This window comes from Janthinobacterium sp. OK676, from assembly GCF_900103595.1.
GTDB lineage: Bacteria > Pseudomonadota > Gammaproteobacteria > Burkholderiales > Burkholderiaceae_D > Janthinobacterium.
On record NZ_FNHA01000004.1, the window covers coordinates 362,822 to 419,710 of the forward strand.

49 protein-coding genes and 2 tRNA genes (2 of these 51 only partly in view) are annotated in these 56,889 nt (G+C 63.4%); 28 read left to right on the forward strand and 23 right to left on the reverse strand.

From position 1 onward, the window contains the following. Positions 1–1,167, reverse strand: the 5' portion of a protein-coding gene (locus BLU39_RS11045; RefSeq protein ID WP_092712863.1) for an FdhF/YdeP family oxidoreductase. Its footprint begins 1,143 nt before the window's first position; the window shows 1,167 of its 2,310 coding nt (coding positions 1–1,167); the start codon lies at positions 1,165–1,167; its stop codon lies off the left edge, out of view. Positions 1,168–1,311: 144 nt separating this feature from the next. Between BLU39_RS11045 and BLU39_RS11050 the strand changes: the two genes are divergently transcribed. Continuing rightward, positions 1,312–2,073 carry a GNAT family N-acetyltransferase gene (locus BLU39_RS11050; protein WP_046683713.1) on the forward strand — a complete coding sequence of 254 codons (762 nt, stop codon included), beginning with the start codon at positions 1,312–1,314 and terminating at the stop codon, positions 2,071–2,073. Here the strand turns inward: BLU39_RS11050 and BLU39_RS11055 are convergent. The 3 genes from BLU39_RS11055 to BLU39_RS11065 all read right to left on the reverse strand — a co-directional run bounded on the left by BLU39_RS11055 (position 2,006) and on the right by BLU39_RS11065 (position 8,907). Next, positions 2,006–7,474, reverse strand: a complete 5,469-nt coding sequence (locus BLU39_RS11055; protein ID WP_092712865.1) for a CHAT domain-containing protein — start codon at positions 7,472–7,474, stop codon at positions 2,006–2,008. The genes BLU39_RS11050 and BLU39_RS11055 overlap by 68 nt on opposite strands. 272 nt (positions 7,475–7,746) lie before the next feature. Next, complete coding sequence (locus BLU39_RS11060; protein WP_034757399.1) at positions 7,747–8,034, reverse strand: hypothetical protein; 288 nt, start codon at positions 8,032–8,034, stop codon at positions 7,747–7,749. Between the two features lie 180 nt (positions 8,035–8,214). After that, positions 8,215–8,907: an ABC transporter ATP-binding protein gene (locus tag BLU39_RS11065; RefSeq protein WP_092712867.1), complete on the reverse strand. Its 693-nt coding sequence runs from the start codon at positions 8,905–8,907 to the stop codon at positions 8,215–8,217. Positions 8,908–9,217: 310 nt separating this feature from the next. Between BLU39_RS11065 and egtD the strand changes: the two genes are divergently transcribed. Together egtD and egtB are read left to right on the forward strand one after the other, a co-directional pair. Beyond that, positions 9,218–10,210: an L-histidine N(alpha)-methyltransferase gene (gene egtD, locus BLU39_RS11070; RefSeq protein WP_092712868.1), complete on the forward strand. Its 993-nt coding sequence runs from the start codon at positions 9,218–9,220 to the stop codon at positions 10,208–10,210. Between the two features lie 8 nt (positions 10,211–10,218). Then, positions 10,219–11,451, forward strand: a complete 1,233-nt coding sequence (gene egtB, locus BLU39_RS11075; protein ID WP_092712870.1) for an ergothioneine biosynthesis protein EgtB — start codon at positions 10,219–10,221, stop codon at positions 11,449–11,451. A 5-nt stretch (positions 11,452–11,456) separates the two neighbouring features. On the opposite strand, the gene BLU39_RS11080 is transcribed toward egtB, so the two are convergent. The 3 genes from BLU39_RS11080 to BLU39_RS11090 form a co-directional block, all read right to left on the reverse strand. Then, positions 11,457–13,058 carry a methyl-accepting chemotaxis protein gene (locus tag BLU39_RS11080; RefSeq protein WP_254788949.1) on the reverse strand — a complete coding sequence of 534 codons (1,602 nt, stop codon included), beginning with the start codon at positions 13,056–13,058 and terminating at the stop codon, positions 11,457–11,459. A 169-nt stretch (positions 13,059–13,227) separates the two neighbouring features. Then, on the reverse strand, positions 13,228–14,934 hold the full coding sequence (gene leuA / locus BLU39_RS11085; protein ID WP_092712872.1) for a 2-isopropylmalate synthase: 1,707 nt from the start codon (positions 14,932–14,934) through the stop codon (positions 13,228–13,230). Between the two features lie 352 nt (positions 14,935–15,286). Further along, on the reverse strand, positions 15,287–15,583 hold the full coding sequence (locus BLU39_RS11090) for a barstar family protein (protein WP_092712874.1): 297 nt from the start codon (positions 15,581–15,583) through the stop codon (positions 15,287–15,289). A 195-nt stretch (positions 15,584–15,778) separates the two neighbouring features. Here BLU39_RS11090 and BLU39_RS11095 point away from each other — a divergent pair, with 195 nt between their 5' ends. The 6 genes from BLU39_RS11095 to BLU39_RS11120 all read left to right on the forward strand — a co-directional run bounded on the left by BLU39_RS11095 (position 15,779) and on the right by BLU39_RS11120 (position 22,957). Then, positions 15,779–16,690, forward strand: coding sequence for a patatin-like phospholipase family protein (locus tag BLU39_RS11095; protein WP_092712876.1), 912 nt, complete (start codon positions 15,779–15,781; stop codon positions 16,688–16,690). 59 nt (positions 16,691–16,749) lie between these two features. Then, entirely contained in the window at positions 16,750–17,157 is a 408-nt protein-coding gene (locus BLU39_RS11100; RefSeq protein ID WP_092712878.1) for a GlcG/HbpS family heme-binding protein, read from the forward strand. 295 nt (positions 17,158–17,452) lie between these two features. Next, positions 17,453–18,631, forward strand: coding sequence for a glutamine-hydrolyzing carbamoyl-phosphate synthase small subunit (carA, locus tag BLU39_RS11105; protein ID WP_092712881.1), 1,179 nt, complete (start codon positions 17,453–17,455; stop codon positions 18,629–18,631). Beyond that, entirely contained in the window at positions 18,624–21,860 is a 3,237-nt protein-coding gene (gene carB, locus BLU39_RS11110; protein WP_092712883.1) for a carbamoyl-phosphate synthase large subunit, read from the forward strand. The genes carA and carB overlap by 8 nt, the downstream gene beginning before the upstream one ends. Positions 21,861–22,031: 171 nt before the next feature. Beyond that, positions 22,032–22,508, forward strand: a complete 477-nt coding sequence (gene greA, locus BLU39_RS11115) for a transcription elongation factor GreA (RefSeq protein WP_092712885.1) — start codon at positions 22,032–22,034, stop codon at positions 22,506–22,508. Next, positions 22,508–22,957 (forward strand): DUF4149 domain-containing protein, encoded by a 450-nt coding sequence (locus BLU39_RS11120; RefSeq protein ID WP_175539265.1) that lies wholly within the window; start codon positions 22,508–22,510, stop codon positions 22,955–22,957. Before greA ends, BLU39_RS11120 begins: the two co-directional genes overlap by 1 nt. 200 nt (positions 22,958–23,157) lie before the next feature. Here BLU39_RS11120 and BLU39_RS11125 read toward each other — a convergent pair whose 3' ends face one another. Next, a complete protein-coding gene (locus tag BLU39_RS11125) occupies positions 23,158–23,628 on the reverse strand; it encodes a YhbY family RNA-binding protein (protein WP_010397237.1) in 471 nt (156 codons plus the stop codon). Positions 23,629–23,670: 42 nt separating this feature from the next. Here BLU39_RS11125 and BLU39_RS11130 point away from each other — a divergent pair, with 42 nt between their 5' ends. The 6 genes from BLU39_RS11130 to BLU39_RS11155 all read left to right on the forward strand — a co-directional run bounded on the left by BLU39_RS11130 (position 23,671) and on the right by BLU39_RS11155 (position 29,100). After that, positions 23,671–24,354, forward strand: coding sequence for an RlmE family RNA methyltransferase (locus BLU39_RS11130; RefSeq protein ID WP_034757436.1), 684 nt, complete (start codon positions 23,671–23,673; stop codon positions 24,352–24,354). Positions 24,355–24,556: 202 nt separating this feature from the next. Beyond that, positions 24,557–26,437: an ATP-dependent zinc metalloprotease FtsH gene (gene ftsH, locus BLU39_RS11135; RefSeq protein WP_092712889.1), complete on the forward strand. Its 1,881-nt coding sequence runs from the start codon at positions 24,557–24,559 to the stop codon at positions 26,435–26,437. Between the two features lie 115 nt (positions 26,438–26,552). Continuing rightward, the gene (folP, locus tag BLU39_RS11140) at positions 26,553–27,386 is read left to right on the forward strand and encodes a dihydropteroate synthase (RefSeq protein WP_092712891.1); all 834 of its coding nucleotides are present in this window, start codon (positions 26,553–26,555) and stop codon (positions 27,384–27,386) included. A gap of 39 nt (positions 27,387–27,425) precedes the next feature. Beyond that, a complete protein-coding gene (gene glmM / locus BLU39_RS11145) occupies positions 27,426–28,763 on the forward strand; it encodes a phosphoglucosamine mutase (RefSeq protein WP_092712893.1) in 1,338 nt (445 codons plus the stop codon). Positions 28,764–28,854: 91 nt separating this feature from the next. After that, positions 28,855–28,931 (forward strand) — tRNA-Pro (locus tag BLU39_RS11150). A gap of 94 nt (positions 28,932–29,025) precedes the next feature. Then, positions 29,026–29,100, forward strand: a tRNA-Arg gene (locus BLU39_RS11155). Between the two features lie 70 nt (positions 29,101–29,170). Here BLU39_RS11155 and BLU39_RS11160 read toward each other — a convergent pair. From BLU39_RS11160 to BLU39_RS11170, 3 genes are all read right to left on the reverse strand, one after another. Further along, positions 29,171–29,350 carry a hypothetical protein gene (locus BLU39_RS11160; protein WP_092712895.1) on the reverse strand — a complete coding sequence of 60 codons (180 nt, stop codon included), beginning with the start codon at positions 29,348–29,350 and terminating at the stop codon, positions 29,171–29,173. Positions 29,351–29,510: 160 nt separating this feature from the next. Beyond that, positions 29,511–30,077: a PEP-CTERM sorting domain-containing protein gene (locus BLU39_RS28920; RefSeq protein ID WP_092712897.1), complete on the reverse strand. Its 567-nt coding sequence runs from the start codon at positions 30,075–30,077 to the stop codon at positions 29,511–29,513. Positions 30,078–30,374: 297 nt separating this feature from the next. After that, positions 30,375–30,926: a GbsR/MarR family transcriptional regulator gene (locus BLU39_RS11170; RefSeq protein WP_170909696.1), complete on the reverse strand. Its 552-nt coding sequence runs from the start codon at positions 30,924–30,926 to the stop codon at positions 30,375–30,377. A gap of 139 nt (positions 30,927–31,065) precedes the next feature. On the opposite strand from BLU39_RS11170, the gene cydD reads away from it, so the two are divergent. The 5 genes from cydD to cydX all read left to right on the forward strand — a co-directional run bounded on the left by cydD (position 31,066) and on the right by cydX (position 37,442). Beyond that, positions 31,066–32,754, forward strand: coding sequence for a thiol reductant ABC exporter subunit CydD (cydD, locus tag BLU39_RS11175; RefSeq protein ID WP_092712899.1), 1,689 nt, complete (start codon positions 31,066–31,068; stop codon positions 32,752–32,754). Continuing rightward, complete coding sequence (locus BLU39_RS11180; RefSeq protein WP_092712901.1) at positions 32,751–34,433, forward strand: amino acid ABC transporter ATP-binding/permease protein; 1,683 nt, start codon at positions 32,751–32,753, stop codon at positions 34,431–34,433. The genes cydD and BLU39_RS11180 overlap by 4 nt, the downstream gene beginning before the upstream one ends. 115 nt (positions 34,434–34,548) lie before the next feature. Further along, complete coding sequence (locus BLU39_RS11185; protein ID WP_092712903.1) at positions 34,549–36,126, forward strand: cytochrome ubiquinol oxidase subunit I; 1,578 nt, start codon at positions 34,549–34,551, stop codon at positions 36,124–36,126. Between the two features lie 13 nt (positions 36,127–36,139). Further along, positions 36,140–37,294, forward strand: coding sequence for a cytochrome d ubiquinol oxidase subunit II (gene cydB, locus BLU39_RS11190; protein ID WP_092712905.1), 1,155 nt, complete (start codon positions 36,140–36,142; stop codon positions 37,292–37,294). Positions 37,295–37,316: 22 nt separating this feature from the next. After that, on the forward strand, positions 37,317–37,442 hold the full coding sequence (gene cydX / locus BLU39_RS11195; protein ID WP_092712907.1) for a cytochrome bd-I oxidase subunit CydX: 126 nt from the start codon (positions 37,317–37,319) through the stop codon (positions 37,440–37,442). 57 nt (positions 37,443–37,499) lie between these two features. On the opposite strand, the gene BLU39_RS11200 is transcribed toward cydX, so the two are convergent. Beyond that, complete coding sequence (locus BLU39_RS11200) at positions 37,500–37,724, reverse strand: hypothetical protein (RefSeq protein ID WP_092712909.1); 225 nt, start codon at positions 37,722–37,724, stop codon at positions 37,500–37,502. Between the two features lie 266 nt (positions 37,725–37,990). After that, a complete protein-coding gene (locus BLU39_RS11205; RefSeq protein ID WP_070304418.1) occupies positions 37,991–38,179 on the reverse strand; it encodes a hypothetical protein in 189 nt (62 codons plus the stop codon). A gap of 164 nt (positions 38,180–38,343) precedes the next feature. Between BLU39_RS11205 and BLU39_RS11210 the strand changes: the two genes are divergently transcribed. Next, entirely contained in the window at positions 38,344–39,057 is a 714-nt protein-coding gene (locus tag BLU39_RS11210; RefSeq protein ID WP_092712911.1) for a hypothetical protein, read from the forward strand. 58 nt (positions 39,058–39,115) lie between these two features. On the opposite strand, the gene BLU39_RS28155 is transcribed toward BLU39_RS11210, so the two are convergent. The 3 genes from BLU39_RS28155 to BLU39_RS11220 form a co-directional block, all read right to left on the reverse strand. Beyond that, a complete protein-coding gene (locus BLU39_RS28155; protein ID WP_139178228.1) occupies positions 39,116–39,514 on the reverse strand; it encodes a hypothetical protein in 399 nt (132 codons plus the stop codon). A gap of 123 nt (positions 39,515–39,637) precedes the next feature. Beyond that, positions 39,638–40,012 carry a DUF1294 domain-containing protein gene (locus BLU39_RS11215; RefSeq protein ID WP_092712913.1) on the reverse strand — a complete coding sequence of 125 codons (375 nt, stop codon included), beginning with the start codon at positions 40,010–40,012 and terminating at the stop codon, positions 39,638–39,640. Positions 40,013–40,071: 59 nt separating this feature from the next. Next, entirely contained in the window at positions 40,072–40,638 is a 567-nt protein-coding gene (locus BLU39_RS11220) for a methylated-DNA--[protein]-cysteine S-methyltransferase (protein WP_092712915.1), read from the reverse strand. Between the two features lie 93 nt (positions 40,639–40,731). Between BLU39_RS11220 and BLU39_RS11225 the strand changes: the two genes are divergently transcribed. After that, positions 40,732–41,490 carry a nucleotidyltransferase domain-containing protein gene (locus tag BLU39_RS11225; RefSeq protein ID WP_092712917.1) on the forward strand — a complete coding sequence of 253 codons (759 nt, stop codon included), beginning with the start codon at positions 40,732–40,734 and terminating at the stop codon, positions 41,488–41,490. A 3-nt stretch (positions 41,491–41,493) separates the two neighbouring features. Here the strand turns inward: BLU39_RS11225 and BLU39_RS11230 are convergent, their stop codons facing one another. Both BLU39_RS11230 and BLU39_RS11235 read right to left on the reverse strand, forming a co-directional pair. Continuing rightward, positions 41,494–43,329, reverse strand: coding sequence for a DNA/RNA nuclease SfsA (locus BLU39_RS11230; RefSeq protein ID WP_139178232.1), 1,836 nt, complete (start codon positions 43,327–43,329; stop codon positions 41,494–41,496). A 162-nt stretch (positions 43,330–43,491) separates the two neighbouring features. Beyond that, positions 43,492–45,726 (reverse strand): TonB-dependent siderophore receptor, encoded by a 2,235-nt coding sequence (locus BLU39_RS11235; RefSeq protein WP_175539266.1) that lies wholly within the window; start codon positions 45,724–45,726, stop codon positions 43,492–43,494. Positions 45,727–46,051: 325 nt separating this feature from the next. On the opposite strand from BLU39_RS11235, the gene BLU39_RS11240 reads away from it, so the two are divergent. After that, positions 46,052–46,891, forward strand: a complete 840-nt coding sequence (locus tag BLU39_RS11240; RefSeq protein ID WP_139178234.1) for a hypothetical protein — start codon at positions 46,052–46,054, stop codon at positions 46,889–46,891. Between the two features lie 3 nt (positions 46,892–46,894). Here BLU39_RS11240 and BLU39_RS11245 read toward each other — a convergent pair whose 3' ends face one another. From BLU39_RS11245 to BLU39_RS11255, 4 genes are all read right to left on the reverse strand, one after another. Further along, the gene (locus tag BLU39_RS11245; RefSeq protein ID WP_157808705.1) at positions 46,895–47,293 is read right to left on the reverse strand and encodes a bacteriohemerythrin; all 399 of its coding nucleotides are present in this window, start codon (positions 47,291–47,293) and stop codon (positions 46,895–46,897) included. A gap of 222 nt (positions 47,294–47,515) precedes the next feature. After that, positions 47,516–47,671: a hypothetical protein gene (locus BLU39_RS28585; RefSeq protein ID WP_157808706.1), complete on the reverse strand. Its 156-nt coding sequence runs from the start codon at positions 47,669–47,671 to the stop codon at positions 47,516–47,518. Positions 47,672–47,811: 140 nt separating this feature from the next. Then, positions 47,812–47,997: a hypothetical protein gene (locus tag BLU39_RS28160; RefSeq protein WP_100427032.1), complete on the reverse strand. Its 186-nt coding sequence runs from the start codon at positions 47,995–47,997 to the stop codon at positions 47,812–47,814. A gap of 111 nt (positions 47,998–48,108) precedes the next feature. Next, positions 48,109–50,625: a PepSY domain-containing protein gene (locus BLU39_RS11255; protein WP_092713041.1), complete on the reverse strand. Its 2,517-nt coding sequence runs from the start codon at positions 50,623–50,625 to the stop codon at positions 48,109–48,111. Positions 50,626–50,820: 195 nt separating this feature from the next. Between BLU39_RS11255 and BLU39_RS11260 the strand changes: the two genes are divergently transcribed. The 3 genes from BLU39_RS11260 (at position 50,821) to BLU39_RS11270 (ending at position 54,201) form a co-directional block, all read left to right on the forward strand. Then, positions 50,821–51,921: a branched-chain amino acid aminotransferase gene (locus BLU39_RS11260; protein WP_058050799.1), complete on the forward strand. Its 1,101-nt coding sequence runs from the start codon at positions 50,821–50,823 to the stop codon at positions 51,919–51,921. Between the two features lie 67 nt (positions 51,922–51,988). Next, positions 51,989–52,705 (forward strand): ribonuclease T2 family protein, encoded by a 717-nt coding sequence (locus BLU39_RS11265; RefSeq protein ID WP_092712929.1) that lies wholly within the window; start codon positions 51,989–51,991, stop codon positions 52,703–52,705. Between the two features lie 80 nt (positions 52,706–52,785). Continuing rightward, positions 52,786–54,201, forward strand: coding sequence for an MFS transporter (locus tag BLU39_RS11270; RefSeq protein WP_092712931.1), 1,416 nt, complete (start codon positions 52,786–52,788; stop codon positions 54,199–54,201). Positions 54,202–54,205: 4 nt separating this feature from the next. Here the strand turns inward: BLU39_RS11270 and BLU39_RS11275 are convergent, their stop codons facing one another. Then, a complete protein-coding gene (locus BLU39_RS11275) occupies positions 54,206–55,840 on the reverse strand; it encodes an acyl-CoA synthetase (protein WP_092712933.1) in 1,635 nt (544 codons plus the stop codon). Positions 55,841–55,953: 113 nt separating this feature from the next. Here BLU39_RS11275 and BLU39_RS11280 point away from each other — a divergent pair, with 113 nt between their 5' ends. Continuing rightward, a complete protein-coding gene (locus BLU39_RS11280) occupies positions 55,954–56,655 on the forward strand; it encodes a Crp/Fnr family transcriptional regulator (protein ID WP_092712935.1) in 702 nt (233 codons plus the stop codon). A 62-nt stretch (positions 56,656–56,717) separates the two neighbouring features. Then, positions 56,718–56,889 carry the 5' portion of a helix-turn-helix transcriptional regulator gene (locus BLU39_RS28925; RefSeq protein ID WP_254788950.1) on the forward strand. 422 nt of this gene lie beyond the right edge of the window, so 172 of the gene's 594 nt are visible here — the first part of the coding sequence; it begins with the start codon at positions 56,718–56,720; its stop codon lies beyond the right edge, outside the window.

Consider the following 56,889-nt stretch of genomic DNA (forward strand, 5'->3'; position numbering starts at 1 on the left):
CAGATTCGACAGCATGCGGATGGCCGCCACGCTGTGCTTGTGCTGCGTCAGGCCCATGCCCCAGGTGGCGATGACGCGCTGGCCCTTGACGAAGATATCCGTCAACGCCTCGATCTGCGCGCGCGCCACGCCCGATTCCGCCACGAGCAGTTGCCAATTCTCTGCGCGCAGGTCGTCGCGGAAGGCGTCGAAGCCGCTGCAGTGTTCAACGATGAAAGCGTGGTCGATGACGGCGGGCCTGCCTGCCGCCTGCGCCGCATCGTCATGCTCGACGACCCTCTTGGCGACGGCCTTGATCAGGGCGAAGTCGCCGCCCAGGGTGGGCTGGACGAACAGGCCGGCCAGGCGCGTGCTGCCCAGGGTCGCCATTTCCAGCGCGCTTTGTGGGTCCATGAAGCGCTGCAAGCCCCGTTCGCGCAGGGGATTGATGGAGACGATGCTGCCGCCGCGGCGCGCGCAGTCGCGCAGTTCGCCCAGCATGCGCGGGTGGTTGGTGGCGGGATTCTGGCCGAAGATGAGGATGGTGTCGGCCAGTTCGAAGTCGGCCAGGGTCACCGTGCCCTTGCCGATGCCCACGGTGGCCGGCAAGCCGCGGCTGGTCGCCTCGTGGCACATGTTGGAGCAGTCGGGGAAGTTATTGGTGCCGTACAGGCGCGCCATCAGCTGGTACAAAAACGCGGCCTCGTTGCTGGCGCGCCCCGACGTGTAGAACGCGGCCTGGTTCGGATCGGGCAGGGCGCGCAGGTGGCGGCCCACGAGGGCATAGGCGTCGTCCCAGGAAATCGGCACGTAGCGGTCGCTGGCGGCGTCGTACACCATCGGTTCCGTCAAACGACCGTGCTGTTCGAGCGCGTAGTCTGATTGCTCCAGCAGCTGCGTGACGGTATGGCTGGCGAACAGCGGCGGTCCGGCGCGGCGGCTGGTCGCTTCGGCGGCGACGGCCTTGGCGCCGTTTTCGCAAAAGGCAAACGTGGAAGCGTGGTTGCGGTCGGGCCAGGCGCAGCCGGGGCAATCGAAGCCGTCCGGCTGGTTCTGCGCCAGCAGCGCCTTCAGATTCTCGGGCGCGACCCGCTCCTGGCGCAGGCTGATGGCCACGTGTTTCAAGGCATCCCAGCCGGCGGCCGGCTTGGTGTAGGGCGTGATGTGCGGTGCGTCCTGGTCTTTCATGGGCTCTTTCGGCTGGGCGAGTGTGGTAATTATGCACGATCCCCGAATGACATTGACTTGCGTCATGGAAATGACATTCGGCTGTCATTTTCCTGACATATTAGGCAAGTACGCTGGAGTCGTCTTGATCACAGGGATGAAACCATGCAAAACATAATCGCATCAAATGAAGCCAAGGCCCGGCCGGTCCAACTGGTGCTGAGCCAGGCCACGACAGCGGCGGAATTGCGCGAAGTGCAGCGTTTGCGCTACAAGGTGTTTATCGAGACCATGGGCCTGACGTCGCTGGCCAATGCCGATGGCCTCGACAGCGATGAATTCGACGCGCACTGCGATCACCTGATCGTGCGCGACGCCGATACCCTGAAAGTGGTGGGAACCTACCGCGTGCTGAGCGCGGCCAAGGCCGCCAAGATCGGCCGGCTGTACTCGGAAAACGAGTTCGACCTGAGCCGCCTGAAGAACCTGCGCGGACGCATGGTCGAAGCGGGCCGCGCCTGCATCCACCCGAAATACCGGGGCGGCAGCGTGATCATGCTGCTGTGGTCTGGCCTGGCCGAGTACATGCGCCGCGAGCGCTGCGACTACCTGGTCGGCTGCGCCAGCATCAGCCTGGCCGATGGCGGCCATAACGCCGTCGCCGTGTACCAGGCGCTGGCGGAAAAGCACATGGCTCCGAGCGAGTATCGCGTCACGCCGCACCTGCCTTTCCCCATCCACCAGGTGGAAGCGGCGCACAAGCCGCAAGTGCCGCCGCTGATCAAGGGCTATCTGCGTTCGGGCGCCTGGATTTGCGGCGAACCGGCCTGGGATCCTGATTTTGAAAGCGCCGACATGTTCATGATGATGCCGCTGGCGAATCTGGACGAACGCTATGCGCGCCATTATGGCGTGGTGCCTGGCTAAGCTTATTGCCGGGCAGTGAAGCCTGCAGCTGGCCGGCCAGCGCCTGCACGGCGCTGCGCAGGCCGGTGTCCGGGCTGCCCGGCGGCAGCAGTTCAAGCAGGAAGCGCAGCGGCGCCGTGATCGCTTCGGGTTCGCCGATGCTGCCGTGGCGCCGCACGGCGTCGTGGTACAGGGCCAGGAAGGCGGCGCGCGCGGGCGCGTCGAAGGGCTGGCCGTCCGGCACCTGCCACAGGGCCGCCAGCAGGGCGGCGCGCACGGGAGCGCCGGCGTCGATGGCGCGGTGTTCGTCCGCGTGGCGCTGGCGCGCATAGGCGATGGCGTCGTGCAGCAGGTCGCCCAGCTGCGGATCGAGGGCGCGCCACGCGCCGTTGTCGCCATGGGCTTTCAGCAGCAGGGCGCCCGCCAGCACCTGGAAAATCAGGTCGCAGTCGGCCGCGCCGCTGCGCCGCCGCGCTTCTTCCAGCGCGGCCAGGCAGGCGTCCGTCATGGCGCGCAGGGCCGGCGCGCCCGAGTTTCCTTCGCGGCAGGCCAGGCGCGCCTGCAAGGCCCAGTAGCGTCCCAGCAGGGCCAGGCGCTGGGCCGTGGGCGCCAGCGCCACCAGCAGGTCGACATGCTGTTTTCCATCCTGCAGCAGTTGCCGTCCCTGCGTCATATCGGGCACGGCCGGCACCTCGATGCCGGCGCCCGCATCGATGCCGCACAGGGCCGCGCCCTGGCTGATTTCCAGTTCCGCCCAGTGCGCGAGCGCGCGCAAGCCCACCTTGCCGTCGGCCGCGCTGTGTGCAGCCCGGTAGTGTTCGATGGCGCGCAGGGTGTTCTCCAGTCCCCCCAGGCCGGCGCGCGTGGCGGCCATGTTTTCGCGGATGTCGGCGCAGCCGAAGAAGCGCGCGCGCACGGCTTCCTCGATGCCGCCCAGTTTTTCCTCGATGGCCGCGCGGCGCGCAGGATCGGCGCCGGCCAGGCGCGCGTGCAGGGTTTCCAGGTCGGCCAGCAAATGGCCGTGGTAGTGGTAGTCGGGCGCTTGCCAGGGTCGGCTCTGGGTGTTCGGAAAGCGGTAGCGGTCGTCGCCATACGCCTGGTAGGCGCCCCAGGTATTCGAGGCCGGGAACCGCAGGTACGCGGCCTCGCGCGCCAAGCGCACGGCGTCGCCGAAATATTCGCCGCTCAGCATGGCGTGATAGAAGCTGTGCGCGAAGATGCTGGCCGCCTGGTCGTCGATGCGCCAGCCGGCCGCGATCACCGCCTGCGAACCCATTTCTATGAAGGCCGTGGCCAGGCTGGCGGCCAGTTTCGACCACGGCGCGATGGCGTCCGGGCGCATGTCGCCCAGGTGGCAGCAATTGATGAAGACGAACTGCGGCACGCGCTTCAATTTACCCACCTGCGCGGCCGTCAGCCGTGTCTTCGGTCCCAGCACCAGGCCCGTATGGGCGATGCCGGGACCGGCCACTTCGCCGTGGCCGGCCAGGTGGATGGCGAAATAGCGCTCGTCGAACAGGTGCACGAGCACGCGCTGGGCCTGCGGGCGCAGCAGCTCGCGCACCTGGTAGCCGTACGCGCCGAACATGCGCGCCACGTCCTGCGCCTCGGCCTGTGCGGCGGGCAGCTCGGGCAGGCCGGAATCGGTGTCGCCGATCACCAGCACGCTGTTGCTGGGCGGACTGACGGCGGACGGCTGCTCGCGCAGGCTGGCCAGCTGGCGCACCATGCCGATGCGCGTCGACAGCGGGCTTTCTTCGCTGCCCGCCTCGTCGCGCATCAGCTCCCACGGATAGATGGCGGCGCTCTGGTCGACGGCCAGGATCAGGCCGCGCATCTCGGGAATGGCCGCCTTGAGTCCATTGGGCAGCATCAGTTCGTACAGGGCGCGCGACAGGCCCGGCTGGTCGGTGGTGTTGTCGGTGGCGTCCATGATCAGGCCATCGACGGCTTGCCGCTGGTTCGGCTCCTCGTCGACGCTGTTGTGGGCGCGGTCCGTCAGCACGGTGAAGCGCAGGGCGCCGGAGAGGTCGGCGGCGACGATCTGCACGCGGCGCCAGCCATTGTCGCCGCTCAGGCTGGGCAGGATGCGCCGGTAGCCGCCGGGACTGTGGCGGATGCGCCGCTCGAACGTGAAGCTGCCCTGGTAGCGCGCTTCGGCCATGATCTGTTCGATGGCCACGGCGGCCGCGATGGCGCGCGCCTCGGCCTGTTCGTAGATGGCGATGTGGCCGATGCGGCACGCCATGCCCGCGTCTTCCAGGCGCCGGTTGGCGCTGCGCGCGCCGTCGATCAGGGCCCGCGCGCACAGGGCGATGCTCAAGCCGCCATAGCCGGAACCGGACAGCAGGCTGGCCACGCGCAAGCCGTGTTCGCCCATCGGCGGCGCGGCCACGTGGCCGGCGGCGCGCACCTGCAGGCAGACGCACGCGTATTCGAGCAGGCCGCCGGCAAAGGCGCGCGCCAGTTCGCCCGGCGTCAGCTCGCCCAGCGCACCCAGGCCGATGACGATGGCGCCGCCGGGCCGGCGCGCCGCATCGGGCTGCAGCACCACGAGGGCGGAGTCGGGGCGCTGCGGAAAGCGCCCGAGCGCGTGGATTTCCTGCAGCTTGCCCGCCAGCAGGCGGTCGAGAAAACTCATGCTGCCGCGCAGCGATTCGGACGCGTAGCAGCCGCTCATGACGGGCGCGTCGGCCGAAGCCATGCTGCCGTGGATGACGGATAGGCTCAGCTGCGCCGCGCTGCTCTCCGGCGCGCTGGCGGGACCGGCGGCGCCGAGGGCCGCGTCGAGGAGTTCCTGCGGCTGCGGGTATAGCGGCGTCGCCTCGGGCGCGTACGGATGGAAGCGGGGCGGGGCGCCGCCGGGCGCATGCGGCGGGTGCCGGGGCAGGGCGGCGTCCTGGCCGTTGTCGAGCAGCTGCGCGATGGCCGGGAAGTAGTCCTTTTGCAGCAGCAGGTCGCCATGCGCCACCGGCAGGTAGCAGGCGACCACGCCGTCCGGCACCGCGCCTTGCCAGGCCGTGCGGCCATCGCCATCGGGCGACCAGGCCGTCTCGATGCCGTCATCGCGCAGGCGCAGCGCCACGGGCGTGTCGGCGCAGCCGGCCAGGTAGCTGCAAAGGCGGGGATCGAGCGGGGCGGCATCGAGCAGGGCGACGGTGGCGCGCGACGCGGCCAGCGCCTGGGCCTCGGGCGCCTGCCAGCCGCCGGGCAGGCCCGCTTGCGCGTCGCCGGCGGCCAGCTGTGCCCACGTGGCGGCGTCAAAATAATCGACGCCGCCCGGTTGCGGCCACGGCAGCATGTCCAGCACGCCGGGAAAGGCGCGCACGAAGCCGAGAAACTGGCGCCGCGTGTGCTTCCAGCTGATCCAGCAGGCCAGCATCTGCACCAGCCGGTCGCGTCCCAGCAGTACCTGCACCATCGCCTGCGTGCCGCGGTTGGCCGTGCCCACCTGCAGCAAGCGGCTGCCGGGCAGGGCGCCGAAGCGCTGCCAGCGGTCTTTCAGGGCCAGGCGCGCCACCAGCCCGCCCATGCCGTGGGCCACGATGCGCAGCGGCTGGCCGCGCTGTTCCGCGTCGCGCATGGCGTCGTCGAGCACGGGCAGGAAGGCGCGGCACGAGTCCTGCAGCGACAAACGCCAGTCATAGGTAAAGGGCCGCACTTCCTGGCTTTGCGCGAGAAAGCGGGCAAACGGCTCGTAGCACGATTCGATCCAGCCGGCGCTGACGATGTGCGACTGGCCCACGGCCAGGCGTTCGATGCGCCCTTCGACGAGGTTGACGGGGTCGAACCAGATGCGGTTGCTGCCCACTTGCAGGTGGCTGCCCATGATGTCGGGCAGCAGCAGCACGATGGGCGCGTGCGCGCGCCGTTTCGGCACTTCGCCGCCGCGCGCCAGGGGGCCGTGTTCGATGCCGGGCAGGGGCTGGTAGGCCGTCTCGTCGCCCGTGAGCGCCTGCATGGCGGCCTGACTCGATGGCGCGCGCTCGAAGTAATTGAGGTGGTGCGAGTGCGGCCCGCGCAGCAGCAGTTGCCGCACCGGCGTGCTGCGCGTGGCGCCGCCGGCCATCGAGGCGCAATTGACCACGAGGTCGTTCTGTCCGCCGTACAGCTGGCCGTCCAGGCAGTCGCCCAGCCAGCCCAGCAGGCCATCGCCGCTGCAGGCGCCGGCCAGCACGTGCAGCGGGCTGGCCACGCGCACATCGGGCGCATTGAGCAGGGCCACCAGCGGCGAGTCGGGCATCATCGCTTCCAGTCCGGGCAGGATGCGCGCGTCGCAGCGCTGCCGCACCAAGGCCAGCAGGAAGGCCATGGCGCCGTCGGGAATGCCGCCGTGCAGCAGCAGGTTGAACATCACGCTGGCCCAGCGGTCGAGCCGGCCCGACATCAGGGTGGTGCCGCGCGCCGGGCAGGCCACGCGCACGAAGCGGGCGATGCGGATGGCGCGCGTCTTCAGTTCCACGCTCAATTCGCGCAGGCGCGCCGCATCTTCGTCGTAGCCGCCGCGTCCGCCCAGCCGCCCCTGCGCCGTGAAGTGTTCGATATCGTGGCTGTTGAACGCTTCGCCGCCCACCGTGTTTTCGCTCAGCCGTTCCAGGTTGTCGCCAGCCAGGTCGACGGCGCCGCGGCTGTCGATGCGCTGCGCGCGCGCCAGCAGTTCGCCCACCAGGCCGCCGCGCGAATGGCTCAGGAGGTGCAGCACGGCGCCGTGCGGCAGCTGGCGCACGAGGGCCAGCGCATTTTCGATGGGGCTGTCGCTGAGGCTGCGGTGCTCGTAGCCGTAGATGCGGTTGCCGTACTGCGCCGCCAGCGGCGGCGCCAGGCCGTTGCGCCACAGGCCGCCAAAGCTGCGCCGGGTCGACGAGGCCGTGCCGTGCAACAGCAGCAGCACGGGTTCCGGCCCGGCGGGCAGGCTGGCGACGGCCGTCATGCCGCCCGCCTCGATGCCGCAGCGGTACAGGCCCAGGCGCTGTTCCAGCTGGCGGTCCTGGAAGGCGCCCGCCGCCGCCAGCGCCGTCATGGCGGCGGCGCCGCAGCGGTACACGCGCACGGCCCGCAGCATCCAGGCGCCCAGGCCGTCGCGGCTGGCGCCGGGCGGCTGGCGCGCCGCCTGCGGGCGCAAGGCCAGCCCCACTTCGATGCTGGCGGGCGCGCCGTCGCGCGCCACCGTGGCCGGCCCCAGGTAGCGCGGCAGGTCGAGGCTGCCGGCCAGCAGCGAACTGCCGTCGCACAGCAGCAGCTGCACCACGTCGTCCGCGCCGATATCGAGCACGGTGCGGCAGCTGCCGATGCCGCGCGCGCCGGACAGCACGTGGGTTTCGGCATGCCAGCCGGGCGCGGCGGGGCAGTCGCCGGCGCTGGCGAGGGGATCGCGCGTGAGCGTCAGGCGCAGCACGGGCGGCGCAAGGGGATCGCTGGACATGCGGTTGGGATCGCTGGTTAAAAGCTGACCTTGATGCCTGCGCGGACTATGCGTGTTGTGTCAGATCAAGTATGCGTGGAAATGCTGGGGGAGAAGCTGGGAGGGGGCTTGCTGGAGCGGGAAGGCAGAGAAACGGTCAGCATGGTTTGGGCTGGGTCTCTTCGCTATCGTGCCCGGATGCGGTGCGATGGGCGAACTACGCGAATTGTATGGCAAAAGTTCATGGCGCCGGGGACCTGGGTGCCTGGCATGGCATTACAACAGCGGGTGGTTCAATGGACTGGCGTGGCGGACAGTTCCTTCAGTTCGCGGATGGTGATGTCCGATTTTTCATGCATGCGCAATAAAATCGTCGCACCAACCGACAGTTTGCCGTGACGAATCTTGCTGATGATGGGGGGCTGAACTTCCAGGACACGGCACAGTTCCGCGTCATTTTTCAAGTTCAGCTTCTCGATCAAGGTATCGAGCAGCTTGTTGGGAACAAAACTCGATGGTTCGAGCGCACGGGCCCGGTTCATCGCCTCAATCATTTCCAGCTTCTTTTGCCGAACGTTCATTTACTCCTCCTTCAGGTTATGCAAGGGACGGGACCACTGTATGCGGTCCCGGCTAAAGTTTCGTCATCGCAGTACGGCTGTCTGGGTGACGTGACAACATGCGCGTTACAACATTGATAACCAGGCAAGTGTTTTCAATAATACTACGATAACAAAACTTGTGACAGATGGTCAGTTAAATTAACTGATTGTTTGATCAATTTGGTTGACGATTGTTGTATTTTGTAAGCCGCTTTTCGTCAAAATCATGGTCCGGTCCGCCATTTCGGCGGCGGCCAGCGAATGCGTGACCATGATCGCGCAACTGCCGTTGGCCTTGATCTCGGCGCGCAGCAATTGCAGGATGCTGTGCGCCGTATCGGGGTCGAGGTTGCCGGTCGGCTCGTCGGCCAGCACCAGCGCCGGCTTGTGCACGAGCGCGCGGGCGATGGCCACGCGCTGCATTTCGCCGCCCGACAACTGCTGCGGAAAGTCGTCGCCGCGTCCGCCCAGGCCGACGGCCTCGAGCATGCTGGCGGCACGCTCCTGGGGCAGTCCGTTGAGCAGCAGCGGCAGGGCCACGTTTTGCTGCAGGGTCAGGTGCGGCAAGACGTGGAAGGCCTGGAAAATAAAGCCCATGCGGGCGCGACGCAGCCGGGTCGCGGCGGCGTCATCGAGGCTGGACATGGCAATGCCGTCCACCAGGATAGGGTGCGCTTCGGCACCCGCATCGGGCGTATCGAGGCCGGCGATCAGGTTCAGCAAGGTCGACTTGCCCACGCCCGAGTCGCCCATGATGGCGATGAATTCCCCTGCCTTGAAACGGCAGGAAATGTTGGCCAGCACGGGACGGGCATTGGCATAGGACTTCGACAGATGGCGCAATTCGAGCATGGTGTTAACGGCTATCGTAAAGGGAGGCACGCGGGGGAGAGGGGGGCCTGGGAACTGCAATGGCGCGCGGATTGTTTGGCCGGCAATGTGTAGTATACGACAGGCTTATGCTTTTTGCTTGGCAATACCAATTTTTCTGTGCGCAGGCCGTTTGACCTTAAGTTACCTGCCGCACGGCTGGCTTGCGCGGATTCCGCTATGATGGGAAAAAGTCATCGGCAAAGGCGCCCGCAGACCGCTGCGGCAGGGCGGCGCGCCCGGTGGCCGCCCGTGCAAGCCCTTCGTGAACCTTGATAGATGACGCCAGCCCATGACCATGCCACTTGCGCAACAGCAGTCCGATTTGTATCCCGCCAGCAACGCCGAAGCGGCCAGCGCCACTCCTGCCACGATAGCCGAGATCAGCGCGGGCTTGCTGGCGCGCGATGCCTGGACCTCGCCCAAATACCTGTACGACGCGCTGGGCTCGAAACTGTTCGAAGCCATCTGCGCCTTGCCCGAGTACTATCCGACGCGCACCGAGGCGGCCATCTTCGCCCGCCATGGCGCCGAGATCGCCCATGCCGTGGGGCCGGGCAGCACCCTGATCGACCTGGGCGCGGGCAATTGCGCCAAGGCCGCCAGCCTGTTCCCTTTGCTGCACCCGGCGCAATATGTGGCCGTGGATATTTCCTATGAGTTTCTCAGCGAATCCTTGAGCCGGCTGCAGCAGCGCTTCCCGCACATCGAGATGACGGGCCTGGGCCTGGATTTCTCCAGCCGCCTGGACTTGCCGGGCAGCGTGCGCGAAGCGCGGCGATTGTTCTTTTATCCCGGCTCGTCCATCGGCAACTTCGCACCCGAGCAAGCGACCGCCTTCTTGCGCCGCCTGCGCGCGAATGCGGACGGCGATGGCGGCCTGCTGATCGGCGTCGACCTGATCAAGGATGACGCCATCCTCGACGCGGCCTATGATGATGCGCTGGGCGTCACGGCCGCCTTCAACCTGAACATGTTGCGACACGTGAACGGGCTGATCGGCGCCGACTTCGACGTGCGTGCGTGGCAGCACCATGGCTTTTTCAATGCCGACGAGCGCCGCGTCGAGATGCACCTGGAAGCGCGCAGCGAGCAGCTTGTCCATTGGCAAGGCGGCCAGCGGCGCTTCGCGAAAGGCGAGCGCATCCATACGGAAGACAGCTACAAATACACGCGCGCCACCTTCGTCGGCTTGCTGGAACAGGCCGGGTTTTCCACCGTGCAAGTCTGGACGGACCCGCAGCAGTGGTTTGCCGTTATCTACGCCCGTGTAATTAGAGACTAAAGGCGACGATGCTGATCGATCACTACAACAAGGTGCGCCAGCACTCGCTGCTGCTGGCCGAACCGCTGTCCGACGAGGATTGCGGCGCGCAGTCGATGCCGGACGCCAGTCCCGTGAAATGGCATCTCGCGCATACGACCTGGTTTTTCGAAACGTTTATTCTGGAAAGCATGGAAGCGGCGTTCGCTCCCTTCCACCCGGCTTTCCGAGTACTGTTCAACTCGTATTACAACGGCGTGGGCGAGAAGCACCCGCGTGCCCAGCGGGGCTTACTGACGCGCCCCGGCATGGCGCAGGTGCGCGCCTACCGGGCCAACGTCGATGCACGCATCGCGCGCCTGCTGGCGGGCGAACTGGCGCGCGACGAGCGCGAACGGCTGACCATGCTGCTGGCGCTGGGCCTCGAGCACGAGCAGCAGCACCAGGAGTTGTTGTTGACGGACGTCAAGCACCTGCTGGCGCAGAGCGCCCTGTTTCCCGCTTACCTGGACAACGCCGCGCCACCAGCGCCGCAAGCTGCGCAGCCCACGGCCTGGCTCGCCTTTGACGGCGGCCTGGCGCAGATCGGCCATGCGGGCGATGGCTTTTGTTTCGACAATGAATTGCCGCGCCACCCGCAGTACGTGGCGCCGTTCGAACTGGCCAGCGCGCTGGTGACGAATGGCGAATATCTCGCCTTTATCGAGGCGGGCGGCTACCGCACGGCGCATTGGTGGCTGGCCGAAGGCTGGGACTGGGTGCGCGGCCAAAGCTTGCAGTGCCCGCTGTACTGGCAGCGCGACGAGGCCGGCCGCTGGCAGGAGTTCACTTTATATGGCTTGCGCCCGCTTGATGCGGCTGCGCCGGCCACGCATCTGTCGCTGTTCGAGGCGGACGCCTATGCGCACTGGGCTGGCGCGCGCCTGCCGACGGAAGCGGAGTGGGAGCTGGCGGCGCAAGGCGTCGCCGTGGAAGTGGGCCAGCTGCATCCAGCGGCGGGCGCGCCGGGAACGGGATTGCGGCAAATGTTCGGCCACTGCTGGCAATGGACCAGCAGCAGCTACGCGCCGTATCCGGGCTACCGCACGGCGCCCGGGGCGCTCGGTGAATACAACGGCAAGTTCATGCTGAACCAGTATGTGCTGCGCGGCTCGTCCTGCGCCACGCCGGCCGGCCATGCGCGCGCCAGCTACCGCAATTTCTTCCCGGCCGGCGCGCGCTGGCAATTTTCCGGCGTTCGCCTGGCGCGCCAGGTGGAATAGCCCGTTTAGTTCAAGCGCGGGAGGGACGGGGCAGGGCGGGCCGGCGCCTTGGCGCTGGCGCTCTGTTCCAGCTTGAACTGGCTGACGAGGGTTTCCAGCTCGCCCGCCTGCTCATGCATGGCCGCCGCCGCCGCGGCCGCTTCCTCGACGAGGGCCGCATTCTGCTGCGTCGTCTGGTCCATCTGCATGATGGCGGCATTGATTTGCTCGATGCCTTCGCTCTGCTCGTGGTTGGCGACGCTGATTTCACCGACGATGGCGCTGACCCGCCCCACGCTGGCCACCACTTCATCCATCGTGGCGCCCGCCTGGCTGACCAGCAGCGCGCCCTGGCCGACCCTGTCGACGGAGTCGGCGATCAATTCCTTGATTTCCTTGGCCGCCGCCGCCGACCTTTGCGCCAGGTTGCGTACTTCGGATGCGACCACGGCAAAGCCGCGTCCCTGCTCGCCGGCGCGGGCCGCCTCGACGGCCGCGTTCAGGGCGAGGATATTCGTCTGGAAGGCGATGCCGTCGATGACGGCGATGATGTCGACGATCTTGCGCGACGACGCGTTGATGGCGTCCATGGTGCCGACCACTTCCGTCATGGCCGAGCCGCCGCGCTGGGCGATTTTCGACGCCGAGCGGGCCAGGTTATCGGCCTGGCGCGCATTGTCGCTGTTGCTGCGCACGGTACCCGTCAGTTCGATCATCGACGAGGCCGTTTCTTCCAGCGCGCTGGCCTGTGCTTCCGTGCGGGCCGACAGGTCGGCATTGCCGCTGGCGATCTGGCTCGACGCCACGGCTATCGTGCCCGTGCCGCCGCGCACTTGTCCCACCAGGGTGGCCAGGTTGGTATTCATGTCGCGCAGCGCCTGCAGCAGCTGGCCCGCTTCATCCTTGCCGTCGGCCACGATCTTGCTGCTCAGGTCGCCGCCGGCCACGGCTTGCGCCACGCGCAGGGCATACGCGATCGGCGTCGTGATCGAGCGCGTGACCCGCCACGCAAAGAGCACGCCCAGCAGCAGGGCGGCCGTGCCCAGGCTGGCCATCAGCATATTGGCTGCGGAAATATTCTGCTGGATTTGCTGGCCGCCATGCACGACGACGCCGCGCTGGATATCGTTCAGGCGGTTCACCGTCTTTTGCAACTGGTTCAGGGCGGGCAGGGTATCGTCGCGCACGTGCTTGGCCGCTTCCGCACGCTGTCCCGCCACCAGCAGCTTGTCGGCCTGGCTGAACGAGACGACATAGGCCTTGCGCTGCTGCTTCAAGATGGACAGCAGTTCCTTGCCTTCAGGCAGTACGATCAGGCGCTCGAGGATGGCCAGCGCATCGGTGATGGTGGCCTTGTTGGCGTCGATTTCGCCGTGGATGGCGCTGGCGCGGGCCGGATCTTCATGGATGAACAGTTCCAGCACCAGTGCCGCGTTCGACCGCGTCGTGCTGCGGATGGTGGCGATGGCGTCGGCCTTGGCCCAGTCTTTCTCGATGATGGCTTCGCTGAGCGCGCCGATCTTGTCCAGCCGGAACAGGCCCGTGCCTACCAGCACTGCCATCAGCAGCAGCACCACGCCAAAACCCGCACCCAGGCGCGTGCCTATCTTCATGTCCGTCAATTTCATACTGATTCCCTCGGTAGCTAATGATCTGTCTCCGGTGGTCTTGTTATGAAACGATTATACGGTCGGTGATACCTGATTTGCACTACTAATTGCCCAATAGAAATGAAAAAGCGGCACGGCGATCAAGCCGTACCGCTTTTTCTCCCTATGAGGGATGCTTGATCCGTGCTCAGGCGGCGCTGGCGGTCACGTCGGCCGCTGTTGTTTTTTCGGCGTCCGTCTGCTTGATGCGGCGGTTCACGGCCGACAGGACGGCCTTGAACGAGGCGGTGACGATATTGCTGTCGATGGCGGCGCCGAACAGGGTCGGGCCGTTATCGAGGCGCAATTCCACATAGCAAGCCGCTTGCGCATTGGCGCCGGAACCGATCGAGTGTTCATGGTAATCCATCAGCTTGATGTCGAGACCGAGCGCGTTGACGAAGGCGTCGATGGGGCCGTTGCCGCCGCCCTGCAGGGCCAGCGGCGTCTGGCGGTGCGACAGGCTGATGTCGATCTGCACGGATTCGTCGCTGCTCGTGTCTTCCACCATGCGGTGCGAAGCGTAGGCGTACGGCGCCGTCTGCTCCAGGTATTCCTTCTGGAAGATGTCATGGATATCCTGCGCGGCGATCTCGCGGCCCGTCGCGTCGGCCACGGCTTGCACGGCGCGCGAGAATTCGATCTGCAGGCGGCGCGGCAAGACCAGGCCGTATTCCTGTTCCAGCAAGTACGCCATGCCACCCTTGCCGGACTGGCTGTTGACGCGGATCACGGCGTCGTAGCTGCGGCCCAGGTCGGCCGGGTCGATCGGCAAGTACGGCACTTCCCAGATGCTGTCCGGCTGTTGCTTGGCGAAACCTTTCTTGATTGCATCCTGGTGCGAGCCGGAGAAGGCCGTAAATACCAGGTCGCCCGCATACGGGTGGCGCGGGTGGACGGGCAACTGGTTGCATTCCTCCACGCACTTGCGCACGCTGTCGATGTCGGAGAAATCCAGGCCCGGGTGCACGCCCTGCGTGTACAAATTCATCGCCAAGGTCACCAGGTCGACGTTGCCGGTGCGCTCGCCATTGCCGAACAAGCAGCCTTCCACGCGGTCGGCGCCCGCCATCACGGCCAGTTCTGCCGAGGCGACGGCCGTGCCGCGGTCGTTATGCGGGTGCACGCTGATGATGATGGAATCGCGGCGCGCCAGCTTGCGCGACATCCATTCGATCTGGTCCGCATATACGTTCGGCGTGCTGCATTCCACGGTCGACGGCAAGTTGATGATCATCTTGTTGGCGGGTGTCGGCTTCCAGATGGCGCTGACGGCGTCGCAGATATGCTTGGAGAAATCGAGTTCCGTCGTCGAGAACGATTCCGGCGTGTATTCGAAGCCCCATTCCGTTTGCGGATGCTGGGCCACCAGCTGTTTGACGAGGGTGGTGCCGGTGGTGGCGATATTCGTGATTTCCTCGCGCGACATGCCGAACACGACCTTGCGGAACACGGGCGCCACGGAGTTGTACAGGTGGACGATGGCGCGCTTGGCGCCGACAACGGATTCCACGGTGCGGCGGATCAGCTCTTCACGCGACTGTGTCAGCACGATGATGGTGACGTCGTCCGGGATGCGGCCTTCATCGACGAGCTTGCGCACGAAATCGAAATCCGTCTGCGATGCCGATGGGAAGCCCACTTCGATTTCCTTCAGGCCGATGGCGATCAGCATCTCGAAGAAACGCAGCTTCTTTTCCGCGCTCATCGGCTCGATCAGCGACTGGTTGCCGTCGCGCAAGTCGGTGCTCATCCAGATAGGCGGTTTGCTGATGATCTGGTTCGGCCATTGACGGTCGGTCAATTTAACTGGAGGAAAGGCGCGGTATTTGGAAGCTGGGTTTTGCAACATCATGATCGGGTACTCCTGAAGATAGGGGGAAATCAATGGTTGTAGCGCAAGCTTGCCGGGCGGCCACGAGACACTAGGCCAGGCAAGCGATCGGTAGCGGTAGCAGAGCGGCTGCGATGCCAGCGGGGGCGGTCGCAGTGGGAATTACGTGTACGAATGGGGATGGTGCAAACATCATCAAACCTTCCAGGGTTTTTGAAACATGCCGGCGTGTGGCCAGGCGAAGCAAAGCGGCAAACTTATGCGCGTGCTAGGTGTAGTCGCGATAGCGACAGCAGGGAAGGGGATGGATGTTTGAAGGAGGACATACACTCAATGTAAGGGAAGTCGGGCCTGGCTGTCAAGCGTTTCCGTTCTACAGGTAATGCACGTGTGTCGCTCCGTCCGGCGCATCTTGCGTATCCTGCGCCATGCGCGTCAGGATGCGCTGCAGGGTGGCCGCTTCGTGGGGCAGGCGCGCGGCGAAGGCCGGCCAGCCGCGCAGCTCGATCCGTTGCGGCATGTCCACCAGGCCCGTGATGGCGTCCCAGAATGCATCCCAGTTCATGCCGTAGAAGGATGGGAAAGCCAGCGCGGCCGCCAAGGCCGCATGCAGCTGGCGCGGCGAGCTGATCTCGCTCAAGTCGATTGTTACAAGGGCTTGTCGATTCATGCTGTTTGATGTTCTGACTTAGTGGGAGCAAGTAAATAAACCAGGCGCCAGTCTAGCAGCAGGGGCGGCGCGCACGCTTCTCCTGGACCTTGTCACCATCAACATTTAAGACCGCCTTCAGTGCCGGTGGTCCCGCTTGCGCTACAATCGGCTCTCCTTTATTGCCACTGCCGCGCGCGGTTCCCACTCTCCACCATGTTCCCTAAACGCCTGACCCTGCTTGCCCTGGCCGCCTTTGTGCTGGCCGGCTGCGATACCACCGCCCCGAAACCCGTCCAGGTGCTGACGCCTCCCGAACCGATGGCCGTGACGCCGCGCAAGATCAAGATCGGCCTGGCGCTGGGCGGCGGCGCGGCGCGCGGTTTCGCCCATATCGGCGTGATCAAGGCGCTCGAATCGCAGGGCATCCAGGCTGACATCGTCACCGGCACGAGCGCCGGCAGCGTGGTGGGCGCCATGTATGCGGCGGGCAATTCCGGCTTCGCCCTGCAAAAGATGGCCTTCGACATGGACGAGGCGGCCATTTCCGACTGGGCCTTGCCCCTGTTCGGCAAGTCGTCCGGCGTGCTGAAAGGCGAGGCGCTGCAAAGCTATGTCAACAAGGCCGTCGGCGGCGTCCCGCTGGAAAAACTCAAGATTCCATTTGGTGTGGTGGCGACCGACCTCAAGAATGGCCAGCCGATCCTGTTTCAGCGCGGCAATACCGGCATGGCCGTGCGCGCCTCGTCGGCCGTGCCCGGCGTATTCCAGCCCGTGACGATCGCCGGTCACACTTATGTAGATGGCGGCCTCGTCGCTCCCGTGCCCGTGCGCTTTGCCCGAGACATGGGCGCCGATTTCATCATCGCCGTGAATATTTCGTCGCAAACGGATACCCAGAAGGCCATCAGCTCGATGGAGGTGCTGATGCAGACGTTCGCCATCATGGGCCAGCGCATCAACCAGTTTGAACTCAAGGATGCCGACGTGGTGATCCAGCCCAGCCTGGGCACCATGAAGGGCAACGATTTCAACAGCCGCAACCAGGCCATCCTGGCGGGCGAGCAGGCGACCTTTGCCGTGATGGCGCAGCTCAAGCAAAAGCTGAAAGCGAAGCGCGAGCAGTAAGCGATAGCGCCACCGCGCATTTCGTATACAATTTTGTTTCAACATAACAAGGATGCACCATGCAATCGAAACCGATTTTGACACTGGACGACGTAAAGAAAATCGCTGCCGCCGCCGAAGCGGAAGCGGTCAAGAATAACTGGGCGGTCACGATCGCCATCGTCGACGACGGCGGCCATCTGCTGTGGCTGCAGCGCATGGATGGCGTGGCGCCGATCTCGTCGCACATCGCTCCATCGAAAGCGAAGACGGCCGCACTGGGCCGCCGCGAATCGCGCATCTATGAAGAGATGATCAATGGCGGCCGCGTGTCCTTCCTGAGCGCACCGGAAATCGACGGCTTGCTCGAAGGCGGCGTGCCTATCGTGTACGAAGGCCACTACGTGGGCGCCGTCGGCGTCTCGGGCGTGAAATCGGCGGAAGATGCGCAAATCGCCAAAGCGGGCATCGCCGCTCTGACGGCCTAAGTAGTAACCGATATTGCTTTGCAAGCCGCTCCGCGCAAGCCGGGCGGCTTTTTTCATGGGGCGGGGGATTTATGCTGCTGTGCAAAAAAATGCCGGGGCTTCTGTATTTTCTTCCTTGTGGAAAAGCTTCCTTTTGGTTATAATTCAAAGGTTTAGCCAATCACACATATACCGTAGCGACTACCCATCCCCTCATTCAAAATGACCGTTGAAACACCCTGAGTGCATCTGGCTCGGGTATCTAGGCGGTCGGTCTGACGTGGCGCAGCTACGGTAACTTTATCAGGAGTTGCCCTTGCCGCCATTTTTTTCTGGCCCTGCCGTTCCAGCCATATTAGCGCTTGCTGATGGAACGATCTTTAAAGGTTTTTCGATCGGTGCCGCCGGTCATACTACGGGCGAGGTTGTTTTCAACACCTCGATGACCGGGTATCAGGAAATCCTTACCGACCCAAGTTATTGCCGCCAGATGGTCACCCTGACCTATCCCCATATCGGCAATACGGGCGTCAACCCGGAAGACGTCGAATCTTCCAAGGTACACGCCGCCGGCCTCATCATCCGCGATCTGCCATTGCTGGCATCCAGTTTCCGTTCCACGCTCTCCCTGTCCGATTACCTGAAAGCTGAAAATATCGTCGCCATCGCCGGCATCGATACACGCAAGCTCACGCGCATCCTGCGTGAAAAAGGTGCGCAGGGCGGCGCCATCCTCGTCGGCACGCAAGGCAACGAGCCATCCGCCGCGCAAGCGCTGGAACTGGCCCGCTCCTTCCCCGGCCTGTCCGGCATGGACCTGGCCAAGGTGGTATCGAGCAAGGATGCCTACGAATACCGCGAAACGGAATGGACCCTGGGGGCAGGCTATGGCCAGCTGGCCGACGCCGACGCGAAATACCACGTGGTCGCCTTCGACTACGGCGTCAAGCGCAACATCCTGCGCATGCTGACGGCGCGCGGCTGCAAGGTCACCGTGCTGCCCGCGCAAGCGACGGCCGCCGACGCCCTGGCGTTGAACCCGGACGGCATCTTCCTGTCGAACGGTCCCGGTGACCCGGAGCCGTGCGATTACGCGATCGCGGCCACCAAGGAACTGATCGAGAAGGGCATCCCGACCTTCGGCATCTGCCTCGGCCACCAGATCATGGCCATCGCTTCCGGCGCGAAAACCTTGAAGATGAAGTTCGGCCACCACGGCGCCAACCACCCGGTGCAAGACCTGGAAACGAAACAGGTCCTGATCACCTCGCAAAACCACGGTTTCGCAGTCGACGCGGCAACCTTGCCCGCGAACTGCCGCGTGACCCATGAATCGCTGTTCGACGGTTCCCTGCAGGGCTTCGCCCGCACGGACAAGCCGGCCTTCTGCTTCCAGGGCCACCCTGAAGCGTCGCCGGGCCCGATGGATGTTGCTTACCTGTTTGACCGCTTCATCAACCTGATGGCTGCGGAGGAGAAAAAGAAAAATGCCTAAACGTTTAGATATTAAAAGTATTCTGATTATTGGCGCTGGCCCGATCGTGATCGGCCAGGCCTGCGAATTCGATTATTCCGGCGCGCAAGCGTGCAAGGCCCTGCGCGAAGAGGGCTACAAAGTCATCCTGGTCAACAGCAATCCTGCGACCATCATGACGGACCCGGAAATGGCCGACGTCACCTACATCGAACCGATCACCTGGTCGGTCGTCGAGCGCATCATCGCCAAGGAGCGTCCTGACGCGATCCTGCCGACGATGGGCGGCCAGACGGCGCTGAATTGCGCGCTGGATCTGTTCAACAATGGCGTGCTGGCGAAATACAACGTCGAGCTGATCGGCGCGTCGCCGGAAGCCATCGACAAGGCCGAAGACCGTTCCAAGTTCAAGGACGCGATGACCAAGATCGGCCTCGGTTCGGCCCGTTCCGGCGTGGCGCACTCGATGGAAGAATCGTGGGCCGTGCAACGCACCCTGGGCTTCCCGACCATCATCCGTCCATCGTTCACCATGGGCGGTTCCGGCGGCGGCATCGCCTACAACGAAGAAGAATTCGAAACCATCTGCAAGCGCGGCCTGGAAGCATCGCCGACGAAAGAGCTGCTGATCGAAGAATCGTTGCTGGGCTGGAAAGAGTACGAGATGGAAGTGGTGCGCGACAAGGCGGACAACTGCATCATCATCTGCTCGATCGAAAACCTCGACCCGATGGGCGTGCACACGGGCGACTCGATTACCGTCGCACCTGCGCAGACCCTGACGGACAAGGAATACCAGATCATGCGCAATGCCTCCCTGGCAGTGCTGCGCGAGATCGGCGTCGACACCGGTGGCTCGAACGTGCAATTTTCGATCAACCCCGTCGATGGCCGCATGATCGTCATCGAGATGAACCCGCGCGTTTCGCGTTCGTCGGCCCTGGCCTCGAAAGCGACGGGCTTCCCGATCGCCAAGATCGCCGCCAAGCTGGCCGTCGGTTTCACCCTGGACGAGCTGCGCAATGAAATCACGGGCGGCGCCACGCCGGCCTCGTTCGAACCATCGATCGATTACGTCGTCACGAAGATCCCCCGTTTCACGTTCGAGAAATTCCCGACCGCCGACCACCACCTGACGACGCAGATGAAATCCGTCGGCGAAGTGATGGCCATCGGCCGTACCTTCCAGGAGTCGTTCCAGAAAGCCTTGCGCGGCCTGGAAGTGGGCGTGGACGGCATGAACGAGAAGACCAAGGACCGCGAAAAGATCGAAGAAGAGCTGGGCGAGCCTGGTCCTGAGCGCATCTGGTACGTGGGCGACGCGTTTGCCCAAGGTTTCACGCTGGAAGAAGTGCACCAGCTGACCAAGATCGACCCATGGTTCCTGATCCAGATCAAGGAAATCGTCGACCTGGAACTGTGGCTCGACACGCAGAAGCTGGAAAACCTGGACAAGAACACCCTGTACAAGTTGAAACAGAAGGGCTTCTCCGACCGCCGCCTGGGCTTTTTGCTGCAGACGACCGACACGGCCGTGCGCCAGCAGCGCCATGCGCTGAACATCCGTCCCGTCTACAAGCGCGTCGACACGTGCGCGGCCGAGTTTTCGACCGACACGGCGTACATGTATTCCACGTACGACGAAGAGTGCGAATCGAACCCGACCGACAAGAAAAAGATCATGGTGCTGGGCGGTGGCCCGAACCGTATCGGCCAGGGTATCGAATTTGACTATTGCTGCGTCCACGCTGCCCTCGCCATGCGCGAAGACGGCTACGAAACCATCATGGTCAATTGCAACCCGGAAACCGTGTCGACCGACTATGACACTTCCGACCGCCTGTATTTTGAATCGCTGACCCTGGAAGACGTGCTGGAAATCGTCGCCATCGAAAAACCGGTCGGCGTGATCGTGCAGTACGGCGGCCAGACGCCATTGAAACTGGCGCTGGACTTGGAAGCGAACGGCGTGCCGATCATCGGCACCTCGCCCGACATGATCGATGCGGCCGAAGACCGCGAGCGTTTCCAACAGATGCTGCACAAGCTGGAACTGCGCCAGCCGCCTAACCGCACCGCGCGCACGGAAGCCGACGCTTTGGCGCTGGCGCAGGAAATCGGCTACCCGCTGGTCGTGCGTCCATCGTACGTGCTGGGCGGGCGCGCCATGGAAATCGTCCACGAGCAGCGCGACCTCGAGCGCTACATGCGCGAAGCCGTCAAGGTCTCGCACGATTCGCCGGTGCTGCTGGACCGCTTCCTGAACGACGCCATCGAGTGCGACGTCGATTGCATCTCCGACGGCGAAACGACGTTCATCGGCGGCGTGATGGAACACATCGAACAGGCAGGCGTCCACTCGGGCGACTCGGCTTGCTCGCTGCCGCCATACTCGCTGGCGCCGGAAACCATCGAAGAACTGAAGCGCCAGACGGCGCTGATGGCCAAGGGCTTGAACGTGGTCGGCCTGATGAACGTGCAGTTCGCGATCCAGAAGCAAGAGATCGATGGCCAGATGAAAGACGTCGTCTTCGTGCTGGAAGTCAATCCGCGCGCCTCGCGCACCGTGCCTTTCGTCTCGAAAGCCACCGGTCTGCAACTGGCGAAGATCGCCGCGCGCTGCATGGTCGGCCAGTCGCTGGCGTCGCAAGGCATCACGCAGGAAGTCGTGCCGCCTTACTTCAGCGTCAAGGAAGCCGTGTTCCCGTTCGTCAAGTTCCCTGGCGTGGACACCATCCTGGGTCCTGAAATGAAATCGACGGGCGAAGTCATGGGCGTAGGCCTGACCTTCGGCGAAGCGTTTGTGAAATCGCAACTGGGCGCCGGCGTCAACCTGCCAAAATCGGGCAAGGTCTTCATCAGCGTGAAAGCGTCGGACAAGCCGCGCGCCGTGCAAGTGGCGCGCGACCTGGTCGAGTCCGGTTTCACCGTGGTTGCCACCAAGGGCACCGCCGCCGTGATCGCTGCTGCCGGCATCGCCGTCACGCCAGTGAACAAGGTGATCGAAGGCCGTCCGCACGTGGTCGACATGATCAAGAACCATGAGATCGTGCTGGTGATCAACACCGTAGAAGAAAAACGCAGCGCCATCGTCGATTCGCGGGCCATCCGTACCTCGGCCCTGGCGTCGCGCGTGACGACCTACACCACCATCGCCGGCGCGGAAGCGGCCGTCGAAGGCATCCGTCATCTCGATGAGCTGCGTGTGTACGATTTGCAGGGCCTGCACAAGACCCTGCAGCAAGCGTAACAGCCCGCGTGTCATTTGCAGTGGCCGCCGTTAGGCGGTACACTGCATGCTTATCAACCACAGAGTTCCGTGCAGAGCAGCGCGCGGCCTCTGTGGTTTTCACTTGGTAAGGCCGTTAAACGTGGCAACACGCTGCAACGGCGCCGATAACTAGCAGATAGTAGAGATAACATGACCTCAGTCCCATTGACCAAATACGGCGCAGAACTCTTGAAAGAAGAGCTGCATCATTTGAAGACCAAGGAACGCCGCATCGTCATCGATGCGATCGCCGAAGCGCGTTCGCACGGAGACCTGTCGGAAAACGCCGAGTACGATGCCGCCAAGGAGCGCCAGGCTTTCGTGGAAGGCCGCATCGCCGAACTCGAAGGCAAGCTGGGTGCGGCACAGATCATCGACCCGACCACGCTCGACGCGGAAGGCCGCGTGGTGTTTGCCTCGACCGTGAACCTGGAAGACCTGGAGTCGGGCCAGAAAGTCACGTACCAGATCGTCGGCCTCGATGAAGCGGACCTGAAAATGAACAAGGTGTCCGTGACGTCGCCGATCGCCCGCGCGCTGATCGGCAAGTATGCCGGCGACGTGGTGGAAGTGCAGGCGCCGTCCGGTCCGCGCGAATACGAAATCCTGGAAGTGCTGTACATCTGATGCTCGCCCGCGTGCGCCTCCTCGTTGCCACCCTGTGGGCTGGCAGCCTGTGGACTATCGGCTTCATCGTGGCGCCCACCTTGTTCGGCACCTTGAGCGACAGAGTGCTGGCAGGCAATATCGCCGGCAGCATGTTCCGCGCCGAAGCGTGGCTGTCCATCGCCTGCGCCTTGATACTGCTGGCCTTGCTGCAATGGGCGCCCGGCGCGCTGGAACTGAAGCGCCGCCGCCTCTTGGGGGCGCTGGTGCTGTCGATGCTGGTGTGCGCGTTGATCAGCCATTTCGGCATCTCGCCGCTGATGGCCGAACTCAAGGCGCAAGCCCAGGGGGCATCCGGCATCATGGACGAGGCCATGCGCAGCCGCTTCGGCATGCTGCATGGCGTGTCGACCGTGATCTTTGCCGTGCAGAGCTTGCTGGCGGGCGTGCTGATCTGGAAGCAGCAGTAATTGTTGCCGTGTGTGTCGGATTACGCGTGGCCTGCGGCCCCGCTAATCCGACCTACGGACGTTGGCGGTAACAGCATCGTAGGTCGGATTAGCGCGCAGCGCGTAATCCGACAAGCGCAATTGCAATAAAAAAGCGGAGCAGGGAAGATCCCTTGCTCCGCTTCTTGTTTCAACAGCCTTGCGGCTGCTGAACGACAGGCTTACTTGCTGCCCAGTGCGCTTTTCTTGGCGCTTTTCTGACGTGGCTTGGCACGCTTGATGGAACCGCCTTCGGTAACGCGCTCATTGCCCTTGATCATGACTTTCGTCACGCTGGGGCGCTTGGTGCCGCTGGCGCTGGCCTTGACGATGGTCACTTCGCGCATGCCTTTGCCGGCGCTGACCTTCTCCTTAACCACTTCTTTTTTCGGACGGTAGATTACCAGCAGTTTGCCAATATGTTGTACCGGGGCGGCGCCGAGATTGCCGCAAATCGTATCGTACATTCCGACGCGGGCTTCGCGGTCGTCGCCGAACACGCGGACTTTAATCAGGCCGTGCGAATCCAGGCCAAGGTCGATCTCTTTGAGGACAGCAGGTGTCAAGCCCGCTTCGCCAATGATGACGATAGGCTTCAGCGCGTGTGCTTCGGCGCGCAGTGCGCTGCGCTCTACGGGTGTAAGTTTTAGCATAATAATATTTAGTAATTCCCTTAAAAGCAGTATTCTACGCGAATGGCAAAGAAGAAATTAAACAAAAACTGGTTGCACGACCACATAAATGATCCTTATGTGAAGTTGGCGCAAAAAGAGGGCTACCGCGCCCGGGCAGCATACAAGCTCAAAGAAATCGATGAAGACGAGAAACTGATCAAACCTGGCCAGGTGATTGTCGACCTTGGTTGCACTCCCGGCAGCTGGGCCCAGTACACGCGGCGCAAGCTGGCCGGCAAGGACGGCGGCGGGGTCAATGGTACCCTGATTGGCCTGGACATGCTGGAAATGGAACCGATCGCCGATTTCCACTTCATCCAGGGCGACTTCCGCGAAGCGCGCGTGCTGCGCCAGCTGGAGGTGGTGTTGCAGGGCCGCAAGGTGGACCTGGTCCTGTCGGACATGGCGCCCAATCTGTCGGGCATCGCCACGGCGGACGCCGCGCGCATGGAACATCTGATCGATCTGGCCATCGAATTTTCGCAATTGCATTTGAAACCATCGGGCGTATTGCTGGTGAAATGCTTTAAAGACATGGGTTTCAGCCAGATCGTGGAGAAATTCCGCGCTGAATTCAAGGTCGTGGTGCAGAAAAAACCGAAGGCCAGCCGCGATAAATCGTCGGAAATCTTCCTGATGGGGCGGGGAATCAAGAATCCGCTGAAAAATGCCGTTGAAGAAGATGATTCCGCCCTTGATATTTAAGGGGGAATCCGCACATGGGAACGAGAAGTGCAGTAGCGTCTGATGGTATAAAAGCCTAAATTGTTTATACTGCACTTTTTTGCGTGAACGCGGTTTTTTCGCGCGCACGGATCGGCGGGCTTTGGCACGGCCCGCTTATTGCGAGTAAAATCGTGTTTCTAGCTATAGGTAAAGAGATGCGCACTGCATCCAAGGAGTCTTCGTGAATAACATGTTTTCCAAATCTGCCATCTGGGTAGTCGTATTGCTGCTGTTGTTCATGCTGTTCAAGCAATTCGACAGTCATGGCGCCACAGGCGGCAGCAAGGCCATCGCTTATTCCGATTTGCTGGATGAAGTCAAAGCCAAGCGCGTCAAGGATGTCGTGATCGAAGGTTCGTCGATCACCGCCAAGCTGATGGACGACACCAAGGTGCGTACCACCGCCACCAGCCTCGACAAGGGCCTGATCGGCGACTTGCGCGACAATGGCGTGCATTTCGATGTGCGTCCGCCCGAGGAAGCGTCTTTCCTGCAAACTATTTTTGTTTCCTGGTTCCCCATGCTGCTGTTGATCGGCGTGTGGGTCTTCTTCATGCGTCAGATGCAAGGCGGCGGCAAGGGCGGGGCATTCTCGTTCGGCAAGTCGAAGGCGCGCATGATGGATGAAGCCAGCAACACCGTCACCTTCGCCGATGTCGCCGGTTGCGACGAAGCGAAAGAAGAAGTCAACGAAGTGGTCGACTTCCTCAAAGATCCGAGCAAATTCCAGAAACTGGGCGGCCGCATTCCCCGCGGCGTGTTGATGGTCGGTCCTCCTGGCACGGGTAAAACCCTGCTGGCGCGCGCCATCGCCGGCGAAGCCAAGGTGCCGTTCTTCTCGATTTCCGGTTCCGACTTCGTGGAAATGTTCGTTGGCGTAGGCGCCAGCCGCGTCCGCGACATGTTCGAGAACGCGAAAAAGCATTCGCCGTGCATCATCTTCATCGACGAGATCGACGCTGTCGGCCGTCACCGCGGCGCCGGCATGGGCGGCGGCAATGACGAGCGCGAACAGACCTTGAACCAGCTGCTGGTCGAGATGGACGGTTTTGAAGCGAACTCCGGCGTGATCGTCGTGGCCGCCACCAACCGCGCCGACGTGCTCGACAAAGCGCTGCTGCGTCCAGGCCGTTTCGACCGCCAGGTGTCCGTCGGCTTGCCCGATATCCGCGGCCGCGAACAGATCTTGAACGTGCACATGCGCAAAGTGCCCATCGGTACCGACGTGAAAGCCGATATCCTGGCCCGCGGCACCCCTGGTTTCTCGGGCGCGGACCTGGCCAACCTCGTCAACGAGGCAGCCCTGTTCGCGGCGCGCCGCAGCAAGCGCCTGGTGGAAATGATCGACTTCGAAGATGCGAAGGACAAGATCTACATGGGTCCGGAACGTAAGTCGATGATCATCCGCGAGGAAGAGCGCCGCAATACGGCTTACCATGAGTCCGGTCACGCCGTCGTGGCCAAGCTGCTGCCAAAGGCCGATCCCGTGCATAAAGTGACGATCATGCCGCGCGGCTGGGCCCTGGGCCTGACCTGGCAGCTGCCGGAACACGACAACTTGTCCGCCTACAAGGACAAGATGCTGGAAGAAATTTCCATCCTGTTCGGTGGCCGTATCGCCGAAGAGATTTTCGTGGGCCAAATGTCCACGGGCGCGTCGAACGATTTTTCGCGTGCCACCAAGCTGGCCCGTTCCATGGTGACCCGCTTCGGCATGTCCGACAGCATGGGCGTGATGGTCTACGAAGACAGCGAAAACGAAGGTTTCTTCGGTGGCGCCACCAAGACGATCTCGGAAGCGACCCAGCAAAAGGTCGATGCTGAAATCCGCAACATTCTCGACAAGCAATATGCATTGGCGCGTACCTTGCTGGAAGGCAACCGCGACAAGGTCGAAATGATGACCAAAGCCTTGCTGGAATGGGAAACCATCGATGCCGAGCAAATCAATGACATCATGGCCGGCCTGGAGCCGCGTCCACCGAAGGTCATTCCGCCACGCCGCAATGCGGGCGACAGCGGCACGGGCGGCATCTCGCCAAACGTGACGGCGCCAGCCTGATAAGGGCCGCCCTGACGGACGACACGCAAGGGTATGGCAAGAACGAGGGTAAGGAGCAATCCTTGCCCTTTTTCGTTGCCGCGGCAGTTTTTTCCTGACGACTACAAAGATTCACATGCGACACTATTTGCAATTCGGCCGTTTCGGCTTCAACCTGCAGGGCACGCAGGCGCTGGTGATGGGTATCCTGAACATCACGCCCGACTCGTTTTCCGATGCGGGCCAGTATCAACACCTGGAGTTTGCCATTTCGCGCGCCGAGCAGATGATGCTGGATGGCGCCGACATCATCGACATCGGCGGCGAATCGAGCCGCCCCGGCGCGCCGCCGCTGCCGCTGCAGGACGAGCTTGCGCGCGTCATGCCGGTGCTGTACGCCTTGCGCGACTGCGGCAAGCCTCTGTCCGTCGATACATACAAGCCGGAAGTGATGCGCGAAGCCATTCTGGCGGGCGCCGACATGATCAACGACATCAACGGTTTCCGCGCGCCGGGCGCCATCGAGGCCGTGCGGGACAGCGACTGCGCGCTGTGCATCATGCACATGCAAAGCGTGCCGCAAACCATGCAGGACCAGCCGCAGTACGAGGACGTGGTGCGCGAGGTCATCGACTTCCTGCGCGAGCGTATCGACACGATGACGGCGGCCGGCATCGCACCCGAACGCCTGTGCGTCGACCCCGGCTTTGGCTTTGGCAAGACGATGGAGCAGAACTATGCCTTGCTGCGCGCCACGCGCCAGCTGCGCAGCGAGCTGGGCCTGCCCGTGCTGGCCGGGCTGTCGCGCAAGTCGATGATAGGCGCCGTGACGGGCCGCCCCGTCGAGCAGCGCCTAGCCGGCAGCGTTGCCGGTGCGCTGGCTGCGGTAGCGCAAGGTGCGGAAATTATCCGTGTGCATGACGTGGCTGAAACCGTCGATGCACTGAAGGTCTGGCGCATGGCGCACTGAGCCTGTAAGATTCATTATAAACAACAAAAAGAGAAAACTATGACGCGTAAATATTTTGGCACCGATGGCATTCGCGGCTTGGTGGGCACGGCTCCGATTACCCCCGATTTCGTCATGCGCCTCGGCTATGCGGCCGGCAAGGTGCTGGCCAAGTCGCAAGGCGGCAAGGCGCGCCCGACTGTGCTGATCGGCAAGGACACGCGCATTTCCGGCTACATGCTGGAAGCGGCGCTGGAAGCGGGCTTGTCGGCCGCCGGCGTGGACGTGATGCTGGCCGGTCCCATGCCGACGCCGGCGATCGCCTACCTGACGCGGGCGTTGCGCCTGTCGGCCGGGGTGGTCATTTCCGCCTCGCACAATCCGTATCACGACAATGGCATCAAGTTCTTTTCCGGCCAGGGCACCAAGCTGCCCGACAGCGTGGAGCTGGAAATCGAAGCGGCGCTCGACGAGCCCATGTCTTGCGTGCCGTCGGACAAGCTGGGCCGCGCCAAGCGCCTGGACGATGCCCAAGGCCGCTACATCGAATTTTGCAAAAGCACCTTCCCGAACGAGCTGGACTTGCGCGGCCTGAAGATCGTCGTCGATTGCGCGCATGGCGCCGCCTACCATATCGCCCCGCACGTATTCCATGAGCTGGGCGCGGAAGTCATCGCCATCGGCAACAAGCCCGATGGTTTCAATATCAATGCGGGCTTCGGTGCCACGGCAACGAAGGCCATGGCGGCTGCCGTCGTCGAGCACGGCGCCGATCTCGGCATCGCCCTCGATGGCGACGCCGACCGCCTGATCATGTGCGACGCCACGGGCCGCTTGTACAACGGCGACGAGTTGTTGTACGTCATGGTCAAGGACCGCCTGGCAACAGGTCCCGTCGCGGGCGCCGTCGGCACCCTGATGACCAACATGGCGCTGGAAGTGCTGTTCAAGCAGCAGGGCATCGGCTTTGCGCGCGCCAAGGTGGGCGACCGCTACGTGCTGGAAGTCATGAAGGAAAAGGGCTGGATCTTGGGTGGCGAGGGCTCGGGCCATTTGCTGTGCCTGGACCGGCACACGACGGGCGACGGTATCGTATCCGCGCTGCAAGTGTTGTCCGCACTCAAGCGCAGCGGCCAGAGCCTGCAGCAGTGTCTGGCCGAACTGGTGCTGTTCCCGCAAACCCTGATCAATCTGCGCGTGGCGCCCGGTTTCGACTGGCAGAAAAATGCCGCCATGGTGGCCGAGAAAGAGCTGGTCGAGGCGGAACTGGGCGACACGGGCCGCGTGCTGATCCGCGCTTCGGGCACCGAACCGCTGATCCGCGTGATGGTGGAAGCCAAGGACAAGGAAAAGGCCGAGAGCATGGCGCGCCGCATCGCCGATAAAGTCGGCGCTTGAGGGGATGCAAGGGGCAGGGACGATAGTTATTTCCATCTAATTCGCTTGGGGCAATTGACGAAATTGGGTGGAGGCGTTATTATCTTGTCTTCGGAGTGTGGCGCAGCCCGGTAGCGCACCTGGTTTGGGACCAGGGGGTCCAAGGTTCGAATCCTTGTACTCCGACCAAAGTCATAAGCGGGCTGTCAGAGATGACAGCCCGTTTTCTATTGTGCGGCGCCTTGGCATTGTCGGCGCGCATGGACTAAAATGCTGCACCTTTCCGCCCATCGTTCAACGGATAGGACAACGGTCTTCTAAACCGTGAATGGGGGTTCGATTCCCTCTGGGCGGACCAGTCCTTGCTGGTCATCTGCGCGACAGCCTGTCGCATTCCATCACCTTCCATCGTTCGCCTGCAGGCCGCCTCACGGCTGCGCAAATATTACCACGCCCAGCAAATACAACAGCGGCGCCGCGCACAGCAGCGCAGACAATAGCGATACGATTTTCTTGCTGGCCAGCCGGGCCAGGCGCAGCCGTTCCCCTACGGGCAGGTGCTGGCGGATCACGCTGCGCGCGCGTGGCTGAAACGGTTGTTCGTGCATGATGATTCCCTCTTCGGTCAGCAGTGGATGCCGTCGAGCATAGCGAGGGAAGTCTAAAGATGGTGTAAAAAGCGGGTCTTGCGCCGCAAGCGCGGTGTAAAGATGCGGTTGGCATGGAAAGCGGCAGCGGGCGCTGGTGCGCCGCTGCCGCCGATGATGCTTACTTTCCCTGGCGGCGGCGTGCCAGGAAGCCCAGCAGGCCCAGGCCGGCGAGCAGCATGGCATAGGTTTCAGGTTCCGGCACGGCGGAAGTGAAGGCCCTGTAATTGCTCAGATCCTTGGGCAGGCCTGCCACCGTGAAGGTGGTGCCGGCAGCCACAGGGGCGGCCCAGTGGAACACGAGTTCTCCCTGCCCGAAGTGGATGGCCAAGTAGTCATAGGCGGCCGCGCTCGTATAAGAGTTGACGCCGCCGCTCAAGCCTCCCGTGGTGCCGGCGCTGCAGCCCGAGGTGGGGTTGTCGCAAATCGAGACGGCGGCGCCCAGGGTGGTGCCGAACACGCCATTGATGTAACCCTGGATGTCCGAGGGGCTCTGTGGCACCAGATTGTCGTCATAATATTTCACCTGCAGTGCCGGCGACGGCGAATAGGTGACGGTGCTGCCGGCGATGACGAAACCGCTGGCCGGCCCCACGTCCACCCACGTGGCAGCCTGTGCTGCGCCAGCTAGTACCGTTACGGCAGCCAGCATGGATGCCTTGATGGCAATGCTCTTTACGCTTTTCATGAAAATCCCCTTGTGCTTGAGACAGTCGCTTCATCGTGTTGGGACGCGTCCCTACATGCCGGGGAAGTCATCCCATTGCCCGTTTTTATCTATTTCCTGTGCGTAGAGAGTACGCAAATGCAAGCTTACTCTTGATATAAATTAATACAATTTAAATAATACTATTGGTTCAGTTGACAACATCGCATACGGCTATGTATGGCTGTGCTAGTAATGGCCAACATGACGTGGGGAAATGGCGTGACAAGGCGCGCCAGCTTGTGCTGGCGGCGTCCCGGTTGTGGCGAGGGGAGGGCTTCAGTCGCTGTTGTTGCTGACGCCAAACAGGCGATCCTTGGCGTTGAGCAGCTTTTGTACCTTGGCGCCCATTTTCATCAGTTGCGCCATCGATTCGGGCGACAGGCGCTGCAAGTCGTCGAACCAGGTGTTGGCCAGGTCGACCAGTTCATACATTTCGCGCATGCGTTCCTGCGCATACTGGTCGACTGGCTCCGTGGCCGGCGCCAGCAGCGATTCGCGCAGCACCGTCAGGGTGGGCGCCACTTCGCGGCGGCGACGCTCGGCGGCCACGACGCGGAAGATTTGCCACACGTCGCCCAGCGAGGAGAAATACTCGCGCCGGTCGCCAGGTATACGCGACTGGCGTATCAAGCCCCAGCCCTGCAATTCCTTCAAGCCGATGCTCACGTTCGAGCGCGAAAAACTCAGGTGTTCGGCGATTTCATCCGCGTGCAAAGGGTGCTCCGCGACAAATAACAAGGCGTACACTTGTCCCACCGTACGGTTAAAGCCCCAGCGGCTGCCCATCTCGCCGAAATGGCTGACGAAGGTCAGGATCAGCGGCGTCATTTGGATATGTTGAGTTTTCATAATTATCTGAATTTTTTCACGCCATACTGGTGGGGTCAATTGATATATGTCATGTTTCGCAGTATTATACAAAATATCGAATTTACAGAAAATTCTGAAAACTCAAGAAGTATAGAAGATGCCGACCACGCCCTTGTCTCTGCCCCGCTTTATTCTTCCCCGTGCCGCCAGCCTGGCGCAAGGCGGTGCCGCCTTGCTGTGGCTGCCGCAAGCGGCTTTGCTGGCCTGGGCCGTGCAAGCCATGCTCGATGGCGCCGGCTGGCGCGCCGCGCTGGCGCCGGCCGCCGGCGTGCTGCTGCTGGGCGTGCTGCGCGCCGTCTGCGAAGCGTGGGGCGCGCGGCGCATGTATGCGGCGGCGCGCGCGCACCTGTCCACCTTGCGCGCGCAAGTGGCGCAAGCGCTGGCGCGCCGTTCGCCGCTGGACCGCCAGCGCGCCCAGTCGGGCCAGGCGGCCAGCGTCATCGCCGAACAGGCCGAAGCCATCGTGCCGTATCTGGTGCGCTACAAGCCCGCGCGCTGGAAGGTGATGCTCGTGCCGTTCGTGATCCTCGCCGTGGTGACGCCGCTGTCGTGGATCGCCGCGCTGATCCTGCTGATCGCCGCGCCCCTGATTCCTGTCTTCATGGCCCTGGTGGGCATGGGCGCGCAAGCGGCCAGCCGCGCGCAGATGGTGGAAATGGGCAGCATGAACGCCTTTCTGCTGGACCGCCTGCGCGGCCTGGCCACCTTGCGCGCGCTGGGCGCCGTCGACGCCACGGCCGAACGGCTGGACGCCTCCTCGCAATCCGTGCGCCGGCGCACGATGGTGGTGCTGCGCATCGCTTTTTTGTCGTCCGCCGTACTGGAATTGTTTTCCGCGCTCGGTGTCGCCATGGTGGCCGCCTTCATCGGTTTCTCCTTGCTGGGCAGCATCAATTTCGGCACCTGGGGCCGGGAACTGACCTTGGGGCAGGGCATGTTCATCCTGCTGCTGGCGCCCGCCTTCTTCGAGCCGCTGCGCGAACTGGCCGCCGTCTGGCACGACAAGGCGGCCGGCGAAGCGGGTCTGGCCAGCTTGCACGACCTGGCGGCCTATGGCGTGCCCCTGCCTGGCGCTGGCGTGGAAGTGGCGGCCGTCTCGACCGCCGCCATGGCCGTGGCGGCGGCGCCCGCCGTGGACCTCCAGCAATTGCGCTTTGCCCATCCGGGCGAAGCGCCCGTGTTCGACGGCTTCGACCTGGCCGTGCGCGCGGGCGAACACGTGGCCCTGCTGGGTGCCAGCGGCGCGGGCAAGACCACCTTGCTGTCCCTGCTGGCCGGCCTGCTGCCCGCCAGCGGCGGCGAGATCCGCATCGGCGGCGTGCGCCTGACCAACAGCACCGTCAATACCTTGCGCCAGCGCATGGCGTGGATGGGCCAGCGCCCCCACGTGTTTGCCGCGTCCGTCAGCCAGAACGTGACCCTGGGCCGCGTGGGCGCCAGTGCCGCGCACGTGACGCAGGCGCTGCACCTGGCCGACCTAGCTGCCGTGGCGCAGGCGCAGCCGGCCGTCATGCTCAGCGATGGCGGTCAGGGCTTGTCCGGCGGCGAAGCCGTGCGCCTGGCCCTGGCCCGCGTGGCCATGCATCCGCATGCGGATTTGCTGCTCGTCGATGAACCGACGGCCCACCTGGATAGCGAAACGGCGGCGCGTGTGACGGACGCCCTGCTGGTACTGGCGCAAGGCAAGACGATGATCGTCGCCACGCACGACCCCGTGCTGGCTGGCCGCCTGCAGCGCACGGTGCAGGTCGATGCGCATGCCCAAGTGCAGGAGTTGCGCGCATGAAAACTTCACTCATATCGAACCCCGTCTTGCGGCAATTGCTGCTGGCCCAGCCCCGCAAGCTGATCGGGGGCGCCTTGCTGGCGGCGCTGACGGCGGTGGCCGGCATGGCGTTATTGGGCTTGTCCGGCTGGTTTATCACGGCCACGTCGATTGCCGGCTTGCACGCCTCGACGGCCATCGTGTTCGACGTCTTCGGCCCGTCGGCCGGCATCCGCCTGCTGGCCATCGGCCGCACGGGTTCGCGCTATGCGGAGCGGCTCGTCGCGCACGACGCCACGTTCGCCGCGCTGGCCAGCATCCGCGTGCGCCTGTTCCGTGGCTGGTCGCGCCCGGAAGCGGCCAGCCGCCTGCTGCGCCAGCCGGCCAAGCTGCTGTTCCGCCTGACGGCCGATATCGACGCGCTCGAATCGCTGTACTTGCGCCTGCTCGTGCCGGCCTTCACGGCCCTGTGCGCGGCCCTGCTGGCCGGCGTGGCGCTGGGCGTGATGCAGTGGCAGCTGGGCCTGGGCCTGGCCGTGTGGCTGCTGGCCGCCGGCGGCGGCATCGGCTGGATCGTCGCGCTACGCGCCCGCCGTCCCTCCATCGTGCGTTCGCGCGCCATCGAAAAATTGCGTTCCGGCGCCATCGACCTGGTGGCCGGCCAGACGGACCTGGTGATGGCGGGCCGCATCGATGCCCAGTGCGCTGCGCTGGGCCGGATCGACCAGTCGCTGGCGCAAGCGGACATGGCTCTGCTGCGCCTGGAAACGGCGGCCGGCGCCGCGTATGGCGTGGCCGGCAGCGCGACCCTGGCTGGCGTGCTGCTGGCCGTGGCCGCGCTGGTGCAGCAGCACGCCATGAGCGTGCCGCTGGCGGCCCTGGCTTTGCTGATCGCCCTGACTGCCGTGGAACCGTTTGCGGGACTGCGCCGCGGCGCGCTGGAAGCGGGACGCATGCTGCTGGCCATGCGCCGGCTGGCGCCGCGCCTGGAGGTTGAAGAGATCGCCGCGCCGCCGGCTGACTGCGTACCGGGCTTGCGCCTGGACCACGTCAGCGCCGCCCATGCGGGCAGCCATGCCGCCATCTTGCATGATATTTCCCTGCACATCGCGCATGGCGAGCGCGTGGCCTTGATCGGCCCCAGCGGCGCGGGCAAGTCGACCCTGCTGGCCATCGCCGCGCGCGAACTGGCGCCAATGTCGGGCAAGGTGGCCGCGCCGCGCGCCTGCCTGTTCATGCAGAAGACGGAATTGTTCCAGGACAGCTTGCGCGACAACCTGCGCCTGGCCGACCCGTCCGCCAGCGATGCGCAGCTGTGGGCGGCGCTGCAATCGGCCGGCCTGGATGACGAGGTGCGTGCGTTTGCGGGCGGCCTTGACACCATGCTGGGCGAGGGCGGCCTGGGTTTGTCGGGCGGCCAGGCGCGGCGCCTGGCGCTGGCGCGGCTGTTCCTGCATGAATCGACCTTGTGGCTGCTGGACGAAGCGACGGAAGCGCTCAATGCCCAGACGGCGATCGACGTCCTGCGGCGCCTGCGCGCGCGCAGCGAAGGACGTACCTTGCTGATTGCAACCCACTTGCGGCGCGAAGCGGCGCTGGCTGACAGGCTGGTCAGCCTGCGCGATGGCCGTATCGTGGGCGACGCGCGCCGTGGCACACCGGCCTTCGACACGGCCATGGCGGGATTGCGCGGAGATTAAGACAGAACGGAGACACAGGCGCTGCCGTCCGCCGGCATGAGGGACGGTAGCAATCGAATTACATCAGATAGATACCAAGTCTACAATTACATTAGGGAAACACCAAGGAAATCATATGGACTTCGATATTGTCGCTTTATCCAGACTGCAGTTCGCGCTGACAGCTCTGTACCACTTTATATTCGTTCCGCTGACGATAGGCCTGTCAGTGCTGCTCGCCATCATGGAGACGGTCTACGTGATGACGAACCGTCCCATCTGGCGCGACATGACCAAGTTCTGGGGTGTCTTGTTCGGCATCAACTTCGCCATGGGCGTGGCGACGGGTGTCGTCATGGAATTCCAGTTCGGCATGAACTGGAGCTATTACAGCCATTACGTGGGCGACATTTTCGGCGCGCCGCTGGCCATCGAAGGCTTGATGGCCTTCTTCCTGGAAGCGACCTTCGTCGGCCTGTTCTTCTTCGGCTGGGACAAGCTGTCAAAGCGGGGCCATCTGGTCACGACCTGGCTGGTGGCCATCGGCTCGAACTTCTCGGCGTTGTGGATCCTGATCGCCAACGGCTGGATGCAAAATCCCGTCGGTGCGGCCTTCAATCCGCAGACCATGCGCATGGAAGTGACGGATTTCGGCGCCGTGCTGACGAACCCGGTGGCGCAGGCGAAATTCGTGCACACGGTGTCGGCCGGTTACACGGCGGCATCGATTTTCGTGCTCGGTATTTCCGCCTGGTATCTGCTGAAGGGCCGCCACGTACAGCTGGCCAAGCGTTCGATGACGGTGGCCGCCTCGTTCGGCCTGGCCGCCACCTTGTCGGTGGTGGTGCTCGGTGATGAAAGCGGCTACCTGTCGTCGGAACATCAAAAGATGAAACTGGCCGCGATTGAGGCCATGTGGACGACGGAGCCGGCCCCGGCCGCCTTCACGGCCATCGGTTTTCCCGACGCCAAAGCGCGCGAGACGCATTACGCCGTGCACATCCCGATGGTGATGGGCTTGATCGGCACGCGTTCGCTGACGACGGAAATCCCCGGCATTGAGCAGCTGGTCGACCGTGGCGAGCTGCTGATCCAGGACGGCATCAAGGCGTATGACGCGCTGCAAACCATCCGCAGCGTGGCGCCAGGCGCCCCCGTGCCGCAGGACGCGAAAGACGTGTTCGAATCGAAAGGGCAGTCCATGGGCTATGCCTTGCTGCTCAAGCGCTATGTCGACGATCCGCGCCAGGCCACGCCCGAGCAGATCCGCAAGGCCGCGCTCGATACCGTGCCGCCCGTGGGGCCGTTGTTCTGGTCTTTCCGCGTGATGGTGGGCCTGGGCATGTTCTTTATCCTGTTGACCGGCACCTTCTTCGTGCTGTCGACGCGCCGCACGCTGGACAAGCACCGCTGGCTGCTGAAGCTGGCCGTGTTCGCCATCCCGCTGCCGTGGGTGGCCATCGAGGCGGGCTGGATCGTGGCCGAAGCGGGCCGCCAGCCGTGGGTCATCGAAGGCGTGCTGCCGACGGCCGTGGCCGTCTCTAACCTGGGCGCTTCGACCCTGTTGATCACCATTGCCGGCTTTGCCGCCATCTACACCGTGCTGTTGATTATTGAAATGAAGCTCATGCTCAAGGCCATCCGCAAGGGGCCGCAAGAGACGGCGCCGGCCCCCGTGCCAGCGGCCGCTGCCATTCATACTCAACGCGCCTGAGGAGGACCAGACCATGATTTTGCATGAAATGATTTCGTATGAAACCCTGCGCCTGATCTGGTGGCTGCTGATCGGCATCCTGCTGGTGGGCTTTGCCATCACGGACGGCTTCGACCTGGGCACGGGCATCCTGCTGCCGTTCGTCGGCAAGACGGACCTCGAGCGCCGCGTCATCATCAACAGCATCGGTCCCGTGTGGGAAGGCAACCAGGTGTGGCTGATCCTCGGCGGCGGCGCCATCTTTGCCGCCTGGCCACAGTTGTACGCCGTCTCGTTCTCGGGTTTTTACCTGGCCATGTTCGTCATCCTCGTGGCGCTGATCGTGCGTCCCGTGGCGTTCAAATTCCGCAGCAAGCGCGAAGACCCGCGCTGGCGCGCCCGCTGGGACGCGGCCCTGTTCGTGGGCGGCTTCGTGCCGGCCCTGATCTGCGGCGTGGCGATCGGCAACGTGCTGCAAGGCGTGCCGTTCCGTTTCTCGCCGGACATGCATATCTTCTATGACGGCAGTTTCTTTGCGCTGCTCAATCCGTTCGCCCTGCTGTGCGGCCTCGTCTCGGTGGCCATGCTGGTGATGCACGGCGCCACCTGGCTGCAAGTGAAAACGGACGGCCCCGTGGCTGAACGCTCGCGCCGCTACGGCAGCGTGGCGGCGCTCGCCACCGTCGTGCTGTATGCGCTGGCCGGCGTGGCCCTGTGGCTGTGGGTCGATGGCTACCGCGTCACCAGCGCCGTCGTCGTCGACGGTCCGTCGAACCCCATGCTGAAAACGGCGCAGGTACACGTGGGCGCCTGGTTCCTTAACTTTGCAGCCCATCCGTGGACCTGGATCGCCCCTGCGCTGGGCTTGCTTGGCCCCTTGCTGGCGTTTGCCTTGCTGCGCGCGCGCCGCGAAGTGCCTGCCTTGCTGGCCAGCGCGGCGGCCATCGCCGGCATCATCCTCAGCGTGGGCGCGGCCATGTTCCCGTTCATCCTGCCATCGTCGATCGACCCGCGCGCCAGCCTGACGGTGTGGGATTCCTCGTCCAGCCACATGACCCTGTTCATCATGCTGGTCGTCACGGCCGTCTTCATTCCCCTCATCGTGGCGTACACGACGTGGGTATATAAAGTGCTGTGGGGTAAGGTCGACGGCAAAGCCATCGAAGACGACAGCGGTCACGCCTACTAAGAATTTACGAAAGGATATAACTATGTGGTATTTCGCCTGGATACTGGGTCTGCCGCTGGCGGCGACCTTCGCCGTGCTCAATGCGATGTGGTATGAAATCGCCGATGGCGACACGACGCCCGAGCAGTACCGCGACACGCCGAACTAGTCGCAGTACGGACTGAACAGCCCCGCCCGGCGCAATGCCCGGCGGGGCTTTTGCTTTTTACAGCAAGATGAATTCGCCACGGATGCGCAGTTTCATGCCGCGCGGCGCGTCGGCACCCGCCGCCACGGCCCAGGCGGTAAGCCAGCGCGCACAGCGTTCGCGCGCCGCCGCATCGGCCAGCGCCTCGTTCAGCCGCCGCAGGCGCGCATCGGCACGGTCGATGCGCTGGGCCAGGTACAGGCGCTGGTCCATGGGATCCGTCTTTTTGCTGTAATGCTGCATGGCTTTCCCTTTCCGCGTGGTAACAAATCAGGTGACGGCATAGCCATCTACGCACGGGAGCGTCATTTGGATGTGGTGCAGGCATAACCACCATGGCGGTGGCTTTGCAAGCTTGCAATGGTGGCGTCGTCGGCTTACGCGCTGCGCGCTAAGCCGACCTACTGGCTGGCGGATGGGCTGCTGGTGATGGGCAGTAGGTCGGATTAGCGGGGCAAGGCCACGCGTAATCCGACAATATTGTTGGCCGCGACGGTGGTGTCGTCGGCTTACGACCTACCGGCAGGTGGCTTGCTCGGCGGTTTGGGTGTTGCAATGGCAATCGGGTCGCTGGCCGGAAAGCTTTCCTTCAGCGCTTCATCGAGGATTTCCTCGGCGTGGCTTTCGCTGGCCGGCGTGGGTGAATCGCGCTCCGGTGGCGGGGCGGGTGCGGTGGCGGCGTTGGTGCTCGAATGCATGATGATCTCCTCGCGGTGGTGCGCCACGCTGCCGAGGTGGCCGTGGCGCGTGCTGCTGTTTCCAGCCTAGCACATCGTGCAGGAATGGCGCGCCGGATGCGCCTGCCGAAGCGATGGTGGCGGCGTCTGCTACACTGCGCTCCACTTTTCTCGATGGAACCGCCATGACTTCCTTATCCCTGCCATATCGCGCCACCGTACTTGAAGCCTGTGCCTGGCTGGCGCAACAGACGGGCACGCCCTGGACCCTGGCGCGCCTGCTGGAGCAGGGCGGCTTGCCGTACGTCTGGCTCGATTACAGCGAAGCATGGGCCGAGCTGTTCCATGACGGCTTGACGCGCTATGCGGCGCCCGTCGTGTTCATCGGCGACAAAGAGCATCTGGCCTCGGGCGCCGATGACGTGTGGCTGCGGTTTACGCGCGATTCAAGCGACATCGCCATCGAATTGAAGGCGCCGGGCTTGCGCGTGCCGGTCGATGGCTTGCATTTCCAGGAGCGCGATCTGCTGCGCTTGCTCAAGGACTTGCAGCACCCGGCCGGGGAAACGCTGGAAAAGGCGCCTGTCGTTCTGCCCAGCGCCCTGAAGGGTCTGGGGCGCGAGCAGATTCTGATGGCCTTTGCCGGCGTGGGCAAGGTCGACCTGGACCAGGGACTGGCCAGCGGCGTGGGCATCTTTGGCGACGATGGGGCGCGCGTGCGCAAGAATTCGCGCGGCGGCAAGAACAGCCACCTGTGGCATCCGGTGACCCTGGCGTTCGGCTTGCACGACGTGCACCGCGTGCCGATGGCGCATCTGAAAAAGGCGTTCGCCACGCAGCCCTTGCTGCGCGAATGGAAGGCGGATTGGCTGGAATCGTTGCGCTTGCTGGGCGAGTGACAAGGAAGCTAGCCTGTCGCGCCGGCGTCTTGTTCGGCGGCAAATGCTTTTCAACCGTTTATTGGCTCTCCTCGATCCTGCCGCCGCACAGCGTATAGCATGCTCTGTAGTCGGCGTCGCATTGCCATGTCGAAGCGCTGGATGAACAATACTGGCGTTTTTTCGAGCATGATTCGCGGTCCGCATCTGTTTTCGCCACGGCCAGGCAGAGTGAAACGGTACTGACGTTTCGCATCTCGCAAGCCTGTGCCTGGCTCGCCGCAATCTGCTCTTTGCCGGCAATGCATATTTGCTGATTGGTCCCGCAGCTCGTCACGCACTGGCGGCCCGCATCCGAATCCGGAGGAATATAGCGATAGCTTGTGCAGCCGGCCAAGGTGATTGCGAAACCAATCGCAACAGCAAGGCGTGACAAGAAGAAGTTATGTATGTGTGAAGTGCGATGTGAAGTGCGCATGGCCGAAAAGTGCTTTCCCGTGTCGATGAATTGGCTTGAATGCCGGAGATATTGATATTCTGACAGGCGATCTTTTCACCTACAACGCGCCGCAATAACTGTTACATTTTCGCTGCTGCGGTTTTACAGCTCGATGGGCGCCACCTCGGTGCCGATGTCGGGCGCCGCGTAATGCATGCTGAAATACACGAAAGCGCCGATATTGATGGCGACCGTGATCCAGAACAGCACGCGGAACGAGCGCTTGCTGGACTTGTGGCGCAGCCATTGCTGGGCCAGCACGGCGCCGGGCCAGCCGCACAACAATCCCAGCAGCAGCAAGGTGCGTTCCGACGTGCGCCAGCGGCCTTCCTTGGCGGCCGACTTGTCGATCGCATAGGCAACGAAGCAGCCCAGGCTCAGCACGCCATACGCGAGGGCGACAACGACGGGGATGTGGAAAAAGAACGTGGCCAGCAAATACAGAACGACAAAGAACAGGATGACAAGGTAGGGCATAGGATGTGTTGGCTTGAGCGAGGGGCGTGAGTATCCCACAAGTGGCGCCATGCCGCAGCCTAAAACAGACAGCCTTGCGCCGTATCGACGTGCACGGCGCGACGCCGGGCATGGCCCGTCTTCAGCGCTTCGCGGTCGCTGGACAGGGAAATGCCTTCCAGCGCCAACAAGGTTTCCTTCGCATGCAGGCCGCCCGCAAAGCCCGTCAGTTCGCCCGTGGCGCCGATGACCCGGTGGCAGGGGGCGATGATGGAGATGGGATTCTTGCCGTTGGCGGCGCCCACGGCACGCACGGCGGCGGGGCGGCCGATCTGGCGCGCGATCTCGCCATAGCTGCGCGTCTGGCCGTACGGTATCGTCAGCAGCGCGCGCCACACTTCCTGCTGGAATGGCGTGCCGGCAAAGTCGAGCGGCACCTCAAAACGCTGGCGCGTGCCGGCGAAATACTCGCGCAGCTGGCGCGCCGTTTCCTGCAGCACGGCGCAACCGTCATCGACGCGCATCGCACCCAGGCGCACGCGGTTCGGCTTGTCGTTTTCCCACAGGATGGCGGTCAGGGCTTCCCCGCGCGCCACCAGGGTCAGCTCGCCCACGGGCGAGGGCACCACGATGCAGTCGTATTCCATGTTTGTTCCTCGATCAGATGGCGCCAGTGTAGCAGGATGGCGGCAGCATGTATCTTGCGTGTAGGATGGCGTTTTCGGCATGGAGCACAGGCTTTGACGACGATCCCTACTTATGACGCCATCCGCGCGATTGCCCTGCGGCTGGTGCACGAGCACTATCCCTCGGCCGTGGCGGCCATCATCGGCGGCTCGTTCGCCACGGGCCGGCAAACGGCCACTTCCGATATCGACTTGCTGCTGCTGTTCGACCACGTCGACTGCGCGTGGCGCGACACCCTCGTCGCCGAGAGGCGCACGGTGGAGCTGTTCGGGCACGACATGGCCACGTTCACATATTTTTGCAAGGAAATGGATGCGCCCGGCGGCAAGGTGCCGCTGGCGATGATGGTGGTGGAAGGGGAAAACATCCTCGCCGCCGGCGATGCCTGCGCGCGGCTGCATGCGCTGGCGCACGCCATCGTCGAGGCCGGTCCGCCCGTGCTCAACGCGGAAAACCTGCAGCGGCGCCGCTACGCCATCACCACGGCGCTGGAAGACCTGGTCGACAGCACGCACCCGGGCGAGGCGGTGGCCGTCGCTTGCCAGCTGTACGAAGCGCTGGCCGACCTGCGCTTGCGCGCGGCCGGCGAATGGAGCGGCGGCGGCAAGCACCTGTTCCGGCGCCTGCAGGCATTCGACGCCGCCATCGCCGTCCAGCTAGACGGCGCGCTGCGCCTCGTCGCCAGCGACTTGCCGGCCGGCCAGCGCGCCTTCGAGCAGGTCGCCGCCGCCGTGCTGGCGCCGGTCGGCGGTCCCTTGCTCGATGGTTTTACCTTGCCGGCGCCTGCGCACTGGAGCAGCGACCTAGGATGAGTCTTACTGTTGCGGCCAGCGCTGTGGCTGCTTGCTCTTGATGAAGTCAGCGACTTTCTTGACGTTGGCGTAGCCATCCACGTCTTTCCACGTCGTGTACATGAAGCCTTTGACGCTGTTAACGCCATTGGCTTCCGCTGCCGTCAACGCATCGAGCCATGATTTGAGGGCATCGAGCTCCGTGCTTTCATCATCATAGTAGCCGGCAATCATTTGCTGATGGCCCAGCGCATGGAAAAATTCCAGCGATTTTTTTTTCAGTGCCAGCGTATTCGTATATTCCTTTTCCGAACCTCCTGTCCAGTTGACCACGGTGGTGCTGGATTTCAATCCTTTCCACGAGTCGGTTAGATCTCCATTGACTGCCCAGTATTTTGGAATCGCGTTCATCTTTGGGTCGAACATATCATTCCAGACATACAGCTCCACGTTGGGGTAAGCGTCCAAGAGTACCTGTTGATGCCGTGCGATTGTATTGGCCAGATATTTCCCGCCTGTTATATTGCCGCAAGCTGGGTCCCAATTCATGACCCGATTCTCGTCGTAGTAAAGAAAGAACTTCTGTGGCGCCGATAAGAGCGCGTAAGTTTTGTCGAAGTATCTTTTTTGAATATCAAAGAATTTTTCGTGACAGGCGCTGGCCGGCGTTGACCACATCGACGTCATATTCTGGCCAGATTGATAGGAGGATACGCGGAGTATCTGGCCTTCCCGGATCGTGCTATTGGCCGGAATTGACAAGGACTCCATGCCGACGATGTAATCTGCCGGTGTCTGGGCGTCGCTATTCCACTCGGCGTAGCTGATGCTACCGTCAGCGGACGTCACGCTGATTGGCAGTGATTGTGGATCGCGTCTGATCGTGTGGGAAAGGCCGATTTCGCGGATTTCGACATCGTCGAGCCAGGCAAGGCCATCTGAGTTGCTGCCATTGCCCTCGTTCATGAAATATAACTTCAAGCTGGAATTGTTGCCGCTATTAAAATCCAGATTGTATTGCTTCCAGCCTTGGGTAGTCGCGATGATATTTTCGTCGGAATTCCACAGGCCGTTGCTCGTGCCCCAACCCAGGCGCGCATTCGGATTGGAGTACATGGGCGTTGCACCCTCGCCATAAATGCGTATGCTGAGAGGCGCATTGTAGTTTTTTGTTGCGATCCAGAAGGACATGCGATATGCCGCATGCGGTCGTATATTCGACAGGGTGCGCAGCAGGCGCGCGCGATTGGTCTGGCTTGCTTGCGTGAATTTGACGGAAGTCTGGCCCGAGTGCGCTTCAATGGTGTCGTAAGCAAGGCCGCCGACATTTTTTTCGATCAGATCCCACGCCGCATCGCGATTTTCAAAGCTGCTGTCGCTATTGATGATCTGGCCCTGCGGAACGGCGTGTCCATCGTGCACGATGAAAAGAGTGTCTTTGACAGGCAAGGCTTCGATCAAGTCAGGCGCGACTTTGGCTGGCATTTCCGGGCCGCCGCCAACTGGAATCAGCTCGATACCGTTTTCTTTGGCCTCTCGCACGATTTCCGCGTAGTTCGGATAATAATCAGGGTGAGGGGCAGTTGCGCTTAACATGCTGGCGAACGACCCATTGGCACCAGGATTGAATGCAATGCCATTGTAGCCTTCGGCCTTGGCGACGTGGATCAGTTCCAGCAGTTTCTTGTGGCGGGCATCCGCAGAAGTTGGAGCCCTGGTGATATTGCCGCTAAAATAAATCCAGCGTTTTTCAAAGCAGTTCGTGCACGAGGGCGTTGTCGCGTTGGCGGAAAGTACCGGCAGCACACTGGCGCATAAGAGCGCAAGCGCCGTCCACAACATTGTCTTTTTCATTTTCATCAGATATCCCTGTTTTAAATTTTTGATAATATCAAAAAATCATCAAAACAAGCGCATGTTCATCGATAATAGTTGGCTATTTCAATGCCATATCAATCAATGCGCTATCGCGCCACTGCGGACAGGGGCCGTCCGCAGTGCATGCGTTGGAGACGAAATTATTTAAAACGCCGTGCGCACGCTCAGACTGATGTTGCGCGGCTCGCCCCAGAACACGCCGTCGAAGAAGCCCACGTTGCGGTAGTACTTTTTATCGAGCAAGTTATTCACGTTCAGCTGCACGCTGACGTGGCGGTTGAGCGCGTAGCTGGCCATGGCGTTGAACAGCGCGTAGCCCGCTTGCGGGATATTCGTGATCTTGTTCGATGGCGGGCGGCCGTACCACGACTCGCTGTAGGTGGCGCTTTGCGCCGTCATGCTGGCGCCCGCCCGCAAGCCGGCCAGCTTGCCGTCGAAACGGTAGCTGGTGGCCAGGCGCAGCAAGTGGCGCGGCTGCGTGGTGGCGGCGCGGCGGCCATCGGCCTCGGCCGCGTGCAGATAGGTATAGCCGCCGCTCGCTTCCCAGGCGGGCGTGATCAGGCCGGAGACGTCGAACTCGACGCCCTTGGCCGTCACGCCGGCGCCATTGGCCACCATGGCCTGGCCGCCATCGGGCAGCAAAAAGCCGGGCGGTACCGTGCGGTCGAGTTCCGCCAGGTTTTTTTTCTTCGTGTGGAACAGGGCGGCCGATGCGTTCAGCTTGCCTTCATAGAATTCGCCCTTGATGCCCAGCTCCGCATTGTCGACTGTCTCCGGCGCCAGGAACTGGTTGTTGCGGTCCTTGCTCGATTGCGGGTTGAACAGCTGCGTGAAGCTGGCATAGGCCGAATATTGCTTGTTGATGTCGAACACGGCGCCCACATAGGGCGTCACTTCATTGCGCGTCTCGGCAAAGTCGCTATTGTCCGTGTGCACGCCCCGTGTATCGTAGTTGCGCGTATCCGTGCGGTAAGTGCTGCTGCGCGCGCCGATGATCACGTGCAGCGGATCGGCCAGGCTCAAACGCGTGGCGACATAGCCGCCCGCCAGGCGCGTGACGGCTTCCGTGTGCGAGCCGTCCGGGTGGAAAACGGGGCGGGGAATGTTGCCCGTCCAGCTGCGGTAATCGGGAACGAAGGCCGGGTAATCGATGTCCGCCTCGCCGCCGAGCGAGCGGGCGCGCTGGTTGCCGCCGTTCCAGCCGACGATGGCCGTATGCTTGCGCCCCAGCAAGGTGAACGGGCCGCTGGCGTACAGGTCGAAATTGTCGTTGGTGGTCTTGCCCGGGCCATAGGCGCCTGTCCACAGCAGCATGCCTTTGCCCGTGGCCGGGTCGGGATGGCCGCCACCCGCATAGGCGACCGTGGTGCGGTTCGTGCTTTCCGTACGGGCATAACCGAGATGCATATTCCAGTTGCCGGGCAGGCGCTGGTCCAGCGAGGTGAACAGCGTGTGCTGCTTGTTGGCCCAGGTACTCCATGGCGTCGTGAGGCTGGTATTGCGCGGCAAGTTGGCCAGGCTGCCGTCCGCGTTCCAGTAGGGCACGGCGCCCCAGGTGGCGCCCGTGGGCTTGTTGTCCTGGAAGTCGACACCTGCCGTCAGCAGGGTGCCGGGACGCAAGTCCGCTTCGACGATGACCATGCCGACCGTCTTGCGTTCGTGATACATGTCCAGGTAGGAATCGCGTTTTTGCCAGGCCAGGGCCGTGCGGGCGCGCACGCTGCCCTCCGCGTTCAGCGGCGTGGACAGGTCGGCTTCGAAGCGCTGGTCATCCCAGCGGCCCATGATCAGGCCGGCGCTGGCCTGGAAGGTTTTCGTCGGCCGCTTGCGTATCATGTTGATGGTGGCCGACGGGTCGCCCTTGCCGCCCATCAAGCCCGTGGCGCCGCGCACGACTTCGATGCGGTCGTACAAAATCGTGTCTTGCAGCGGCGCATTGCCGCCGCGCTCCATGCCGTCGATCTGGAGATTGTTGATGCCGAAGCCGCGCGCATAAAACCGCGTGCGTTCCGTGTCGTTCTGGCCCACCTGGATGCCCGTCGTCTGCGCCAGCGCCTGGTCCAGCCGTACGGCCCCCAAGTCATCGAGCAGTTGGCGCGTGATGACGCTGACCGATTGCGGCGTTTCGCGCAAGGTCAGCTCCATGCGCGTGGCGCTGCGCGCTTCGCCCGCCGTGTACGATTGCGTGCCTTCCGTGGTCGCCGTCGACTGGCCCAGCACGGTGACGGCCGGCATGGTGACGTCGGCCGCGGCGGCGTCGGCTGCCTGTGCCGGCAAGGCGACGCCAGCGGCAAGGCCGAGCAGGGCGATGTGTAATAAACGGGGGAGGGGGCGCAAGGCGGGCCGGCGCGAAGAAGTAAGGACTGTCGGTGATTGCATCATTTTCCTGGAATATTTTTAGTCGTGAGTGTTCCTATCTCGTCTGGCGAGGTGCGCAGTAGCTGGGGGGATGGCTTGACGCTGGCCCGTGGTCTGGCTTGGATAGCAGTTCCACCGCAAGGCCCGGCGCGGACGGGCAGTGGAAAAGAAGGGCGCGCGATTCTCGTCATTTTTGTAAATAAGAATCATTATCAATATAAGCGAAATTTGCCAAATAATCAAGCGCGCGCACCAAAATAGTGCGGAAGGGCCAAGGGCGGCGCATCGCCCGGCCTTCTGCGATAATGCAGGCGCTGACAAATATTTTCCTCTTTGAAAGAAATGCATGCGTACATGGATCGCCTGTGCCGGATGGTTGTGTGTCGTATCTCTGGGCCAGGCCCAGGAACACGCGCCGCCGCCGGCTGTTCCCGCGCCGCTGCAAAGCGCCAGCGCGCCGCCCGCCGCCGATGCCGTGACACCGTCCGTTACACCGGCCCCGACCGCCGCGCCAGCGGAGGAGGCGCAGCCTTCGCAAACGGTGACGATCACGGCGAGCAACGACGCCAAGGCGCCGCGCGTGCGGTTCACGTCCTACCGTGAAAGCTATCTGACGGCCAGGAAAGTGTGGCAAGTGTCGAGCGGCAGCGTGGTCATGGCCCTGCGCCTGATTCCTGCCAAGCTGAGCGCTACCATCGACGACGTGCGCGTGGCCTTGCAAGGCAATGGCGCACCCATGCCGATCAAGGTATCCGATGGCGGCGTGTTTGTCGTGCCGCTCAACGATGATATCGCCGCGCAGGATGGCACTTTTCTCGTGAACAAGGGCAAGGGCGAGCTGACGGCGAATATCGTGCTCCAGCCGTCCGTGGCGCGCGATGCGTGGAACGTCACGCGCGTGGGGCAAGTCCTGCACGATGCGCGCCGTGCCGTGCGGGCCATCACGCCGTGGTACAAGCGGCCATTCGCCAGCGACGTGCAATCGCTGGCCTTTTGCGCGGCCGAGCGGGGCAGCGCCTTGCGCTTGATGGATGGCGAGCAATTGATTGCCACCTTGCCCATGAACGAGGCGGCCGTCAACGACATCAACCAGCCCGTGTTTTGCAAGATTTTCGACGGCGAAGACAAATATCCGGGACACTACCGCGTCGTCTTGCCCGAGCAGGCGACGGTGTTGCTGCTGTAGCGTCTAGTTGGGCTGGCGCTGTACCAGTTCCAAAGCGGCCGCCAGGGCCAGGTCCATGGTGGCCTGGTGAAAGATCAGCCATTGCGGCAACAGCGACAGCGCATGGCGTCCCTGCTCCAGGTCGCCTTCATCGACGGCGGCCCAGGCATGGTGCAAGCCGCTGAGTACGCGGGCATGCTGTTCGCGGTGGTTGGCCAACGAGGGAAAGGCGATTTGTTCCATCAAATCTTCTTCCTCGCGGAAATCGCGCTCGACGGCCGCGATCAGCTCGCGAAACGCCACGCTGAAATGCTGGTCGCTCAGTTGCTGCAGCCGCGCCAGCTCCTGAAACAGCGCCTCATGCGCCTCGTCGATGACGGGAACACCCAGCGCCATCTCATCCTTCCAATGCGATTTACCCATGCCGATGCTCCCGGTTAAGTCCGTCGCGGTGCGAAGCGGACTGTTCCAGTGTGGACGCAGCCACGCTTCAAATCCATGACCTGGATCAAAAATATGGTGAAGAGGGGGAAGGCTAAGAGAGCGAGAAATGAAGGAAAAGGGGGAACAAATCCCCATCCGCAATAAAGCGGTTTTAATAACGATGCGCTTCGTTACCCAGCGACGTTTTCTCAGCCGCGCGTATTAACGCTTGGGCCAATGACTCCACATGGCTTGCGCATCGACATTCGGTACTTGCAACTGCTGCCCGGCCGATGTCTGCATCGTATCCCTGAGCACGAGGGGCACGAGCAGCAAGGCCGACAGGGCGAGGCAGGCCAGCACTTTGAGCGTCAACATGGTCGTCTCCCGGTGTCCCGGCGGCGGCGCGAGGATGCGGCGCCTGCCGGTCACTTCCTATGTACTACCATGCTTGCAGTTTAGTTCATCTGATTGAAACTTCAACTAGTTGCTGTGACGCACTGCACCAGTTACGCCTCTTATTTGGCCTTGCGGCTGCGCCGTGGCTTGCCTGCGGGAGGCAGCAAGGAATCGAACCACACTTGCGTCAACTGCCGCGTATTTTTTGCCGCTTCGCGCTTGACGGCGGCCGTCGCGTGGCCGCGCGCCGTGTTGGCGATGCGGTTGGCGGCGCTCAGGTACATGCTCATCCAGGGGTTTTTCATGGACAGCCTCGCAGATAGTGGGTGGGAATGCCTCCACTCTAAACTGATCGCCAGCGCTGACCGTGCGCCTGCCCACATAGCCGGGCGGTGCTGGCGATGGGCTGAGCCAGATCAATACACGTCGCGGCGGTAGCGTCCCGCCGCCAGCAGGGCGTCGACGCCCTCCTGGCCCAGCACTTCTTGCAGTACAGCATCGATTCCTGCCGCCATGCCTTGCAGGCTGCCGCACACGTAGACGATGGCGCCTTGCGCCAGCCACGCGCGCAACTCGCCGGCGTTGGCGCGTAAGCGGTCCTGCACGTATTGCCGTGCTTCGCCATCGCGCGAAAAGACCTTGTCCAGGCGCGCCAGGTGGCCAGCGTCGAGCCAGCCTTGCAACTCTGTGCCGCAGATGCTGTCAAAAGCTTGCTGGCGTTCGCCGAACAGCAACCAGTTGCGGGCCAGCCCCGCCCGCTGGCGCGCGCGTAGATGCGCACGCAAGCCGGCCAGGCCGGAACCGTTGCCGATATAAATACAGGGCACGTCGACGAGAGCGGGCGCGAAGGCGGGATTGGCTTGCAGGCGCAAGCGGATGGGGCTGCCCAGCGGGGCGAAACGCGTGAGCCAGCCGGAACAGACGCCAAATCCCTGATTGTCCTCGCCCGCATGGCGTTCCTGGCGCACCAGCAACTGCAGTTCGCCATCGGAGGGCAGCGAAGCGAGTGAATAGCTGCGGGGCGCGTGGCGGGCATTGTCGGGGTGGCTACCCTCGCTGCCGTCCGCGTTGCATGGAATGATTTCGGCCAGCGCGCCCGCTTCCCAGATGGCGTCGGCCGGGCCCGTCAAGGTGATTTCATGCAATTCTCCACCCTGGCTGCCCGGGTTGAGCAGCACGCGGCGCGCCAGGCGCCACTTGGCATACGACGCTTCTTCCTGCACGCCGATGGCATCGATGGCGCTGCCGCTGCAGCGGGCCAGCGCTGTGGACCAGTCGGCCAGGGCGGCAGGGTCGTGCTTGTCCACTTCGATCAGCGGGAATAATGGATGGGCGCCCAGCGCTTGCAATTGCCGCGCCAGCGCATGGCCAAAGCCGCAAAAGGCGCTGTAATGGCGGTCGCCCAGGGCCAGCATGCCGAACTCCAGGCCCGCCAGCGGCGTGCCGGCTGTTGTTTGCAGCAGGCGCGCAAAGCGGCGCGTGCCGTCCGGCGCCTCGCCTTCGCCAAAGGTGCTGGCGACGATCAGGGCCCGTTCGTACTGGCACAATTGGGCGGGATCAAACCGGTCCAGCGACTGCACGGCGACGGCCACCCCCGCCTGCTGCAGGGCGCGCGCGCTTTCCAGGGCCAGGCGCTCGGCCTGACCCGACTGGCTGGCGTAGGCGACGAGCGTCGGCAAGCCGGTATTTGGCTTGTCCGCTGCGCCGGCGCCCAGCATGGCGCGCTGCGCCTGGACTGCCTGTTTTGCCTTGCGGCGGCCCAGGTACAGCATCCAGCCCGTGACGGCGAACAGGGGCAGGCCCAGGCTGGCCAAGGTAACGACGATGCGCCCCGGCAAGCCGAAATACGTGCCCATGTGTAGCGGATAAATGATGTTGACGAGGCGCGCACCGAGCCCCTGCTGGCTGTACGGCTCGTTTTCCGTGACCGTGCCGTCGGCCGGTGCAATGCTCATGCGGCTGCGCGCCCGTTCATGCGGCGCATCGCCGGCCAGCCACGTGAATTGCACGGCTTCGCCGGCGCGCGTGGGCAGGCGCACGCTGGCCAGGGTCCAGCCGGCGGCGTGCTGCTGGAAGCGGGTCCAGGCCAGGCTGATGTCGACGACGGGCGCCTGCTCCTTGCCGCCGCCTTTTTTCGCGGGCGCCTGTGCCATCCTTGGCGGCTTGCCGGCCCAGGCGTCGATGTTGTCGCGCACCACGTCGTAGCTCCAGTAAATGCCCGTCAGGGTCAGCGCCACGTAGACGAGCAGGCACCAGGTGCCGGCCACGGCGTGCAGATTCCACAAAAAAGAGCGGCCCTTCAAGGCGGGATCGAAGGTCAGCCACGTGCGCCAGTCCAGAGGACGGCGGGGCCAGCGCAGATACAGGCCCGACAATGCCAGACCCAGCAGGCACAGGGCCAGTGCGCCCGCCACTTGCCGGCCCGGATCGCGGGGCAGCAGCAGCCAGCGGTGCAGCGATTCCGTCCACTCGAAAAATTCCGCACCCGTCAAAGCAGGCTGGGTCGCGCCCGTGTACGGATGCGCGTAGATGGACTCGCCGCGCCGCTGCCCATTCCTGGGCGCGAAGAACAGCCGTGGCGCCGCGCCCGCTTGCGCATACACGGTGACCGAGGCCACGCGCTGGCCGTGTTCGGCGCCAGCGATGCTGCTCAGCTGGGCCGGCGTCAGAGGCGCCCGGGTTTCTACGGTTACATGGCGCACGCCGGGGTTCATGACATCAAGTAACTCATCCTTGAAGGCCAGGGTAGCGCCGCTGAGACCAATGATCACCAGCACCGTACCGGCCGTGATGCCGATAAACCAGTGCAATTGAAACCACACCTGCTTCCAGTTCCAGTGCCAGCGCCGTTGTTTTGGCGTAGCGGCAAGCTGGCGCACCGCGCACACGTCGTCGGTGCTGGCGCGCAACTGGGGGAGGGAAGAAGTGGTCATGGCGGCTTTCGATAGCGCCGCCATGCAGGTATCAGGCATGGCGGGGAAGAAGGAAGGCTGACATATTAACGCAAACGAGAATCATTCGCAAATGATGGCAGCCTGTTTTCACGTGGCGGGGGCCATCCCCGTTTGCCTGATCGGGCACTATAGGCGCTACAATAGGGATACTGTTCACTAGTTCCCATTGCTGCCATGACCACTTCCACACCGAATCTCGTCGTCACCCCGTCCGCCCACCCCTTGTCCGACGCCGAGCGCGCCGCGCGCATGGTCAACCCCGCTTTCGGCCGCATCTTCACCGACCACATGGTGGTGATTCCTTACCGTGACGGCAAGTGGCAGCAGGGCGAACTGAAGGCTTACGGCCCGCTGATGCTGGACCCGTCCGCCTCATCCCTGCACTACGGCCAGGCCATCTTCGAAGGCTACAAGGCGTTTGCCCAGCCGGACGGCAGCATCAAGACTTTCCGCCCGGAACAAAACGCCGAGCGCTTCAACCGCAGCGCCGCGCGCCTGGCCATGCCGGCCATTCCAGTCGAGCTGTTCCTGGAAGCGGGCGACGCGCTCATTTCGCAAGACCGCAACTGGGTGCCGAAGAACACGGGCGAAAGCCTGTACATGCGTCCGCTGATGATCGCCACGGACCCGTACCTGGGCGTGCGTCCGTCGGAAGAATACCTGTTCGTGCTGTTCGCCTCGCCGGCCGGCGCCTACTTCCCGAAAGGCGTGAAACCCGTCACCGTGTGGATCAGCGAAGACTTCGTGCGCGCCGCGCCGGGCGGCACCGGTGAAGCCAAATGCGCAGGCAACTACGCGGCCAGCCTGATGGCCCAGTCGCAAGCGCAAGAAAAGGGCTGCGACCAGGTCGTGTGGCTGGACGCCGTGCACCGCGAATTCATCGAGGAAATGGGCGGCATGAACCTCTTCTTCGTGTATAAAGATGGCGAAAAGATCACCGTCGTCACGCCGGAACTGACGGGCACCTTGTTGCCAGGCATCACCCGCCGCAGCCTGCTGGAAATGGCGAAGGACCTCGGCTATGCGACGGAAGAGCGTAAATTGTCCGTCCAGCAATGGCGCGACGACATCGCCTCGGGCCGCATGACCGAAGTGTTCGCCTGCGGCACGGCCGCCGTCATCACGCCGGTGGGCGTGGCCAAGGCCAACGGTTTTGAAATGACGATCAACAACAATGAAAACGGCGCCGTCACCCTGGCCCTGCGCGAAGCGCTGCTGGGCTTGCAGCATGGCACGGCGGCCGATACGCATGGCTGGATGCATAAAGTTTGCTGATGTACACGTTTGACTGATACCGCGCCGGCACCCAGTTGCCGGCGTTTTTATATCTTGAAGGAATACGATGAAAATTCGCTCTGTCTTGCCCGCGCTGGCCGCCGTTTTCCTCAGCCTGTCCGCTGGCGCCGTCCATGCGGCCGACGCCAGCTGCGCCATTCCGCGCAACGTCAGCTATTACGATTACGATGTGAAGCCGTCGGACGAGAAAAACACGTGCTACAAGCAAAGCACCAACGTGCCCACCGATTACTTCATGCTGGCGCTGTCGTGGTCGCCGGGCTTTTGCGACAGCCAGCACCGCCGTGGCGCCGTGTCGAAAAAGGCAGCCTTCCAGTGCGCCGAGAGCAACCACTTCGGCTGGATCGTGCATGGCCTGTGGGCGCAGTCGAACAATCCCGCCACGTGCGAAGATATTTCCGTGACGCCGCCGCGCAAGACGGACATGCATCCGCGCTACTGCAAGGGCAATTTGCCGAAACTGGCGCCGTCGGACATCCTGCCCTATATGTGCATGCAGCCGGGCGAAGCCTTGCTGCAGGGCGAATGGGAAAAGCATGGCGCCTGCGATTTCGATACGGCCAAGCAGTATTTCGAGAAGGAGCGCGAACTGTTCCTGGCCTTGAAGTTGCCGGACTCCACTATGCCGAAAAACGCGCTGTTCCAGTGGATGAAACAGCACAACCCGCAGCTCAAAGGCCGCTGGCTCGGCTATGAAAAGCATTCGGGCGAGTTGCGCATCTGTTATTCGAAAGATTTTAAAGTGATCGACTGCCAGAAGTGATGGACCTTGCCTGCCGGCAGAGTCCGCCCATCCATGCTAGTGTATTGCCCGGATCAGCAAGATGAACAGGTAGTGTATTTATGCAGCAGACTAGGCAGCGGCACACGCAAGCCCTCATGGTAGGCGAGGACGGCTTGCCGCCCGGCGCCCGTTTATGGGCCATGCTGGCGCTGGCCATCGGCGTCGGCATGGCCTCGCTCGATACGGCCATTGCCAACACGGCCTTGCCGGCCATCGCCGGCGAGCTGCACACGACACCGGCCGCTTCGGTCTGGATCGTGAACGTGTACCAGCTGGCCATGGTGGCGACCCTGCTGCCGTTTTCCGCGCTCGGCGAAATCGCCGGCTACCGGCGCGTGTTTATCTCCGGCATGTTCCTGTTTTCCTTGGCCTCGCTTGCCTGCGCGCTGGCCTGGTCCTTGCCCTCGCTGGTGGTGGCGCGGCTGTTCCAGGGCGTCGGCGCCAGCGCCATGATGAGCGTCAACACGGCGCTGCTGCGCGCCCTGTATCCGAAACACTTGCTGGGCCGCGCGTTCGGCAACAATGCGCTGGTGGTGGCCGTCGCGTTCGCCATCGGGCCCACGGCCGCCTCGCTGATCCTGGCGACGGCATCGTGGCCGTGGCTGTTCGCCATCAATGTGCCGCTGGGCGTGGCCGGATTTTTCCTCGCCAGCCGCATGCTGCCGGCGACAAAACTGTCCGGTCACACCTTGGATGCGCGCACGGCGCTGTACAACGTGGGCGCCTTCGGTTTGCTGATCTTGTTGTTCGGCGACGCGGCCCATCACGCGGCCCTGTCGACCTTGCTGCCGGAACTGGTGGCCGTCGTGATCTTTTTTGTGTTGCTGTTGCGCCGCCAGGCGGGGCACGCGGCGCCCATGCTGCCGATCGACCTGTTTCGCCGTCCATTATTTCTGCTGTCGTCGCTGACGGCCATCTGCACGTTCGCCGCGCAGGGGCTGGCGTTTGTCTCGCTGCCATTCTATTTTGAAGTGACACTGGGCCGTTCGCCCGTCGAGACGGGTTTCCTGATGACGCCATGGGCCGTGCTGGTGGCCGTGATGGCGCCCGTGGCCGGGCGCCTCAGCGACCGGTATTCGCCGGGCGTGCTGGGCGGCATCGGCCTGGCGGCGCTGGCCGGCGGCTTGCTGACACTCGTGTGGATACCGGCCCACCCCAGCGTCGTTGACATCGGCTGGCGCATGGCCTTGTGCGGTATCGGCTTCGGCTTTTTCCAGGCGCCCAATCTGAAAGCCATCATGGGCAGCGCGCCGCCCGAGCGGGCCGGCGGCGCCAGCGGCGTGGTGGCCACGTCGCGCCTGATCGGGCAAGCCACGGGCGCGGCGCTGGTCGCGTACTGCTTCACGGTCTCGGCCAGCCGGGGCACGACGTATGCGCTGTGCCTGGCGGCAGGGTTCGCCGCCGTGGCCAGCATCGCCAGCTTCTCGCGCCTCGTGGTGGCGCAGCCGGCGTGGCTGCAAGGCAAAGGCAGTTAAGCGCCTAGACGTCGATGGCCTTGTCCGATTGCATGCGCTTGCGCAATTCGAACTTCTGGATCTTGCCCGTCGACGTGCGGGGCAGGGGACCGAAATAAATGGCTTTCGGCACCTTGAAACCGGCCAGGTTGTTCTTGCAGAACGCGATCAATTCCGCTTCCGTCACCGTGCCGCCTTCGCGCAATTCGACGAAGGCGCACGGCGTCTCGCCCCATTTTTCGTCCGGCTGGGCGATGACGGCGGCGGCCAGCACTTGCGGGTGGTGGTAGAGCGCATCTTCCACTTCTACGCTGGAAATGTTTTCGCCGCCGGAAATGATGATGTCCTTGCTGCGGTCCTTCAGCTTGATATAGCCGTCCGGATACATGACGCCGAGGTCGCCCGTGTGGAACCAGCCACCGGCGAACGCTTCCTGCGTCGCCTTTTCATTTTTCAGATAGCCCTTCATGCAGATGTTGCCACGGAACATGATCTCGCCGATCTGTTCGCCGTCGGCCGCCACGGGCTGCATCGTTTCCGGGTCGAGCACGGCGACGGCGCTTTGCAAGTGGTAGCGCACGCCCTGGCGCGATTTCAATACGGCCCGCTCTTCCTGCGACAGCGCGGCCCACTCGTCCTGCTCGGCGCAGATGGCGGCCGGGCCATACACTTCCGTCAAGCCATACGAGTGGATCAGGTCGAAACCCATGGCTTCGATCTTCGCCACCATGGCCGCCGGCGGCGGCGCGCCAGCCACCATGCCGCGCACGGTCCAGCTTATGCCGTCACGCCAGTTGGCCGGCGCGTTGGCCAGGGCCGCATGCACGATGGGCGCGGCGCAATAGTGGGTGATGCGCAATTCGCGCATCAGGTCGAACACGAGCTTCGGTTCGAACTTGCGCAGGCACACGTTGACGCCGGCGCGGGCGGCGACCGTCCACGGGAAGCACCAGCCATTGCAGTGGAACATGGGCAAGGTCCACAGGTAGACCGCATGCTTGGGCATGTCCCACTCTAATATGTTCGACAGGGCATTGAGGGCCGCGCCGCGGTGGTGGTAGACGACGCCTTTCGGGTCGCCCGTGGTGCCGGACGTGTAGTTGAGGGCGATGGCGTCCCATTCGTCCGCCGGCGGCTGCCAGTCGTACTCGGGGTCGCCGCCGGCCAGCAGGCTTTCATAGTCGAGGTCGGAAAAAGCATCCACTTCCGGTCCCAGCAGGTCGTTGACCTGGATCACGCGCAAGCCGGGAATCTGCGCCGCCATCTGGCGCGCCAGTTCCGCAAATTCCGTGTCGGCCAGCAAGACTTTCGCCTGGCCGTGGCGCAGCATGAAGGTCAGCGATGCCAGGTCGAGGCGGATGTTGAGGGCATTGAGGACGGCGCCGGCCATGGGAACGCCAAAGCTCGCTTCCACCATGGCGGGCGTGTTCGGCAACATCACGGCGACCGTATCACCCGTGCCCACGCCCAGCTTGACGAGGCCGGACGCCAGGCGGCGCGTGCGCGCATACGTTTCGCGCCACGTCTGGCGCAGGCTGCCATGTGCAATTGCCAGGCGATTGCCATATACTGCGGCTGCCCTGGCGATATAGTCGAGCGGGGTGAGGGCGGCGTAGTTGGCGCTGTTCTTGCCGAGGCCGGTGTTGAAATCAGGTGTCATGCTTGTCTCCTGGTAAAAGAATCTTGTAGCTCCCTGTTTCGGGATTGATGGGGCCAGCATAGCACCGGCGCTGTAAAATCACTGTCATCTTAGTGACAGGTCTGAAGGATGGAATGGATAGCAACGATAGTGTAGACCGTGCCGTGCCCGAACTCGACAGCCACGACTGGTTCGCGGCCCTCGATGCGCGGCACCAGACCCTGTTGCGCGCCGGCAGCGTGGTCCGGCATGTCGAGGCGGGCGCCTTCATCACGCGGCGCGGCGAACCGTCCGCGCACTGGATCGGCGTGCACACGGGCTTGATCAAGTTGGCCGTCTACAACGCCGATGGGCGCGGTGCCACGTTTTCCGGCGTGCCGGCCGGCGGCTGGTGCGGCGAGGGCAGCGTGCTCAAGCGCGAACTGCGCCGCTACGACGTGGTGGCCGTGCGCGCCGCGGACATCATCCTCGTGCCGGTGGACCTGTTTCATCTGCTGCTGGCCGAGAGCCTCTCCTTTAACGCCTTCGTCATCCGCCAACTGAACGAACGCATGGGGCAATTCATCGCCACCATCCAGAACCAGCGCCTGCTCGCCGTCGACGCGCAAGTGGCGCAAGCCATCGCGCAGCTGTTCCACCCCATGCTATATCCGCGCACTTCCCGCGTGCTTGAGCTGTCGCAGGAAGAAATCGGCTTGCTAACCGGCATTTCGCGCCAGCGCGTGAACCAGGCGCTGGGCCATCTGGCCGAACTACAGCTCATCAGCATTGCCTATCAATCGATCCGCGTCGTCGACCTCGACGGCTTGCGCCATTACGGCGTAGCGTCGCTGTGATGACAGACTGCCTGCGCGATGTGTGGCATGCTGGCGGCTCGTTCACCACATCGACCTGACGCATGGCCCTCGTTTCCGATCATCCATTGCACTTGCTGGGCTTGCGCTTTCCGCTCCGGCTGCGCGTCACCGTGCGCCAGGGTTTTGTGACCTTGCACAACGAAATCGCCACCAAGAAACTGGCCAGCGGCGACAGTTTCGTCGTGCCCGCCTTTTTGCGCTTCGCTTGCGACG

Bases quoted from the DNA above. Each gene is read 5' to 3' on its own strand.
- BLU39_RS11205 (WP_070304418.1), bottom strand. From the start codon at position 38,179: ATGCATTCGAGCACCAACGCCGCCACCGCACCCGCCCCGCCACCGGAG.
- BLU39_RS28155 (WP_139178228.1), bottom strand. From the start codon at position 39,514: ATGCGCACTTCACATCGCACTTCACACATACATAACTTCTTCTTGTCA.
- BLU39_RS11200 (WP_092712909.1), bottom strand. From the start codon at position 37,724: ATGCAGCATTACAGCAAAAAGACGGATCCCATGGACCAGCGCCTGTAC.
- BLU39_RS11100 (WP_092712878.1), top strand. From the start codon at position 16,750: ATGCAATCGAAACCGATTTTGACACTGGACGACGTAAAGAAAATCGCT.
- BLU39_RS11095 (WP_092712876.1), top strand. From the start codon at position 15,779: ATGTTCCCTAAACGCCTGACCCTGCTTGCCCTGGCCGCCTTTGTGCTG.
- BLU39_RS11215 (WP_092712913.1), bottom strand. From the start codon at position 40,012: ATGCCCTACCTTGTCATCCTGTTCTTTGTCGTTCTGTATTTGCTGGCC.
- BLU39_RS11180 (WP_092712901.1), top strand. From the start codon at position 32,751: ATGAAAACTTCACTCATATCGAACCCCGTCTTGCGGCAATTGCTGCTG.
- BLU39_RS11185 (WP_092712903.1), top strand. From the start codon at position 34,549: ATGGACTTCGATATTGTCGCTTTATCCAGACTGCAGTTCGCGCTGACA.
- BLU39_RS11240 (WP_139178234.1), top strand. From the start codon at position 46,052: ATGCGTACATGGATCGCCTGTGCCGGATGGTTGTGTGTCGTATCTCTG.
- BLU39_RS11065 (WP_092712867.1), bottom strand. From the start codon at position 8,907: ATGCTCGAATTGCGCCATCTGTCGAAGTCCTATGCCAATGCCCGTCCC.
- BLU39_RS11120 (WP_175539265.1), top strand. From the start codon at position 22,508: ATGCTCGCCCGCGTGCGCCTCCTCGTTGCCACCCTGTGGGCTGGCAGC.
- BLU39_RS11125 (WP_010397237.1), bottom strand. From the start codon at position 23,628: ATGCTAAAACTTACACCCGTAGAGCGCAGCGCACTGCGCGCCGAAGCA.
- BLU39_RS11055 (WP_092712865.1), bottom strand. From the start codon at position 7,474: ATGTCCAGCGATCCCCTTGCGCCGCCCGTGCTGCGCCTGACGCTCACG.
- BLU39_RS28585 (WP_157808706.1), bottom strand. From the start codon at position 47,671: ATGTTGACGCTCAAAGTGCTGGCCTGCCTCGCCCTGTCGGCCTTGCTG.
- BLU39_RS11280 (WP_092712935.1), top strand. From the start codon at position 55,954: ATGGATAGCAACGATAGTGTAGACCGTGCCGTGCCCGAACTCGACAGC.
- BLU39_RS11130 (WP_034757436.1), top strand. From the start codon at position 23,671: ATGGCAAAGAAGAAATTAAACAAAAACTGGTTGCACGACCACATAAAT.
- glmM (WP_092712893.1), top strand. From the start codon at position 27,426: ATGACGCGTAAATATTTTGGCACCGATGGCATTCGCGGCTTGGTGGGC.
- BLU39_RS11160 (WP_092712895.1), bottom strand. From the start codon at position 29,350: ATGCACGAACAACCGTTTCAGCCACGCGCGCGCAGCGTGATCCGCCAG.
- BLU39_RS11255 (WP_092713041.1), bottom strand. From the start codon at position 50,625: ATGACCACTTCTTCCCTCCCCCAGTTGCGCGCCAGCACCGACGACGTG.
- BLU39_RS28920 (WP_092712897.1), bottom strand. From the start codon at position 30,077: ATGAAAAGCGTAAAGAGCATTGCCATCAAGGCATCCATGCTGGCTGCC.
- BLU39_RS11050 (WP_046683713.1), top strand. From the start codon at position 1,312: ATGCAAAACATAATCGCATCAAATGAAGCCAAGGCCCGGCCGGTCCAA.
- BLU39_RS11080 (WP_254788949.1), bottom strand. From the start codon at position 13,058: ATGAAATTGACGGACATGAAGATAGGCACGCGCCTGGGTGCGGGTTTT.
- egtB (WP_092712870.1), top strand. From the start codon at position 10,219: ATGCTGATCGATCACTACAACAAGGTGCGCCAGCACTCGCTGCTGCTG.
- BLU39_RS11220 (WP_092712915.1), bottom strand. From the start codon at position 40,638: ATGGAATACGACTGCATCGTGGTGCCCTCGCCCGTGGGCGAGCTGACC.
- BLU39_RS11210 (WP_092712911.1), top strand. From the start codon at position 38,344: ATGACTTCCTTATCCCTGCCATATCGCGCCACCGTACTTGAAGCCTGT.
- cydX (WP_092712907.1), top strand. From the start codon at position 37,317: ATGTGGTATTTCGCCTGGATACTGGGTCTGCCGCTGGCGGCGACCTTC.
- greA (WP_092712885.1), top strand. From the start codon at position 22,032: ATGACCTCAGTCCCATTGACCAAATACGGCGCAGAACTCTTGAAAGAA.
- egtD (WP_092712868.1), top strand. From the start codon at position 9,218: ATGACCATGCCACTTGCGCAACAGCAGTCCGATTTGTATCCCGCCAGC.
- BLU39_RS11270 (WP_092712931.1), top strand. From the start codon at position 52,786: ATGCAGCAGACTAGGCAGCGGCACACGCAAGCCCTCATGGTAGGCGAG.
- BLU39_RS11230 (WP_139178232.1), bottom strand. From the start codon at position 43,329: ATGAAAATGAAAAAGACAATGTTGTGGACGGCGCTTGCGCTCTTATGC.
- BLU39_RS11170 (WP_170909696.1), bottom strand. From the start codon at position 30,926: ATGACGCCGCTGATCCTGACCTTCGTCAGCCATTTCGGCGAGATGGGC.
- BLU39_RS11265 (WP_092712929.1), top strand. From the start codon at position 51,989: ATGAAAATTCGCTCTGTCTTGCCCGCGCTGGCCGCCGTTTTCCTCAGC.
- cydB (WP_092712905.1), top strand. From the start codon at position 36,140: ATGATTTTGCATGAAATGATTTCGTATGAAACCCTGCGCCTGATCTGG.
- cydD (WP_092712899.1), top strand. From the start codon at position 31,066: ATGCCGACCACGCCCTTGTCTCTGCCCCGCTTTATTCTTCCCCGTGCC.
- BLU39_RS11245 (WP_157808705.1), bottom strand. From the start codon at position 47,293: ATGGGTAAATCGCATTGGAAGGATGAGATGGCGCTGGGTGTTCCCGTC.
- folP (WP_092712891.1), top strand. From the start codon at position 26,553: ATGCGACACTATTTGCAATTCGGCCGTTTCGGCTTCAACCTGCAGGGC.
- BLU39_RS28160 (WP_100427032.1), bottom strand. From the start codon at position 47,997: ATGAAAAACCCCTGGATGAGCATGTACCTGAGCGCCGCCAACCGCATC.
- BLU39_RS11275 (WP_092712933.1), bottom strand. From the start codon at position 55,840: ATGACACCTGATTTCAACACCGGCCTCGGCAAGAACAGCGCCAACTAC.
- leuA (WP_092712872.1), bottom strand. From the start codon at position 14,934: ATGATGTTGCAAAACCCAGCTTCCAAATACCGCGCCTTTCCTCCAGTT.
- BLU39_RS11090 (WP_092712874.1), bottom strand. From the start codon at position 15,583: ATGAATCGACAAGCCCTTGTAACAATCGACTTGAGCGAGATCAGCTCG.
- carB (WP_092712883.1), top strand. From the start codon at position 18,624: ATGCCTAAACGTTTAGATATTAAAAGTATTCTGATTATTGGCGCTGGC.
- BLU39_RS11235 (WP_175539266.1), bottom strand. From the start codon at position 45,726: ATGCAATCACCGACAGTCCTTACTTCTTCGCGCCGGCCCGCCTTGCGC.
- BLU39_RS11260 (WP_058050799.1), top strand. From the start codon at position 50,821: ATGACCACTTCCACACCGAATCTCGTCGTCACCCCGTCCGCCCACCCC.
- BLU39_RS11060 (WP_034757399.1), bottom strand. From the start codon at position 8,034: ATGAACGTTCGGCAAAAGAAGCTGGAAATGATTGAGGCGATGAACCGG.